At 70.9% G+C, this 57,671-nt stretch carries 50 protein-coding genes and 1 pseudogene (2 of these 51 only partly in view); 29 read left to right on the top strand and 22 right to left on the bottom strand.

Annotation, left to right across the window (positions count from 1 at the left end):
- The 6 genes and pseudogenes from ACN27J_RS21715 to ACN27J_RS21690 all read left to right on the top strand — a co-directional run.
- Positions 1-2,997, top strand: partial view of a UvrD-helicase domain-containing protein gene (locus ACN27J_RS21715; protein ID WP_421368982.1) — the 3' portion only. It extends 306 nt beyond the left edge of the window; the window shows 2,997 of its 3,303 coding nt (coding positions 307-3,303); its start codon lies off the left edge, out of view; the stop codon is at positions 2,995-2,997.
- A 196-nt stretch (positions 2,998-3,193) separates the two neighbouring features.
- Complete coding sequence (locus ACN27J_RS21710; protein WP_421368980.1) at positions 3,194-4,132, top strand: LppU/SCO3897 family protein; 939 nt, start codon at positions 3,194-3,196, stop codon at positions 4,130-4,132.
- A 145-nt stretch (positions 4,133-4,277) separates the two neighbouring features.
- On the top strand, positions 4,278-5,066 hold the full coding sequence (locus ACN27J_RS21705; RefSeq protein ID WP_421368979.1) for an LppU/SCO3897 family protein: 789 nt from the start codon (positions 4,278-4,280) through the stop codon (positions 5,064-5,066).
- A 190-nt stretch (positions 5,067-5,256) separates the two neighbouring features.
- Positions 5,257-6,561 carry an ATP-binding protein gene (locus tag ACN27J_RS21700; protein WP_421368976.1) on the top strand — a complete coding sequence of 435 codons (1,305 nt, stop codon included), beginning with the start codon at positions 5,257-5,259 and terminating at the stop codon, positions 6,559-6,561.
- 92 nt (positions 6,562-6,653) lie between these two features.
- Complete coding sequence (locus ACN27J_RS21695; RefSeq protein ID WP_421368974.1) at positions 6,654-7,220, top strand: DoxX family membrane protein; 567 nt, start codon at positions 6,654-6,656, stop codon at positions 7,218-7,220.
- 246 nt (positions 7,221-7,466) lie between these two features.
- Positions 7,467-8,993, top strand: a pseudogene (locus tag ACN27J_RS21690) (glycosyltransferase 87 family protein); the annotation flags it as partial.
- 52 nt (positions 8,994-9,045) lie between these two features.
- Here ACN27J_RS21690 and ACN27J_RS21685 read toward each other — a convergent pair.
- From ACN27J_RS21685 to moaC, 4 genes are all read right to left on the bottom strand, one after another.
- Positions 9,046-9,483 (bottom strand): molybdenum cofactor biosynthesis protein MoaE, encoded by a 438-nt coding sequence (locus ACN27J_RS21685; protein ID WP_421368971.1) that lies wholly within the window; start codon positions 9,481-9,483, stop codon positions 9,046-9,048.
- Positions 9,480-10,742, bottom strand: a complete 1,263-nt coding sequence (locus tag ACN27J_RS21680) for a molybdopterin molybdotransferase MoeA (protein WP_421368968.1) — start codon at positions 10,740-10,742, stop codon at positions 9,480-9,482. The genes ACN27J_RS21685 and ACN27J_RS21680 overlap by 4 nt, the downstream gene beginning before the upstream one ends.
- Positions 10,743-10,808: 66 nt before the next feature.
- A complete protein-coding gene (locus tag ACN27J_RS21675; protein WP_421372374.1) occupies positions 10,809-11,315 on the bottom strand; it encodes a MogA/MoaB family molybdenum cofactor biosynthesis protein in 507 nt (168 codons plus the stop codon).
- Entirely contained in the window at positions 11,288-11,779 is a 492-nt protein-coding gene (gene moaC / locus ACN27J_RS21670; RefSeq protein WP_421368965.1) for a cyclic pyranopterin monophosphate synthase MoaC, read from the bottom strand. The genes ACN27J_RS21675 and moaC overlap by 28 nt, the downstream gene beginning before the upstream one ends.
- Before the next feature lie 483 nt (positions 11,780-12,262).
- Here moaC and ACN27J_RS21665 point away from each other — a divergent pair, with 483 nt between their 5' ends.
- The 6 genes from ACN27J_RS21665 to ACN27J_RS21640 all read left to right on the top strand — a co-directional run bounded on the left by ACN27J_RS21665 (position 12,263) and on the right by ACN27J_RS21640 (position 18,131).
- Positions 12,263-14,797, top strand: a complete 2,535-nt coding sequence (locus tag ACN27J_RS21665; protein WP_421368963.1) for a putative bifunctional diguanylate cyclase/phosphodiesterase — start codon at positions 12,263-12,265, stop codon at positions 14,795-14,797.
- Positions 14,798-14,909: 112 nt separating this feature from the next.
- On the top strand, positions 14,910-16,205 hold the full coding sequence (locus tag ACN27J_RS21660; protein WP_421372372.1) for a glycosyltransferase 87 family protein: 1,296 nt from the start codon (positions 14,910-14,912) through the stop codon (positions 16,203-16,205).
- On the top strand, positions 16,205-16,627 hold the full coding sequence (locus ACN27J_RS21655; RefSeq protein WP_421372370.1) for a fluoride efflux transporter FluC: 423 nt from the start codon (positions 16,205-16,207) through the stop codon (positions 16,625-16,627). Before ACN27J_RS21660 ends, ACN27J_RS21655 begins: the two co-directional genes overlap by 1 nt.
- Positions 16,628-16,662: 35 nt before the next feature.
- Positions 16,663-17,034, top strand: a complete 372-nt coding sequence (locus ACN27J_RS21650; protein ID WP_421368960.1) for a fluoride efflux transporter FluC — start codon at positions 16,663-16,665, stop codon at positions 17,032-17,034.
- A gap of 70 nt (positions 17,035-17,104) precedes the next feature.
- Positions 17,105-17,737 carry a phosphoribosyltransferase gene (locus ACN27J_RS21645; protein WP_421368957.1) on the top strand — a complete coding sequence of 211 codons (633 nt, stop codon included), beginning with the start codon at positions 17,105-17,107 and terminating at the stop codon, positions 17,735-17,737.
- Between the two features lie 25 nt (positions 17,738-17,762).
- Positions 17,763-18,131, top strand: a complete 369-nt coding sequence (locus ACN27J_RS21640) for a zf-TFIIB domain-containing protein (protein WP_278172929.1) — start codon at positions 17,763-17,765, stop codon at positions 18,129-18,131.
- Between the two features lie 101 nt (positions 18,132-18,232).
- Here the strand turns inward: ACN27J_RS21640 and dnaB are convergent, their stop codons facing one another.
- Positions 18,233-20,575 carry a replicative DNA helicase gene (dnaB, locus tag ACN27J_RS21635; RefSeq protein WP_421368955.1) on the bottom strand — a complete coding sequence of 781 codons (2,343 nt, stop codon included), beginning with the start codon at positions 20,573-20,575 and terminating at the stop codon, positions 18,233-18,235.
- Positions 20,576-21,006: 431 nt separating this feature from the next.
- On the opposite strand from dnaB, the gene ACN27J_RS21630 reads away from it, so the two are divergent.
- On the top strand, positions 21,007-22,971 hold the full coding sequence (locus tag ACN27J_RS21630) for a hypothetical protein (RefSeq protein ID WP_421368953.1): 1,965 nt from the start codon (positions 21,007-21,009) through the stop codon (positions 22,969-22,971).
- A 152-nt stretch (positions 22,972-23,123) separates the two neighbouring features.
- Positions 23,124-24,311, top strand: coding sequence for a hypothetical protein (locus ACN27J_RS21625; protein ID WP_421372368.1), 1,188 nt, complete (start codon positions 23,124-23,126; stop codon positions 24,309-24,311).
- Between the two features lie 72 nt (positions 24,312-24,383).
- On the opposite strand, the gene rplI is transcribed toward ACN27J_RS21625, so the two are convergent.
- The 4 genes from rplI to rpsF all read right to left on the bottom strand — a co-directional run bounded on the left by rplI (position 24,384) and on the right by rpsF (position 26,043).
- The gene (rplI, locus tag ACN27J_RS21620; RefSeq protein ID WP_278172926.1) at positions 24,384-24,833 is read right to left on the bottom strand and encodes a 50S ribosomal protein L9; all 450 of its coding nucleotides are present in this window, start codon (positions 24,831-24,833) and stop codon (positions 24,384-24,386) included.
- Between the two features lie 14 nt (positions 24,834-24,847).
- Positions 24,848-25,087: a 30S ribosomal protein S18 gene (gene rpsR / locus ACN27J_RS21615; RefSeq protein WP_091551811.1), complete on the bottom strand. Its 240-nt coding sequence runs from the start codon at positions 25,085-25,087 to the stop codon at positions 24,848-24,850.
- A 43-nt stretch (positions 25,088-25,130) separates the two neighbouring features.
- Positions 25,131-25,670 carry a single-stranded DNA-binding protein gene (locus ACN27J_RS21610; RefSeq protein ID WP_278172925.1) on the bottom strand — a complete coding sequence of 180 codons (540 nt, stop codon included), beginning with the start codon at positions 25,668-25,670 and terminating at the stop codon, positions 25,131-25,133.
- Between the two features lie 82 nt (positions 25,671-25,752).
- A complete protein-coding gene (gene rpsF / locus ACN27J_RS21605; RefSeq protein WP_363851323.1) occupies positions 25,753-26,043 on the bottom strand; it encodes a 30S ribosomal protein S6 in 291 nt (96 codons plus the stop codon).
- Positions 26,044-26,707: 664 nt separating this feature from the next.
- Here rpsF and ACN27J_RS21600 point away from each other — a divergent pair.
- Both ACN27J_RS21600 and ACN27J_RS21595 read left to right on the top strand, forming a co-directional pair.
- Positions 26,708-27,499 carry a deoxyribonuclease IV gene (locus ACN27J_RS21600; protein ID WP_421368950.1) on the top strand — a complete coding sequence of 264 codons (792 nt, stop codon included), beginning with the start codon at positions 26,708-26,710 and terminating at the stop codon, positions 27,497-27,499.
- Positions 27,496-29,502, top strand: a complete 2,007-nt coding sequence (locus ACN27J_RS21595; protein ID WP_421368947.1) for a hypothetical protein — start codon at positions 27,496-27,498, stop codon at positions 29,500-29,502. The genes ACN27J_RS21600 and ACN27J_RS21595 overlap by 4 nt, the downstream gene beginning before the upstream one ends.
- Here the strand turns inward: ACN27J_RS21595 and ACN27J_RS21590 are convergent.
- The 3 genes from ACN27J_RS21590 to ACN27J_RS21580 all read right to left on the bottom strand — a co-directional run bounded on the left by ACN27J_RS21590 (position 29,437) and on the right by ACN27J_RS21580 (position 34,781).
- Complete coding sequence (locus ACN27J_RS21590; RefSeq protein WP_421368945.1) at positions 29,437-31,065, bottom strand: glycosyltransferase family 87 protein; 1,629 nt, start codon at positions 31,063-31,065, stop codon at positions 29,437-29,439. The genes ACN27J_RS21595 and ACN27J_RS21590 overlap by 66 nt on opposite strands.
- A gap of 144 nt (positions 31,066-31,209) precedes the next feature.
- A complete protein-coding gene (locus ACN27J_RS21585) occupies positions 31,210-34,125 on the bottom strand; it encodes a transglycosylase domain-containing protein (protein ID WP_421368943.1) in 2,916 nt (971 codons plus the stop codon).
- A gap of 194 nt (positions 34,126-34,319) precedes the next feature.
- Positions 34,320-34,781: a DUF5318 domain-containing protein gene (locus ACN27J_RS21580; protein ID WP_278172914.1), complete on the bottom strand. Its 462-nt coding sequence runs from the start codon at positions 34,779-34,781 to the stop codon at positions 34,320-34,322.
- A gap of 172 nt (positions 34,782-34,953) precedes the next feature.
- On the opposite strand from ACN27J_RS21580, the gene ACN27J_RS21575 reads away from it, so the two are divergent.
- Both ACN27J_RS21575 and ACN27J_RS21570 read left to right on the top strand, forming a co-directional pair.
- Positions 34,954-35,622 carry a PadR family transcriptional regulator gene (locus ACN27J_RS21575; RefSeq protein WP_278172913.1) on the top strand — a complete coding sequence of 223 codons (669 nt, stop codon included), beginning with the start codon at positions 34,954-34,956 and terminating at the stop codon, positions 35,620-35,622.
- Between the two features lie 23 nt (positions 35,623-35,645).
- Positions 35,646-36,725 carry an inositol-3-phosphate synthase gene (locus ACN27J_RS21570; RefSeq protein WP_123607432.1) on the top strand — a complete coding sequence of 360 codons (1,080 nt, stop codon included), beginning with the start codon at positions 35,646-35,648 and terminating at the stop codon, positions 36,723-36,725.
- Between the two features lie 78 nt (positions 36,726-36,803).
- On the opposite strand, the gene ACN27J_RS21565 is transcribed toward ACN27J_RS21570, so the two are convergent.
- Both ACN27J_RS21565 and ACN27J_RS21560 read right to left on the bottom strand, forming a co-directional pair.
- Complete coding sequence (locus ACN27J_RS21565) at positions 36,804-37,286, bottom strand: methylated-DNA--[protein]-cysteine S-methyltransferase (RefSeq protein ID WP_421368940.1); 483 nt, start codon at positions 37,284-37,286, stop codon at positions 36,804-36,806.
- Complete coding sequence (locus tag ACN27J_RS21560) at positions 37,252-37,866, bottom strand: GNAT family N-acetyltransferase (RefSeq protein WP_421368938.1); 615 nt, start codon at positions 37,864-37,866, stop codon at positions 37,252-37,254. The genes ACN27J_RS21565 and ACN27J_RS21560 overlap by 35 nt, the downstream gene beginning before the upstream one ends.
- Before the next feature lie 63 nt (positions 37,867-37,929).
- Between ACN27J_RS21560 and ACN27J_RS21555 the strand changes: the two genes are divergently transcribed.
- The 4 genes from ACN27J_RS21555 to ACN27J_RS21540 all read left to right on the top strand — a co-directional run bounded on the left by ACN27J_RS21555 (position 37,930) and on the right by ACN27J_RS21540 (position 41,973).
- On the top strand, positions 37,930-38,448 hold the full coding sequence (locus tag ACN27J_RS21555) for a SigE family RNA polymerase sigma factor (RefSeq protein ID WP_421368936.1): 519 nt from the start codon (positions 37,930-37,932) through the stop codon (positions 38,446-38,448).
- Complete coding sequence (locus ACN27J_RS21550; RefSeq protein WP_421368934.1) at positions 38,445-39,656, top strand: hypothetical protein; 1,212 nt, start codon at positions 38,445-38,447, stop codon at positions 39,654-39,656. Before ACN27J_RS21555 ends, ACN27J_RS21550 begins: the two co-directional genes overlap by 4 nt.
- A gap of 84 nt (positions 39,657-39,740) precedes the next feature.
- A complete protein-coding gene (locus tag ACN27J_RS21545) occupies positions 39,741-40,397 on the top strand; it encodes an NfeD family protein (RefSeq protein WP_421368932.1) in 657 nt (218 codons plus the stop codon).
- A gap of 34 nt (positions 40,398-40,431) precedes the next feature.
- The gene (locus tag ACN27J_RS21540) at positions 40,432-41,973 is read left to right on the top strand and encodes a flotillin family protein (protein ID WP_421368929.1); all 1,542 of its coding nucleotides are present in this window, start codon (positions 40,432-40,434) and stop codon (positions 41,971-41,973) included.
- 101 nt (positions 41,974-42,074) lie between these two features.
- On the opposite strand, the gene ACN27J_RS21535 is transcribed toward ACN27J_RS21540, so the two are convergent.
- Positions 42,075-42,944, bottom strand: coding sequence for a hypothetical protein (locus ACN27J_RS21535; RefSeq protein ID WP_421368927.1), 870 nt, complete (start codon positions 42,942-42,944; stop codon positions 42,075-42,077).
- A gap of 129 nt (positions 42,945-43,073) precedes the next feature.
- Positions 43,074-44,582 carry a CCA tRNA nucleotidyltransferase gene (locus tag ACN27J_RS21530; RefSeq protein WP_421368925.1) on the bottom strand — a complete coding sequence of 503 codons (1,509 nt, stop codon included), beginning with the start codon at positions 44,580-44,582 and terminating at the stop codon, positions 43,074-43,076.
- A 59-nt stretch (positions 44,583-44,641) separates the two neighbouring features.
- Here ACN27J_RS21530 and ACN27J_RS21525 point away from each other — a divergent pair, with 59 nt between their 5' ends.
- The 7 genes from ACN27J_RS21525 (at position 44,642) to trxA (ending at position 52,677) form a co-directional block, all read left to right on the top strand.
- Positions 44,642-45,685 carry a hypothetical protein gene (locus ACN27J_RS21525; protein ID WP_421368923.1) on the top strand — a complete coding sequence of 348 codons (1,044 nt, stop codon included), beginning with the start codon at positions 44,642-44,644 and terminating at the stop codon, positions 45,683-45,685.
- A 55-nt stretch (positions 45,686-45,740) separates the two neighbouring features.
- The gene (murJ, locus tag ACN27J_RS21520; protein WP_421368921.1) at positions 45,741-47,522 is read left to right on the top strand and encodes a murein biosynthesis integral membrane protein MurJ; all 1,782 of its coding nucleotides are present in this window, start codon (positions 45,741-45,743) and stop codon (positions 47,520-47,522) included.
- A gap of 586 nt (positions 47,523-48,108) precedes the next feature.
- On the top strand, positions 48,109-49,602 hold the full coding sequence (locus ACN27J_RS21515; RefSeq protein ID WP_421372366.1) for a protein kinase domain-containing protein: 1,494 nt from the start codon (positions 48,109-48,111) through the stop codon (positions 49,600-49,602).
- Positions 49,599-50,291 (top strand): RNA polymerase sigma factor SigM, encoded by a 693-nt coding sequence (gene sigM / locus ACN27J_RS21510; RefSeq protein ID WP_421368919.1) that lies wholly within the window; start codon positions 49,599-49,601, stop codon positions 50,289-50,291. The genes ACN27J_RS21515 and sigM overlap by 4 nt, the downstream gene beginning before the upstream one ends.
- Entirely contained in the window at positions 50,288-51,244 is a 957-nt protein-coding gene (locus tag ACN27J_RS21505) for a hypothetical protein (protein WP_421368917.1), read from the top strand. Before sigM ends, ACN27J_RS21505 begins: the two co-directional genes overlap by 4 nt.
- Positions 51,245-51,359: 115 nt before the next feature.
- Positions 51,360-52,316 (top strand): thioredoxin-disulfide reductase, encoded by a 957-nt coding sequence (trxB, locus tag ACN27J_RS21500; RefSeq protein ID WP_278172896.1) that lies wholly within the window; start codon positions 51,360-51,362, stop codon positions 52,314-52,316.
- Positions 52,317-52,353: 37 nt separating this feature from the next.
- The gene (gene trxA, locus ACN27J_RS21495; protein ID WP_123606654.1) at positions 52,354-52,677 is read left to right on the top strand and encodes a thioredoxin; all 324 of its coding nucleotides are present in this window, start codon (positions 52,354-52,356) and stop codon (positions 52,675-52,677) included.
- Positions 52,678-52,781: 104 nt separating this feature from the next.
- On the opposite strand, the gene ACN27J_RS21490 is transcribed toward trxA, so the two are convergent.
- The 6 genes from ACN27J_RS21490 to ACN27J_RS21465 all read right to left on the bottom strand — a co-directional run.
- A complete protein-coding gene (locus ACN27J_RS21490) occupies positions 52,782-53,759 on the bottom strand; it encodes an ABC transporter substrate-binding protein (RefSeq protein WP_421368914.1) in 978 nt (325 codons plus the stop codon).
- Positions 53,760-53,880: 121 nt separating this feature from the next.
- Positions 53,881-54,663 carry an ABC transporter ATP-binding protein gene (locus tag ACN27J_RS21485; protein ID WP_421368912.1) on the bottom strand — a complete coding sequence of 261 codons (783 nt, stop codon included), beginning with the start codon at positions 54,661-54,663 and terminating at the stop codon, positions 53,881-53,883.
- A 25-nt stretch (positions 54,664-54,688) separates the two neighbouring features.
- A complete protein-coding gene (locus tag ACN27J_RS21480) occupies positions 54,689-55,582 on the bottom strand; it encodes an ABC transporter permease (RefSeq protein WP_421368910.1) in 894 nt (297 codons plus the stop codon).
- Positions 55,575-56,294 (bottom strand): ABC transporter permease, encoded by a 720-nt coding sequence (locus ACN27J_RS21475; protein ID WP_421368908.1) that lies wholly within the window; start codon positions 56,292-56,294, stop codon positions 55,575-55,577. Before ACN27J_RS21475 ends, ACN27J_RS21480 begins: the two co-directional genes overlap by 8 nt.
- 73 nt (positions 56,295-56,367) lie before the next feature.
- A complete protein-coding gene (locus tag ACN27J_RS21470) occupies positions 56,368-57,444 on the bottom strand; it encodes a TauD/TfdA family dioxygenase (RefSeq protein WP_421368906.1) in 1,077 nt (358 codons plus the stop codon).
- 225 nt (positions 57,445-57,669) lie between these two features.
- A protein-coding gene (locus ACN27J_RS21465; protein WP_421368904.1) for a hypothetical protein crosses the window boundary here: on the bottom strand, positions 57,670-57,671 show a 2-nt sliver of it. The gene runs 124 nt beyond the window's last position; a 2-nt sliver of its 126-nt coding sequence is all that appears in the window; its start codon lies off the right edge, out of view — the gene reads right to left on this strand; its stop codon straddles the right edge of the window (only 2 of its three bases are visible, at positions 57,670-57,671).

The raw sequence follows: 57,671 nt of genomic DNA, 5'->3' as shown, positions 1-57,671 counted from the left end.
GAGACCGACCCGGTGCGGTACATGCTCAGCGTCGAGATCTCGACGATCTACAAGCGTGGCGACCGGACCCGCAAGGTGCACCATCTGATCTACCTGCCGGACCTGGACGCGGTGGCCCGGTTCAACACGGCACTGGGCCGGATCGGCAACCTCGGTTCCGACGGCCGGCCGATCCTCGGGCTGGACTCCCGCGACCTGCTGGAGATCACCCTGGAGGCGAGCGCGGACGGCTATCTGGTGCCGGCGCACATCTGGACGCCGTGGTTCTCCGCGCTCGGCTCCAAGTCCGGCTTCGACGCGATCGCCGACTGCTACGCCGACCTGGCCGGGCACATCTTCGCCGTCGAGACCGGGCTGTCGTCGGATCCGGCGATGAACTGGCGGGTGTCCAGCCTCGACGGCTACCAGCTGGTCTCGAACTCCGACGCGCATTCACCGCCGGCGCTGGCCCGGGAGGCCACCGTGCTGGACAGCGCGCTGGACTACTACGCAGTACGGGAGGCGCTGCGCACCGGCGACGGGCTGGTCGGCACCATCGAGTTCTTCCCCGAGGAGGGCAAGTACCACGCCGACGGGCACCGCAACTGCGGCGTCAACTGGGCCCCGGAGCAGACCCGGCAGGCCGCCGGTCGCTGCCCGCAGTGCGGCAAACCGCTCACCGTCGGGGTACTCAGCCGGGTCGAGGATCTCGCCGACCGGCCCGACGGGCACCGGCCGGCCAACGCCAAGCAGGTCACCCACCTGGTGGCGCTGCCGGAGATCGTCGGCGAGATCAACCAGGTCGGTGCCCGGTCGAAGACCGTCGAGGGTCAGGTGGTCAACCTGGTCGCCGCGCTCGGCCCCGAACTGGACATCCTGACCAAGGTGCCGGTGGACGACATCCGGCGGGCCGGCGGTGAACTGCTCGGTGAGGCGATCACCCGGCTGCGTCGCGGCGAGGTCCGTCGGGTGCCGGGCTACGACGGCGAGTACGGGGTGATCACCCTGTTCGCGCCCGGTGAGCTGGCCACCGGTGGTGGTGCCGGTCAGCCGGAGGCGCTGTTCGACGTACCCGTGCCGGCGCAGCGCCCGGCCGACGGGCCGGTGGCCGCCGACGAACCGGCACCGGCCGGTGCCCGGCGCGGCGGACAGTCCAGGGCCGGAACCGGACAGTCCAAGGCCGGGGCCGGCCGGTCCGGCTCCGGTGGGCGGCCGACACGGCCGGGCCGGGCCGGGCGGGCCGGGCAAGAGCCGGCGGCACCGCCGATCCCGCCGCCACCGACGCCGTCGCCGCACGAGCCGTTCGAGCCGATGCTGGCCGGCATGGAGGAGGTCGGCACCGGGCTGCTGGACCGGCTCGACGCGATGCAGCGGGTCGCCGCGTCCGCGCCGGGCGGGCCGCTGCTGATCGTCGCCGGGCCGGGCACCGGCAAGACCCGGACGCTGACCCATCGGATCGCGTACCTGTGCGCCGAGCTGAACGTCTTTCCGGAGCGCTGCCTGGCGATCACCTTCACCCGCCGGGCCGCCGAGGAGCTACGCCACCGGCTCGACGGACTGCTCGGCCCGGTGGCCGAGGACGTCACCGTGGCCACCTTCCACTCGCTGGGGTTGACGATCCTGCGGGAGAACCCGAAGGCCGCCGGGTTGCCGGCGACGTTCCGCATCGCCGACGACACCGAGCGGGATCGGGCCCGCGCCGAGGCCGGCGAGGACGACGCCACGTACGCCAAGCTGCTGCGCGCGGCCGGCCTGGTCGACCTGGACGAGCTGGTCACCCTGCCGCTGCGGCTGCTGCGCGACGACCAGAAGCTGGTGGCCCGCTACCGGGACCGCTGGCGGTGGATCTTCGTCGACGAATACCAGGACGTCGACGCCGACCAGTACGAGCTGCTGCGGCTGCTCAGCCCGGCGGACGGCAACCTGTGCGCGATCGGCGACCCGGACCAGGCGATCTACTCGTTCCGGGGCGCCGACGTGGGCTACTTCCTGCGCTTCTCGGAGGACTTCGTCGACGCCCGGCTGGTCCGGCTGGCCCGCAACTACCGGTCGGCGGCGCCGATCCTGGCCGCCGCGGTGCAGGCCATCGCGCCCGGTTCACTGGTCCGCGGCCGGCGGTTGGAGCCGGCCCGACTCGATCCGCAGGCGCCGCTGATCGGGCTCTACCCCGCCGGTACGGCCGCCGACGAGGCGGCGTTCGTGGTGCGTACGGTCGACGAACTCGTCGGCGGGATCTCGCACCGTTCGTTGGATTCCGGGCGGATCGACGGGCAGACGTCGTCGGTGTCGTTCTCCGACATCGCCGTGCTGTACCGCACCGACGCGCAGTCCGGCCCGATCGTGGACGCACTGACCCGGGCCGGGGTGCCGGTGCAGAAGCGGTCGCACAACCGGCTGCGGGACCGGCCGGGGGTGGCGGCGATCGCCCGCGAGCTGCGCCATGCCGGTGGTGGGCTGGACGGTTCGCTGGCCGCCCGGGTCCGGCTCGCCGGGCAGGTGCTGGCCGACCGGCTCACCACGCCGACGCTGGACCTGCCGGCCGGGCCGCAGCTGTCGCCGGCGGACATCTGGTCGGCGGTGGAGCTGCTCACCCCGCTGGCCCGTCGCTGCGGCGACGACCTGCCGATGCTGCTGTCCCAGCTGGAGACCGGCGCCGAGGTGGACGCGCTGGACCCACGGGCCGAGGCGGTGACCCTGCTCACCCTGCACGCGGCGAAGGGCCTGGAGTTCCCGGTGGTCTTCCTGGTCGGCTGTGAGGACGGCCTGCTACCGCTGCGCTTCCCCGGCACTACGCCGACCGATGACGACGTCGCCGAGGAGCGGCGGCTGTTCTTCGTCGGCCTGACCCGGGCCCAGGACCGGCTCTACCTCTCGCATGCCCGCCGCCGGGCCCGGCACGGCAGCGAGCGGGAGACCCGGCCGACGCCGTTCCTGGACGCGATCGACGCGGGGCTGTTCGACCGGCTCGGCGACGAGGGGCCACGCCGCCCCAAGGACCGCCAGCTCCGCCTGCTGTAGGGGCTGGTCGGACCGCCGCCGGCCCGGTCACTCGCAACTGCCGGACCCGGTGCATCGTCGGGCCATGATGCGGTTGGCCGGCGGTTGGCGCGCTTCGGGGAGGTGAGCGGTTGGGGTGCTCACGCTACGGTGACGTCTGTCATCACCGACCCGAGCGGGTGGCCAGGGCCGGAACCGCCGTGCAGGAGGACAGGACATGTCGCAATACGGACCGCCCGGCGGGCCGTACCCGGGTGAGCAGCCAGACCGGTGGCCCGAGCATCAGCAGCCGTCGGAGCCGTACCGGGAGCCGTCCGATCCCTGGGGCGGGCCGCCCGGTCCCTGGGGTGACGCGCCCACCGAGGCACCGGGCCAGCAGTGGCACGGCGGCGCGCAGCCGGACTGGTCGACCGGGCAGCCTCCGCCCGCCGGTCCCGACTGGCAGGGGTACGGGCAGCACACGTCGGCCGGCGACCAGAACTGGCATTCGCCGACCCAACCGGCCCAGGGCTGGGCCGGAGCCGAGGACCAGACGTGGCAGCAGTCCGGCGGTGACCAGCCGTGGCAGCAGCCGGGCGGAGGCCAGCAGCCGTACCCCGACGGCGGCCAGCAGCAGCCGGGCGCGGCACCAGCGTGGGAGCCGGCGGCGGAACCACGCCGTTCCGGGCGCGGTGGGCTGAGCGGCGGACTGCTCGCCGTGTTGATCGGTCTGACGGTGCTGCTCTGCGGGGGCGGCGCGGCCGGCATCTACGTTCTGACCCGCGATGAGACGCCGGACGCTGGGGCGGAGTTGACGGCACCGACCTCCGAGCCGGACGACGCGCCGTCCGCGGCCCCGTCAGAGCAGCCCGAGCCGACCGCCGGGGCCGACCAGCCCAGCCCCACTCCGACTCCGACCTCGTCGAACGACGCCCGGTTCGTCGACGTCGGGCAGTGCGTCCGCAACGAGGCCGAGGTGGAGGAGGAGACGCCGGTCCTGACGATCACGGATTGTGACTCCGGCGCGTACGAGGTGCTCGCCCGCTTCGATGGTGTGACCGACGGCGAAGAGGACGCCAAGACCAAGTGCGCGGACGTCGAGGGCTACACCAACTGGTATTTCTTCAACAGTCAGCTCGACGCCCTGGATTTCGTGCTCTGTCTCAGGCAGCGGTGAACTGACCGGTGAGGCTGCCGCCGGATGGCAGCCGTTGGTTACCGTTCCGGTAGCACAGTTGATCCGCTGGACCCCTGCCCGGCGGGTGAGATTCGTGCCAGGCGGGCAGCGCCCCGCCTGATCCAGCGACGACGCTAGGGAGATCATGTCCAGCTACGGTCCGCCGGGCTACCCCGGTCCGGGACAGCCCGACGACCCCGCCGGTCAGTCCGGTTACCCGCCGCCTGGTTCCGGTTACCCACCTCCGGGCTCCGGTTACCCACCTCCGGGCTCCGGTGCCCCTGATCCGACCACGCCCTACTCTTCGCCGTACCAGCCTGGCGGCTACCCACCGCCGACTTCCGGTGGCGGCGCCTACCCACCACCGCCGACCTCGGGTGGCGGTGGGTACCCGCCACCGCCCGGATCGGGTGGTGGCTTCCCACCGCCACCGCCGCCGGGTTGGGGTCCGCCGCCGCCCGGGATGCCCGGTGCCCCACCGCCGAAGAAGTCACGTACCGGGCTCATCATCGGGCTGGTGATCGGCGCGGTGGTGTTGCTGCTGCTCTGCGGCTGCGGTGTGATCGGGTTGTTCGCGTTGGCCGACAGCGGCACCTCGACCGCCAGCGAGGAATTGCCGACGGTCGACGTTTCGACCGGCGCGCCCGACGATCAGCAGGGCGAGGACTCCAGTTCGCTGCCGCCGCCCGACAGCAGTCTCGACCTGATCGTGGTCGGCGACTGTGTGGTCAACGACGGTTCCGACGAGGACGCGGTGCTGCGCAAGGTTGCCTGCGATCCGGGCACCTTCGAGGTACTGGCCCGCATTCCGCTGACCACCGACACGGAACGCTGTGACGATCCGATCTTCGGCCACCCGGACACCGACACCACCTACACGCACGACACCGGTGAGCAGCTGCTCAACTACGTGCTCTGTATGAAGGAGCTCTGACCGGGAACCGCTCTCGACCGATGACTAGGGCTTTCTAGCTGTCACGCTAGAGAGCCCTAGTCATTGCTCGACGGTCCGACAGGGGCTCGGCGGGCGGGTCGGCCGAGGTGTCGACGGACGTCGGCCGACACGATCGGGACCTATACCCGGTTCTAGCGCAGACGCTAGACGGCCCGATACGGTGCCAGACATGGATCCGATCCGGAATCCGTACGCCCCCGGCGCCGGCCAACGCCCACCCGAACTCGCCGGCCGCGGCCGCGAGCTCGACGTCTTCGACGTGGTCCTGGAACGCGTCGCCCGGGGCCGGCCGGAGCGCAGCCTGATGCTCACCGGCCTACGCGGGGTGGGCAAGACCGTCCTGCTCAACGCGCTCCGTTCGCAGGCCATCGCCCGGCTCTGGGGCACCGGCAAGATCGAGGCCCGGCCGGACCAGTCGCTGCGCCGCCCGGTTGCCGCCGCACTACACATGGCGGTACGCGAGCTCGCGCCCCGGCACCGGGCACCCGAGCGGATCGACGACTTTCTCGGCGTACTGAAGGCCTTCGCGCTGCGCGCGAACCCGCCGGCCGCCGGCGGACGTGGCAACGCCCAGCCTCGGCTGCGCGACCGCTGGCAGCCGGGCATCGACGTGCCGGCGGCGACCGGGCGGGCCGACTCCGGCGACATCGAGATCGACCTCGTGGAGCTGTTCACCGACGCTGCGGCGGTGGCCACCGACGTCGGCACCGGGATCGCGCTTTTCATTGACGAGATGCAGGACGTCGACGCGACCGACGTCTCCGCGCTCTGTGCGGCCTGTCACGAGTTGTCGCAGCTCGGCGGGCCGCTGATCGTCGTCGGAGCCGGGCTGCCGCACCTGCCGGCGGTACTCTCCGCCGCCAAGTCCTACTCCGAACGACTGTTCCGCTACCAGCGGATCGACCGGTTGGACCGGGTCGCCGCCGACCAGGCGCTCACCGCGCCGGCCGCCCGCGAGCAGGTCGAGTACGAGGCGAAGGCGCTCGACCTGCTCTACGACAAGTCCGGCGGATACCCGTACTTCGTACAGGCCTACGGCAAGGCCACCTGGGACCATGCTCCGCGCTCGCCGATCACCGCCGCCGACGTGCGGGTCGCCGCGCCGGAGGCGGAAGCGGAACTCGCGGTCGGGTTCTTCGGGTCCCGGTTCGAACGGGCCACCCCGGCGGAACGCGAGTACATGCGGGCGATGGCCGTGCTCGCCTCGGCGACCCCGGGGGACGGCCCGGCACCGGCCGTCCAGGGATACCACGACGAAACGAGCGATGGACCACTGGACCCGGCGGCGACGGCGGACATCGACCCGGCGGTGCCGACCGCCGAGATCGCCCGATCCCTCGGCCGGAAACCGGCCAGCTTGTCGCCGGCCCGGGATGCCCTGATCAAGAAGGGGCTGATTTACTCGGGTGAGCGCGGCACGGTCGCGTTCACCGTGCCGCACTTCGGCCGGTACCTGCGCACCCAGCCCGGTTGACCACGCCCGGTGCGGCCCGGCAACCTTGCCGCGATGCGACAGCTCACCGGTTTGCCGGGTAACAGACCGCCCAACCGGGTATGACAAGGAGCATGAGACCCGTACGCACCACTGCCCGCGCTCTGCTCAGCGGCATCTTCATCGTCAGCGGCGCCCGTGCGGTGGCCAGCCCCGCGCAGTACGCCGACCGGGCGAAGACGGTCACCGACCGGGTCGCTCCGATGATCGAACGGGCCGCGCCCCGACTGCCGACCGACACCGAGAGTCTGGTCCGGCTGCACGGTGCCACCCAGCTCGCCGGTGGCCTGCTGTTGGCGACCGGTCGGCTGACCCGGCCGGCCGCGGCGGTACTGGCGGCCTCGCTGGTGCCCACCACGGTGGCCGGTCATCCATTCTGGTCGGCGACGGAACCGACCGAACGACAACTCCATCAGGTGCACTTTCTCAAGAATCTGGGCCTTCTGGGCGGGCTGCTGCTCGCTGCGGCCGATACTGAGGGTCGGCCGGGTCTACGTTGGCGGACCAGCCGGGCCGTCCGGCAGAGCCGGCGCTCGGTGCGGCGGAGCCGACGGTCGGTGCGGCGGGCGGTGCACTCGGCGCGTCGGGACGCCCGGATCGCGGTCCGGTCCGCCGCCACCGCCCGGCGACTGCCCGGCTGACCTGTAGATCCGGCCGAACGACGACCCGAACGAGGGCGGTAAATATCGGACTTCAGTGCGTAGTGAGCACCGAAAACCACGAAAGAGATAGAACACAGCACACAGCGTTAACGCGGTGGAAATATCGCGAACTAGTGTGGGATCGGACACGGTAGGGTAACGCGCCCGCCCCCGGACGCCGCTGCGTTCTAGGCTCGGACGGGCACTGAGCAGACTCTGCATTCAACGACCGGGGGTGGGTAGATCATGGTGACGGACGTCCGATCCCGGGTCCGTCGTCTCGCCCCACTGGGTCGGCGTCGTCTGGCGCCACTGAGCCGTCGCCTCGCGCCACTGAGCCGTCGCCGCGCGCCACTGAGCCGCCTGGTTCGCGACGTCGAGCGCGGCACGCTCGTGCGGCTCGGCCTCGTCGCGCTGGCCTGCTACGCCGCCTGGTACGCGATCGGCATGTTCGGCCGGCCGTACAACTTCTTCGACATGCGCATCTACCACGGCGCGATCATGTGGTGGGCCAACGGCGGCGACCTGTACGCATTCATCGCACCGGAAACCACCCTGGGCTTCACCTATCCACCATTCGCCGGCCTCACCATGCTGCCGATGGCGGTGGTTCCGATGATCACCGCCGGCTGGCTCAACGTCGCATTCGGTATCGCCGCCCTCACCGTCGTGCTGGCGGTGCTACTCGGCCCGATCGCCGACCGCTGCGGCTGGCCGCGCTGGTTCACCGTCGGTCTCGCGGTGCCCCTCGCCGTGGCCATCGAACCGTCCCGGGAAACCCTCGGGTACGGGCAGGTCAATCTGCTGCTGTTCGGCCTGATCATCGCCGACCTGGTCGCGTTGCGCTGGCGCGCCGCGCCCACGCCGCACCGGCTGGCCACCGGCGGCCCACTGCGCCGGATCTTCTTCAGCGGCATCTGGGCCGGCGCCGGCATCGGTTTGGCCAGCTCGATCAAGCTGACTCCCGCCCTGTTCATCGTCTACCTGCTGATCACCAGGCAGTGGCGGGCGGCCACCACCGCGATCGGCACCGCCGCCGCAGTCACCGTCGGCGCGATGATCGTCGCCGCCGACGAGTCGGCCGCCTACTTCACCTCGGTGCTGTGGGACACCGGCCGGGTCGGGGTGTCGGACATGACCCCGAACCAGTCGCTGGCCGGCCTGCTGGCCCGGCTCTACGACTCGATGGAGACCCCCGGCCTGCTCTGGATCTCGTTCGCCCTGCTGCTGCTGGCGCTCGGGCTGTCCCGGGCCGCTCACGCCCACGCGGACGGCGACGAGTTGACCGCGTTCACCCTGATCGGCCTCACCGCCAACGTGATCAGCCCGATCAGCTGGTCGCACCACCTGGTCTTCGTGATCCCGGCGATCATCGTGCTGGCCGACGCGGCGCTGCGGCGCCGCAGCGCCAGCAAGGGGCTGATCTCGCGGCGCACCTACCCGCCCACTGGTGCCGGCATCAGCGGCGTGGCCGGGCTACGAACCCCGATCTGGTTCCCCGCCCTCACCGGGATGCGGCACGCCACCGCCGCGATCGCGCTCTACCTGCTCTTCCTGGTGTCGCCGATCTGGCCGTACGAGCACCAGTTGCCACAGGTCTCGCACTACCACGACGGCCTGTTCGGCGTACTGATGGAAAACTCGCTCGCCCTGGCGCTGATCGCGCTCGTCGCGGCGCTGCCCTGGCGGCCCGGAGCCGAGCCGGCGTTCTACACCGACCCGCGACCGCAGATCCGGCACCGCCAGCCGGCTGCTCCGACCGGCACCGGGCTTCCTGACGCCCGGACCGGCACCGGGCAGTCCGACGCCCGAACCTCCGGTCAGGTCAGGGGCAGTTGACCCACTCCTCGGTGCCATCGGCGAAAATCTGCCGCTTCCAGATCGGCAGCCGGGCCTTCGCCTCATCGACGAGCCGGGCGCAGGCGGCGAAGGCCGCCGCCCGGTGCGCGGTGCTGACCGCCGCCACCAGGGCCACTTCACCGATGGCAAGCGGCCCCAGCCGGTGCGACACGGCGACGGCGTGCACCGCCGGATCGGCGGCCACCTCGTCGGCGACCTCCCGCAGCACGTCCTCGGCGCTGGGATGGCCCTCGTACTCCAGGCTGAGTACCGACCGGCCGTGGTCGTGGTCGCGGACCACGCCCTGAAAGGACACCACCGCGCCGGCCCGTGGGTCGGTGACCGCCGCCTCGTGGGCGGCCAGGTCGAGCGGTTGCGAGGTCACCGACACCAGAACGACAGGTCGGGTGGTCGGAACGGTCACGGCAGACGCTCCCCGGGCAGCAGTGGCAACGGTACGACGGGCACCTCGTCGTCGGGGCGGCCGCTACCGCCCGGCGGGATCACCGCGAAGCCGGCGGCGGCAGCCAGCCCGCGCAGCATCGCCGACCCGACGTGCCGCAGCGGGTACGCGGTACCGGTCACCGGATCGACCCGTACCAGGGCAAGGTGGGTGAAGTCACCACGACCCGGCACCGCCGCCCCCAGCCGGTGCCGGGGCAGGGTCGGCAGCGGCCTGCCCTGCAACCCGGCGAGCAGCGGCGCGACCAGTGACACCAGGGCGACGATCGCGGACTGCGGGTTGCCGGGCAGCCCGGCGACGAACCGGTCCCGCCCGTCGGCACCGGTCACCCGGGCGACCAGCATCGGGAACCCGGGTCGGACCGCGACCGTGTTGACCACGTACTCGGCACCGAGCTCGGCCAGCGCCGGATGCAGGTGGTCCACCGGGCCGTGCATGGTGCCGCCCGTGGTGCAGACCAGATCGGCGCCGGCCAGCGCCGACCGCAGCCCGTCGACGTGTGCGGCGAGGGTGTCGGCGACCGGCCCGGTCACCGCCTCGGCAGGCAGTTCGCAGCCGTACCGGCGCAGCCATCCGGGCACCGCCGGGCCGAGCGCGTCGCGCACCCGACCGGCGCCGGGTGGCCCGGTGGTCAGCAGTTCGTCGCCGAAGACCAGCAGGCCGGCCCGGATCCGCTGATACACCGGCAGGTCGTCGTAGCCGCAGGAGGCGGCGAGGCCGATCACCCCGGGGTCGACCGGCGTACCGGCCGGCAGCAGTTCCTCGCCGGCCGACGCCTCTTCGCCGGGCGAGCGCCACTCCGGCTGCGGCCGTGGCTCGCCGCGTACCAGTCCGGTGTCGTCGCGCGTCGACTCCTCGACCCGCAGCACACTGGTGGCCCCGGCGGGGACCATCGCGCCGGTGGCGATCTGCACCGCGGTGCCGTCGTCGGACAGCTCCGGCGGCACCCCGCCGGCCAGCACCCGGCCCACCACCCGCCACGGGGCGCCGCCGCGCACCGCCCAGCCGTCGACGCTGGCGGTACGGAAGGCCGGTAGGTCGGTCAGGGTGGTCAGCGGCGCGGCGAGGGTGGTCCCGTCGGCCTGTGGCAACGGCAGCCGGACCACCGGGCGGCGGGCGGCCCGGCCGGCGGCGTGCACCAGGGCGCGGGCCTGCCCCCAGTCGACGGGTGGGTGCCCGGCGGCCGGGGCGGCCCTGCCGGTCGTCGGTTCGGCGCTCACCGACCGAGCCTATCCGCTGGCCGGGTGCGGCCGGGGGTGCCGGTGGTGTCAGCCGGGCCGGTGGTGTCAGCCGCGGGGGTGGTCGCCGCCGGCCAGCTGGTCGAGCGCGTGGCGCAGGATCGGCCCGAGCACGGCCAGGCCGTCGCGGGCACCGCCGGTGGAGCCGGGCAGGTTGACGATCAACGTACGACCGGCCACCCCGGCGATGCCCCGGGACAGCGCAGCGGTCGGCACCGCCGACCGGCTGACCGCCCGGATCGCCTCGGCGATCCCCGGGATCTCGTAGTCGAGCACCGAGCGGGTCGCCTCCGGGGTGCGGTCGGTAGGGGTGATCCCGGTACCGCCGCTGGTGACGACCAGCTGGACCCCGTCGGCGACCGCCCGGCGCAGCGCCTGCGTGACCGGTTCGCCGTCGGCGACGACCAACGGGTCGTCGACCTGGCAGCCGAGGTCACGCAGACCGGACACCAGCAGCGGACCGCTGGTGTCGGAGTAGACGCCGGCGGCGGCGCGGTTGGAGGCGACCACCACCCGGGCGTACGGGCTCACGACCGGTCCGCCGGACGGTGCCAGTCGCCGGTCTTGCCGCCTTCCTTGGACAGCACCCGGACGTCGTCCAGCGTCGCAGCCGGGTCGACCGCCTTGATCATGTCGATCAGGGTCAGCCCGGCGGTGGCGACCGAGGTGAGGGCCTCCATCTCGACCCCGGTCCGGTCAGCGGTCCGCACCGTGGCGGTGATCTCGATGGAGTCCGCGGTCAGCGCCAGGTCGACGACCACACCGTGCAGCGCGATCGGATGACACAGCGGGACCAGGTCGGGGGTGCGCTTGGCACCCATGATGCCGGCGATCCGGGCGACGGCCAGTGCGTCGCCCTTGGGCAGGCCGTCGCGGCGCAGCAACTCGACGACCTCGCCGGTGGTACGCAGTCGTCCCGCTGCCACGGCACGGCGGACGGTCGGCGGCTTGGCGGTGACGTCCACCATCCGCGCAGCGCCCGTTTCATCGACATGGGTCAGGTTCGGTACCTCGGTCACCTGAACGAGCCTATCGAGCAGACCAGTCGGCCCTGGCTCGACCGCCACGGTTGGCGGCAGAGTTGGCATCAGGCCGGTCGTACCGGCGACCTGCCGGCCCGGATGTCACCTTCCACTTCTCCACCGACCCGCACTTCCCGGATCACCTTCGCGGATACCTACTACAGCCCTCAAATCGTGCACGCCTAAGGAATCCATAAGGTTATGAGCGAACCCGTTCGAATGCATTCCGTCGGCGATCAATAACCAACGGTGACAAACCGCCGCCATCTTCACTAATCATGCGCATATGGACATTTATCCGTATGCAAGTGGCATATCGCAACTCTATGGTTCTCCTGTCAGCAAGAGCCGGCAGCACCAACTGCCCAATCGAGTGGAGGGGAAGACCATGCGCAGCAACGAATGGTACTGATACTGTCGTCTACCGATGACGAGCAGTAGTTCTGCGGGCCACGCAGCGCAACAAGATCAGGAACGGGTGTGACCCGCACGGTTCGACGCGACAACGAGACCGATCGGCAGCTGGTGCTGCTCGTCGGTCTCGTCGCCGTTTGTGCGGTGGCCGTCGGCGTCTCGTCGCTCTACCTCGTCGCCGGGTCGCTGGTCACCACCCCCGACGAATTGGCGCTCGTCGCCGCCTTGGTCTTCCTCGCCGCAGTCGGGGTCACCGTCAAATGGCGCGTCCGTATCCGGTCGACGGCCCACGCCATCGCCTGGAGTGAAGTCGCCATCCTGGTCGGACTCGCGGTGGCACCCGCCACCCTGGTGGTGCTCTGCACCGGCCTGGGCGTCGGCCTCGCGATGATCGTGCAACGAATCGCCCGGATAAAGGCGACTTTCGCCGTCGCGAAGAACATGCTCGTCGCCGCCGCCGCTGGCGCCGTCCTACACACGCTGAACTGGGATCCGGAGCTGGCGATCTACAGCGCGGCGTTCTTCGGGCCGCTCGTCACCGCCTATGTCGTAGCGGTCGTGCTCGACGAGGTGCTCACCATCCCGGTCATTGCCCGCGACACCGGAACCGGACTGTGCGCCATCTTCCGGCACAACCTCGGACTCAGGATCTCCAGCGCGGTGATCCGGTTCCCGTTGATCGTCGCCATCCTGCTGATCCTCAAGGCGGACCAGTGGCTGCTGGTGACGATTCCACCAGTAGTGCTCTGCATCCACCTGGCCTACGCCGGACATGCCAGGGCCCGCGACGACCAGCAGGCCTGGCAGCGGCTCGCCCGGGCCACCGACGCGCTCAACGTCGTCGACCTCGACGCGGTGCTGTCCATCGCGGTGGTGCAGGCCGCCGACCTGTTCTCCACCGACCGGGTCGAGGTCGAACTCAACGAACCTGCCCGGCTGGTCCAAGGCAACAGCGACGGTGTGCAGTACGACGGCCCCACCGGCAGCGCCCCCACCCCGCACATGCGGACCGTGATCGCCGTACCGCTCGCCGGTCCGGGCAGCACCCTCAGCGTCGGCACCCTGCGGCTCTGCCTGACCGGCCCGGTCAAGTTCTCCGACCGGGAGCACTACACGCTGCGTACCTTCGCGTCCGCACTGTGCACGGCGGTCCGCAACGCCTCGCTCTACCGGCAGCTGAACCAGGACGCCGAACGGCACGCCCGCGAGGCCGCACAGGACGAACTGACCGGGCTGGCGAACCGGCGCCGGCTGATGGAGCACGGCTCCGAACTGCTCGGCCGACGGCGCACCGGCGGGATCACCGCGCTGCTCCTCGTCGACCTCAACCACTTCAAGGAGATCAACGACACGCTCGGCCACGGCGCCGGCGACAAGGTGCTGATCCAGGTCGCCCGGCGACTGTCCGCGAACGTGCAGCCCGGTGACCTGGTGGCCCGGCTCGGCGGCGACGAGTTCGCCGTACTGCTGACCACGCTGCCGGCTCCCGCGATCGCCGCGCACCGCGCGGACGCGCTACTCACCGCGATCTGTGAACCGATGGAACTCGACGGCATGCGGATAAACGTCGAGGCCAGTGGCGGCATCGCCGTCGCACCGGGCAGCGGCGGAATGGCCGAACTGCTGCGCCGCGCCGACGTGGCGATGTACCAGGCGAAGCGATCCGGCGGCCGGACCGCCGTCTACGCCCGCAGCCGGGACACCGCCGACGTCGGCCGGCTGGCGCTCGGCGGAGACCTGCGTCGGGCGGTCGCCCAGCACGAGTTCAACGTCGACTTCCAACCGATCGTCGACCTCGGCACCGGGGAGGTGATCGCCGCCGAGGCGCTCGCCCGCTGGCAGCACCCCGACCGGGGCCGTCTCGACCCGAAGCGCTTCCTGGAGACCGTCGAGCGCTCCGGTCTGCTCCCCGCGTTCGCCGACGCGGTCCTGGAGCAGTCCCTGATCGCCGCCGCCACCTGGCACGAATCCGGCTTCGTCCTGCCGGTCGCGGTCAACCTGTCCCCGCGCAGCCTGCTCGACCGGCGGTTCCCCGGTGCCGTACTGGCCCGGTTGCAGGCCCACGACGTCCCGCCCGACCGGCTCATCCTGGAACTGACCGAGACCCTTACCCTCAGCCAGCTCGAAGTCGTCGACCAGGTGCTCGGCCAACTGCGCGACGCCGGGGTACGGCTCGCCCTGGACGAGTTCGGCACCGGCTACTCGTCGCTGTCCATGCTGTCCCGGGTCCCGGTGCACGAGCTCAAGATCGCGCGTTCGTTCGTGATGAGCATGGAGACCTCCTCCGAATCGGCCGCCGTCATCCGGTCGACCGTCGACCTCGGCCGCAGCCTCGGCCTGGCCGTCGTCGCCGAGGGCGTGGAGAGCGAGCCACAGCGCCACGCGTTGTGGACGATCGGCTGCACCGCCGGTCAGGGACACCTGTTCGCCCGGCCGATGCCGGCCCACCGGCTGCTCACCGCGCTGCAGTGCGGATCCGGCGGCCGACCCGGCAGCCTGGCCAGTCCACTGCACGACGAAGGCGCCGTCGTCCGCATCGACCAGACCCGCCGGGCAGGCCAACGGCACCGGAACGAGAAGGTACCGCACCTGCCAGCCTGACCGTTCTGTCAGACTTGCCGGCGTGACCGTCACGGCGGCCGGGCCCGCAGCTCGCCAGCGCCGCCCGGCTGGCCCGGCCCGGCGGTGGCGGGCCGTCGCCACCCGCCGCTGGGTGCAACTGGACCGGAGCGCCGACGGTCTCGTCGGCGACCTGGCCCTCTATCTGCTCTCCGCAGTCTTCGCGGCGGTCACCGCGGTCGCCTCCACGCTCGCCCCGCACCGGGCCTGGGGGGCCGTCGCGGTTGTCGGCTACGCGGCCGCCGCCCTCGTCGTGGTCGGCCAACTCGTCGTCCGGCGCGCCGCGACCCGCCAGCGGCTGACCGGCGGCGTCGCCCGCGCGTGGCTGACCGGAGTCACCTGGGCGGCGGTGGTCGCGGTGCCCCTGGTCCGGCAGGCCGAGCAGCGAGCCGATGGCCGCACCGACCGGGCCCAGGAAGAGGTGGTCGTGGTCGACGACGGCGGTGCCTCCCGGCTGCTCGCCGACGGCAGCCCGTACCTGTCCGAACAGCAGATCGCGGCGCTGCCGGCGGACGAACGGCTACTCGGGTACCTGCCGTACCAGCCCGGAATGGCGATCTTCGGGCTACCCCGGGCGCTGGCCGGCACCGGTTGGTGGACCGATGCCCGGGTCTGGTTCGCCGTCGCCACCCTCGCCGCCCTGGCTGCGGCCCTCACTCTGGCGCGCCGCCGGGCCGGCCCGGCCGGCGATCGGGTACTCGTGCGCGCCGCTCAGCTCGGCACCGTACTGCCGATCGCCGCGCTGGCCATGAGCACCGGCGGCGACGACCTGCCGGTGCTGGCCCTCGCCCTGCTCGCCCTGGTGCTCTGCGCCAGCGGCCGGTACGCGGCGGCGGGGGCGGCCATCGGCGCGGCGGCCGCGCTCAAGCTGTTCGCCTGGCCGGTCCTGCTGGTGCTGCTCTGCCACGCCGCCACCCGTGGTCGACGGGCCGTGGGCCGGGTCGCGGCCGGTGGGATCACCCTGCCGCTGCTCGCCCTGCTGCCGGTGGCAGTGGTCGACCACGCAGCGCTGATCCACAACGTGCTCGGCTTCCCACTCGGTGCCGGCATGGTCTCCAGCCCGGCGGCCTCGCCACTGCCCGGCATGCTGATCGCCACCTGGTTGCCCGGCGGGCGGATCGTCGCCAGCGGGTTGCTGCTGCTCGCCGGATTCGCCATCGCGGTACGGCTGGTCCGCCGGCCGCCGCGGACCGCCGCCACCGCGGCCCTGATCTGCGGCCTCGGCCTGCTGGCCGCGACGCTGCTGCTGCCGTCGACCCGGTTCGGCTACCTGCTCTACCCGGTCGCCCTGTTCAGCTGGGTTCCTGTGCTCCGGGTCGCCGAGGTGCCGGCGCGGGCGTTCGCGCCGGACCGTGACGGGCTGGTGCCGGCGTACGGGCCCGACCGGTGATGCCCCGGGGGTCGGCGGCACCGGCGGTCCTCGCCGCGGTGGCTGTCGGCGGCGCGGCCGGAGCGGCCGCCCGCTACGGCATCGCCGCCAGCTGGCCGGGCCTGGCCGAGGATGGCCTGCCCTGGCCGACCCTGGTCACCAACTTCGTCGGATGTACGTTGATCGGTGTCCTGATGCGGGTGGTCACCGCCGTGCCCCAGCCGCACCGGCTGCTCCGGCCGTTTCTCGGTGCCGGCGTACTCGGCGGCTTCACCACCTTCTCGGTCCAGACTCTGGAGGTCGCCGACCTGCTCGCCGCCGGACGGCCCTGGCTGGCCGCAGGCTACGCGCTCGGCACCCTGGCGGGCGCGCTGGTCGCGGTCTGGCTCGGCGGCGCGGCGGCCCGGCCGCTCGCCGACCGGATCGCGCGGCGGGTCCGGTGACCCGACCCGCATCCGAGAAATTCGGGAGGTACGGGATGAGTCTGCTCCTGGTGATGTGTGGCGGGGCGGTCGGCGCGCTGGTTCGCTACCTCACCGACCGGGTCGTGGTGGGACTCGGTCAGCCCAGCTTCTGGGGCACCTTCCTGGTCAACCTCGCCGGGGCTGCGCTGATCGGCGTACTCGCCGGTGCCGGACTGACCGGTGCCGGCTGGCTGGCCCGGCTACTCGCCACCGGCCTCTGCGGCGCGCTGACCACGTACTCGACCTTCGCCTACGAGGTGGTCCAGTTGGCCGGCGGCTCCGCGCGGGATCGCTGGACGGCCGCCGGCTACGCCACCGGTACCCTGCTGGCCGGATTCGCCGCGCTGCTGGTCGGCCGCCTGGCCGGCGACATCCTGGCAGGGTGACCGCGACCGTCGGTGTGGAATCCGCCGACCCGGCGGCGGGCGGGCGGGAAACGGCGTACACCTTGAGGACATGGAGATGGAATACCGGGACCGCCGCGACGCCGGGGAGCAGTTGGCCGGGCAGTTGGCGCAGTTGCGGGGGCGACCGGACGTCGTCGTCCTCGGACTGTTGCGGGGCGGGGCACCGGTCGCGGCGGTGGTCGCCGACCAGCTCGACGTGGCGTACGACGTGCTGGTCATCCGCAAACTCGGTCTGCCGTCGGCGGCCGAGGTCGCCTTCGGCGCGATCGGGCCGGGCGGGGTGCGGGTGCTGAACCCGGAGATCGCCGACCAGCTCGACCCGGGACAGATCGCCCGGATCACCACCGAGGAGACCACCGAGTTGCGCCGCCGCGAGCGGCTGTTCCGGGGCGACCGGCCGCCGCTGGACCTGCGCGGCCGGACCGCCGTTCTGGTCGACGACGGGCTGGCCACCGGCGCGTCGGCCCGGGCAGCGGTCACGGTGAGTCGAAGCCTCGGTGCGGACCGGGTGGTGCTGGCGGTGCCGGTCGGCTCGGCCGAGGCGATCGGCACGCTCCAAGACGTGGTCGACGAGGTCGTCTGCCCGCTGCGGCCAACGGACTTCCGCGCCGTCGGTTGTTACTACCAGGATTTCCACCAGGTGTCCGACGACGAGGTCACCGCGTTGCCAGTCGGCAGGTGAGGATCCCAGCCGGTACCGTCGAGTCATGCAGATGAACTGTCCCAAGTGTCACGGCGCCATGCGGCAGTACGAGCGCAGTGGGATCACCGTCGACCAGTGCACCGAGTGTCGCGGCATTTTTCTGGACCGGGGCGAGCTGGAGCGCCTGCTGGACGCGGAGGCAGCCTGGAACGGTGGTGCCGGCGGCCAGCAGCCCGGTCAACCGCCCCGCCCGGCACCGAGCCCGGCCGGCGGATACCCGCCGCCTCCGCCACCCCCGCCGACGCACCACCAGCCCGGCTACCCGCCGCCGGCCCCGGCCTACCCGCCGGCTCCCGCCTACGGGCACCACGGCTACCACGGGCACTACCGGCACAAGCGGCAGAAGAGCTTCCTCAACCAGCTCTTCGACTGAGCCGGTGCCCCGGCGGTCCGGAACTCTGCGCTGGTTCGGAACTCTGCGCTGATCCGGGCCGCCGCGCTGCCGGGAGCGGGCGGCCGTCCCGGCATGGTGGCTCAGATCGCCATGTCGACGAACCGGGATAGGTGCAGCTGCGCGGCGACGGTCACCGTGTCGGTCGGCCCGTTCCGGTGCTTGGCGACGATGAAGTCCGCCTCGCCCGCCCGAGGCGACTCCTTGTCGTAGTAGTCATCTCGGTGCAACAGAATGACCACGTCCGCGTCCTGCTCGATCGACCCCGACTCGCGCAAATCGGACAATTGCGGCCGCTTGTCGGTACGCTGCTCAGGGCCACGGTTCAGCTGGCTGACCGCGATCACCGGGCACTCGACCTCCTTGGCCAGCAGTTTGAGCCCACGGGACAGGTCCGCGACCTCCTGCTGACGGCTCTCGGTGCGTTTCGGTGAGGTCATCAGCTGCAGGTAGTCGACGACGATCATCTTCAGGTCGTGCCGCTGCCGTAGCCGCCGCGCCTTGGCTCTGATCTCCATCAGGTTCATGTTCGGCGTGTCGTCGACGAAGAGCGGCGCCTCACTGATCTCGCCCATCCGCCGGGCCAGCTTCGTCCAGTCGTCGTCGGAGAGCTGGCCGGAGCGCAGGACATGCAACGGCACCTTCGCCTCGGCGGAGAGCAGCCGCATGACGATCTCCACCTTGCTCATCTCCAGCGAGAAGATCGCGCTGGCGTGACCGGCCCGGATCGCCGCGTTGCGGGCGAAGTCCATCGAGGCGGTCGAGTTGTGCGTCGGGATCATCGTCCGGCCGGCGAGATACAGGTGGTCGGCGTTGTCCACGGTGACGCAGCGCACCGGCACGCTGCGGACCGGTCGGACCGAGGTGATTCGTCGCTGTTGCTCGTCGTCGGTCTGGATGGTCACCGTGTAGACCGTGGATGGCGAGGTCATCCGGCCCCGGACGGTGGCCGCTGACACCGTGCAGTGCAGACCGAGGCTCGCCACCAACTCGCGTACCGTTTCGACAATCAGGCGCGAAGTGGTCCGGTACTCGTCCAGCCCGCCCGGGTTGCGGGTGCCGGCGGTGTCCAACAGACCGGTCAGCAGCGCCCGCCGCTGCCGCTCGGAGCTCCGCAGGTACGCGTCGGGGATCCGCCGGTCGACCTGGCGGTGGTCGGCAGCCGGGTCACCACCGGCAAGATCGACCCCCAACTGGTACGGCGGCACCGGCAGGTCGTCGCGGTCGGGCAGCGCCAAGGCACGGCAGTTCGCGACGGTGACCTCGGGATGCTCCGCCGGTGACCGGTCGAGCAGGTCCAGGATCTCCTCGGTGGTCAGTACCTGGGTGGCCCGCGCAGGTGCGGACTGGGCCGGTCGTGGCCGGGACCGGCCGGCCAGGGCCGGATCGGCCGAGACCGGTGCCGGGGTGACAGCGGCCAGCGCCACGGCGGCCGCTGCCGGTACCGGCACGGCGGGCCGGTGCGTCACCTGCCAGAGGTGGTCACCGTCGGCGACGATGGCCGAGCCGTCGGAGAACTCGACCTGGTAGGACCGTCCGCCGAGCAGGACGGCAGAGGTGCCGACGACCGTGGTGGGTCGACCGGCGGCGTCGAGTAGTCGGTCGCCGACCGCGACCTCACCCATGGTGGTCCAGCCGGTCGGGGTGGGCAGCGGGGTGTCCAGCGCCAGCGCCTTGCCGAGGCCGGGCCGGCCGGCGACGATGATCAACTGCCCGGGGTGCAGCCCGTTGAGCAACCGGTCCAGGTCGGTGAACCCGGTAGGCACCCCGGTCATCATGCCGGCCTGGGCACCGACCGCCTCGATCTCGTCGAGGGTCGGCTGCAGCATGTCGGCCAGGACCGCGAAGTCCTCGCTCACCCGCCGTTCCGTGACGTCGTACACCGCCTGCTGGGCGAGGTCGACGACGTCGTCGATGTCCCGTCCGCCGCCGGCGGCGGAACCGTACCCGAGCTGCACGATCTTGGTGCCGGCCTCGACGATGCGGCGCAGCACCGCGCGCTCGGCCACGATCCTGGCGTAGTAGGAGGCGTTGGCCGCGGTGGGCACGCTCGCGATCAGGGTGTGCAGGTACGGCGCGCCGCCGATCCGGCCCAGGTCACCCGAGTTGGCGAGCGCGGCGGAGACGGTGATCGCGTCCGCCGGCTCGCCTCGCCCGTACAGGTCCAGCACCGCGTCGAAGACCGTGGCGTGGATCGGGCGGTAGAAGTCGTTCGGTTTGAGGATCTCCACGACGTCGGCGATGGCGTCCTTGGAGAGCAGCATTCCGCCGAGGACGCACTGTTCGGCGGCGACGTCCTGGGGTGGCGTGCGGTCGAAGGGCTCACCGCCGGTGGGTGGACCGGGTGGCTTGGCCGGCGGGCCGGGTGGACCGGACGGGCGGGCCGGTGGCCGGGGCTCGGTCTGCAGGTCGTCCGTGATGGACATCCGGGCGCCCCCCTTCACTACATCACTGCCGCGAGTCAACTGCGCGGGTACGACATCGTCTGCTCGTGCGTCGTCGACGACCTGCGGTCGGGCCCACCAGGGACCGGGCGACCGGGGGGCGTCGCATCGGCGTGGGAGGGCTCCGGGAAACGATACGGACTTGCGGCGGCTTGCCCAAACACGGCGGTGGATGAACCTCTGGACAAGCTGTGGACAGGAGGGCACAGGCTGTGCACAACCTTGTGCACAGCCTGTGGAAAACTTGCCGCCAACCCGAGGAGATGCCCGCTGAGCTGGGACTTTGCGATCCACAGCCGGTGGACAAAAATCTGCACCGGGCTGCCCACCGGGCTACCGGCTACTATCGGGCGGGAACTGATTCGCCGGCCCAGCCGATCACGGCTCGATAGCGAAGGGGCGAGGCTCCGGCGGTGGACTACCGGGACTGGGAGTACGGCGACCGCCCTCCACGCGAGCGGCGGTCGGCTGCCCGGTGGCCCGATGACACCGATGCCGACCCGGCACCACGCTCTCGTCGGTCACGGCGCTACGACCCGGCCGAGGATGACGCGGCGCCCCGCGGCCGGCGCCGCTACGAGGACCGACGCGGCCGCGACGAGGACCAGCGCGACGGTGCCCGGTACCAGGTAGACCGGGGCAGCCCGCCTACGGACCGGTGGGCGCTGCCCGCCGGCCCGACGCCGCCAGCGGGTGAGCCGGTCCACCGGGATCCGCCGGCTAGCCGGGCCGGGCGGCACCGCGACGAATCGTGGCAGATCCCCGAGCAGCCGGTACGGAGCCGCCGGTCCCGTGGCCGTCCGGCGCTGCCAGCGGCCCGGCCCGAGATGGACGCCCCCGCCTGGGACCGGCCCCGGCGGGCACCGGGCCGGCGCCGCGCGGCCGAGGACCCGATCTCCGGCGGTCCGATCTCGGGCAGCCCGGTGTCCGGGAACCCGATCTCCGGCAGCCCGGTGTCCGGCGATCCAGCGGGCTGGCGGCGTGAGTCGCCCGATAGCCGTTCCGGGCCGGTGTCGGGTGCCGGTCCGCTCGACCCGGGCGGTCCAGCCACTACGCCACCCGCTACCTGGTCGACCGCGCCGGCGCGGTGGTCGGCGTCGCCCAGTGATCCAGGTGACCCCGGTGACCTCGAGGGGTACGGCGGTCGCAGTCGTCGGTCGTCCCGTCGTACCGGCCAGCCGTCCGACTCCGACCGTCCCGGCCGCCGACGGCGCGACCGCGACGACATCCGGCGTCGCCTCGACGACGACCACGCGGCGCAGTGGCTACGCGACGACGAGTCCACCAGCGGGTGGTCCGGTGGATCGGACCACACCGGCGAGTGGTCGAGGCGTTCCGACCCCACCAGCGGATGGTCCAGCGCGACGGACCACACCAGCGAATGGTCCCGGGGTGCCGACTACACCAGCGAATGGTCCCGGGCCAGCGAGCGCACCGGCGGGTGGTCGCGGGAGGCGGACCAGGCCGGGCGATGGGACCGGCCCGCCCGTCGCGAGATCGAACCGCCCCGGCGCGAGTTCACCGACGAGACCGGTACCTGGCCGCGTACCGCGTCCTCGCCGCGGGCGATCGGTGCCGGCCCGGCGCAGCCGCCCGCCGGCCGGGCCGGGGAGCTCAGCCGCAGGGCGTACCGCCCGAAACCGGTCGACAGTTGGCGCGAGATCGGCGACCAGACCGATCAGTGGCACCGGGGCGACGACCCGGAGAGCTGGCCGGCCGGTAGCCGCACCGGGGCGCGCAAAAGACGCGCCGCCGAGGTCGGCGACGTCGACGCCGATATCCTTCCGCCGGTCGACCCGTGGCCACAGGTCGAGCCGGGCCGGGAAGGTACCTTCTGGTCTGGCACCCGGCTGGCGGCAGACGACCCCAGGTGGGTGGAGACGCCAGCTTCGGCACCCCGGTCACCGATCGCACTGCCGAGCGCGCCCCGCTCCCGGGTGCTGCCCGAGCAACGACCACGGCCGAGGTACGAGCCGCCGTCGCAGCGTCGGCTGACGTACCGGATCGACGACGAACTGATCGACGCCGACCAGGGCGGCTATTTGTCGTCGCTGCTGTACACGGCTGCCTGGTACGCCCTGCCGGTGGTGGCGTTTCTGATCTGGAGCCTCACCCTGGACGGCACCCCGGCGACCACCGACTGCGTTCTCGGGGTGGACGGCGACTGCCTCTCCGCTCGGGCGCAGGCGATCAACTCGCTGCTGGCCGCCGCGCCGGACTTCGCGTACGCGCTGATGATCTCGCTGGTCCTGGCGGTGTCGATCAGGTGGGTCAGCGGCACGTGGCGCGCCTCGAGTGTCGGCCTGGCGTCGGCGGTGATCGGCGGCGGCATGTCGACCGTGCTCGCCAGCGCCATCACCGGCCAGCCGATCGGTTGACGCCGGACCTACCGGGCGGGCCCCGGATCCCCGACTGTTCGCGCTGTTCGTCGCGGGTGCCGTGCTCCTAGGATCGACCAGTGTTCAGCCGCAGCCGGAGGATCAACCTGACCGTGGCCGGGCCGCTTCTCGCCGGGCTGGTGACCGGGCTGGTGACCGGGTGCGGCCCGGCCGGCGACGGCTCGGCGGTCGGTGCCGGTCCTCCCAGCGGCGCGCAGCCTGGGGCGTCGTCCGCTACCACCGCGCCGGCCGCTGTCCCGTCGGACGGCACACCACTACCGTCCGGCGCGGCCGGGCTGGGCCCGGCCCCGGTGCCGTCGGAGGCTCCCGACCGGACGACGGCGGCCGGTCCGGCGGCCGGCAACCCCGATGGACAAGCTCAGGTGCCGGCGCGGGCCCGCGCGGTGGACACCAGCCGGCCGACCCGCACGATCGGCGACGGTACGCCGGCCAGTTGCACCTCCCAGGCGGTCGTCGCGGCGGTCGCAGCCGGCGGGATCATCACCTTCGCCTGCGGGCCGGAACCGGTGGTGATCACGATGGACCGGACGGCGAAGGTCCGCAACGCGGCCAGTCGGCAGGTGGTGCTGGACGGCGGCGGGCTGGTCACCCTCAGCGGCGGCGGGCAACGACGAATTCTGTACATGAACACCTGCGACCAGGCGCAGGGCTGGACGACCTCGCACTGCAATGATCAGGACCATCCCGAACTGGTCGTGCAGAACCTGACCTTTGCCGACGGCGATTCCACCGGTGAGCAGGTCGACGGTGGCGGCGGTGGCGCGATTTTCGTCCGGGGCGGCCAGTTCCGGGTGGTCAACTCCCGATTCGTCGGTAACCGGTGCGACCCGACCGGACCGGATCTCGGGGGCGCGGCGATCCGGGTGCTGGACCAGTGGCAGGACCAGCCGGTGTACGTGGTGCAGAGCACCTTCGGCGGGGCACCCGGCGACGGCGGGGTGTGTGCCAACGGCGGTGCGTTGAGCAGCATCGGTGTCTCGTGGATCGTGCTGAACAGCGTACTGACGCACAACTCGGCGACCGGCAACGGTGCGAATCCAGCCAAGCCCGGCACCCCGGGCGGCGGTAGCGGTGGGGCGATCTACGCCGACGGCAACCGGTTCACCGTCTCGATCGCCGGCACCGTCATCGCCGACAACGAGGCGCGGGAAGGTGGCGGGGCCATCTTCTTCGTCAGCAACGACCGGTCTGGCACCCTCGAACTCACCGATTCGGTGCTGCGCCGCAACACCAGTCACGGCTTCGCCACCGCCGGCTACCCGGGCATCTTCTACCTCGGGTCCGGGGATCCGGTCGTCGTCTCCAGCATTCTGCGCTGAGCATGGCTCAGGGGCCACACCGTCTGGTGTGGCCCCTGAGTCGGATGTCTCGCTCGCTGTGGCTGTCGGAAGCTACCTGGCCTGCAGCACACTGAGGTCGAACTTGGCGGTGACGTCCGGGTGCAGCTTGACCTTCACCGGGTAGGTACCGACCGACTTGATGTGGCCGGGCAGCTCCAGCCGCCGCCGGTCCAGGGCCGGACCGCCAGCGGTACGGACGGCGTCAACGACCTCGGCCGGGGTGACCGAGCCGAACAGTCGACCGCCTTCGCCGGCCCGAGCGGTCAGGGTGACCTTCAGGCTCTCCAGCTGACCCTTGACCTCGTTGGCGTGCCCGAGGTCGCGGATCTCCCGGGCGGAACGGGCCCGCTTGATCGAGGTGACCTGCTTCTCGGCACCCTTGGTCCAGGAGATCGCGAACCCTTGGGGCAGCAGGTAGTTACGGCCGTAGCCGTCCTTCACCTCGACGATGTCCCCGGGGGAACCGAGCCCAGACACCTCCTGCGTGAGGATGATCTTCATATCGGTGCCTCCGCTCAGCGGGCCGTCGTGGTGTACGGCAGGAGCGCCATCTCGCGGGCGTTCTTGACCGCGCGGGCGATCTGTCGCTGCTGCTGGGAGGTCACCCCGGTCACTCGCCGGGCACGGATCTTGCCCCGGTCGGAGATGAACTTGCGCAGCAGCGCGGTGTCCTTGTAGTCGATGTAGGTGATCCCGTCCTTGTCGAGCGGGTTCACCTTCTTCTTCGGCTTGCGAAGTGCCGCAGCCTTGGCCATTGCTCGTGCTCCTGGTTTGCGATCGCGGGCGTTGGAAGCCATATCAGAATGGAGGTTCCTCGTCGAAGTTCCCGCCGCCCGAACGGGCGGACGAGGCGGCCGGCGCGGCCGGCGCGGCCGTGGCCCATGGGTCGTCGAAGCCGCCGCCCTGGTTGCCACCGCCACCGGAGCCGCCGAAGCCGCCGCCGCCGGAGCCGGATCGGGACATCTTCTGCACCTTCGCCGTGGCGTACCGCAGCGACGGGCCGATCTCGTCGACTTCCAACTCGATGACGGTCCGCTTCTCGCCCTCACGGGTCTCGTACGACCGCTGCCGCAGCCGACCCGAGACGATCACCCGGGCACCCCGCTGGAGCGACTCGGCGACGTGCTCCGCCGCCTGGCGCCACACCGTGCAGGACAGGAAGAGCGGCTCGCCGTCCTTCCACTCGCCGGAAGCTCGGTCCATGTACCGGGGGGTCGAAGCCACCCGGAACTTGGCGACCGCTGCTCCCGACGGGGTAAAGCGCAACTCAGGGTCATCGGTCAGGTTGCCGATGACCGTAATGGTGGTATCTCCTGCCATGACCATCTCCTCGCGCACTCAGTCGACGTCCTCGTCACCAGGCTGCCAGAGCCGTGTGACAGGACCGACGAGGGCTGTCGGGCGGACCGGTGGGACGCGGTCAGCGCGTCTCCGGCCGAATGACCTTGGTGCGCAGCACCGACTCGTTGAGTCGCAGCTGGCGGTCCAGCTCGGCGACAGCATCCGGGGTGGCCTGCAGGTCGATGACCGCGTAGATGCCTTCCGCCTTCTTGTTGATTTCGAAGGAGAGGCGGCGGCGGCCCCAGACGTCGAGCTTCTCGACCGAGCCTCCGGCGGTGCGGATCACGTTGAGGTACGTGTCGAGCGAGGGCGCGACCGTGCGCTCCTCGAGGCTGGGGTCGAGGATGACCATGATCTCGTAATGACGCAAGACGTACTCACCTCCTGTGGGCTGACGGCCACGGTCCTTCCGTGGCAGGAGGTCCAGCGTCGTGACGCCGACGACCAGTCAGGCAACTGACGTCGGCGCAACCGAACAAGGATAGCCGGCTGCGGGCACGAGCCGCGGGGCGCCCCCTGTCCGCATTCTTTGGGTGGGACCTGGGGAGGAACGACCACACCGACGAGGTTGGACGTGAGGCGCCCCGCGGAGCCTGTGCAGTTGTGCGCTGGTCAGGGCAGGTGTTTGAACTTCTGCCCGTGTTGCACAACTATAACCCTTATTGCTGCTACAGACACGCCAATCACGGCAATTAGCGCAAGGAGCGCTAATAGTCCGATTGGATGATCTTGTCCGGTCAGACCGGCGAACCAGGAGGCCACCACGCCCTCCGCGAGCGACAGTTCTATCGGCACGTCCTCTCCCAGCACGAACGGTGGCGCCGGTCCCGGCATGAAGACGAGGACGAAGACGTCGGTGTCTCCGCCGATCGGCGGAGACGCCGAGCCGGTTCTCTACCGGGAGCAACGACCGCGATCGGTGGCGGTGACGCGGCCGGCTCGCCGGGCGGCCGGCCCACGTCCACCGGTACGAACCGGTGGTCGCACGAACCGCCGGTGCCCGGATCGTCAGGCTTGCCACGTAGGCTCGGCCCATGCGTATCGGAGCCCACGTCGACCCCAGCGACCCGCTCACCGCAGCCGCCGACCGACGGGCAGACGCGGTCCAGTTCTTCCTCTCCGACCCGCAGGGCTGGAAGGCCCCGCAGCCGCGCACCGACGCGGATCAGCTGGCCAGCTCGGACGTGGACCGGTACGTGCATGCTCCGTACGTGATCAACGTCGCCACCTCGAACAACCGGATCCGGATTCCGAGTCGCAAGCTCCTGCTGAGCCATGCCACCGGTGCCCGCCAGGTGGGGGCGAAGGGTCTGATCGTGCACGGCGGCCACGTCAGCCGGGGCGACGACGCAGCGGTGGGTTTCGACAACTGGCGCAAGACCTTCGCCTATGCACGGGATCAGGGCGGATTCCCGGTGCCGGTGCTGATCGAGAACACCGCAGGCGGCGAGAACGCCTGCGCCCGACGGTTCGACGCGCTGGCCCGGCTGTGGGACACGATCGGCGAGTTCGGGCCGGGTTTCTGCCTGGACACCTGCCACGCCCACGCCGCAGGTGAGGAGCTGCTCGACATCGTCGACCGGGTCAAGGCGATCACCGGCCGGATCGACCTGATCCACGCCAACGGGTCCAAGGACGCCTTCGACAGCAGCCGGGACCGCCACGAGAACCTCCAGGCCGGCATGATCGACCCGGAACTGATCGTCGCGGTGATCCGGTCCGCCGACGCGCCGGTCATCGTCGAGACTCCGGGTGGCACCGACGGCCAGGCGGCGGACATCGCCTTCCTGCGGGATCGGCTGGGGCAGCGGGATCCAGCCCGATGACCGGCAAGCGGGCAGCCGCCGACGGCGACCAGGCCACCACGGCCGACCCGGTCCGCCCCGACCCGGCATCGACCAACGGCACCGAACAGCAGCTCGACGAGACGACGGTGGGCCGGCCGGAGGCCGAGCTGGTCACGACCGACGACCCGCCGGAGACCAAGGCCGAGCCAACCGACAACCCGCCGGAAACGAAGGCCGAGCCGCCGGAGGCCAAAGCCGAGCCAACCGACGATCCGTTTACCGCGTTCGGTCCCGCACCGGCGAGCCGGCCGGGTCGGCTGGTGCGGGCCCGGCGGGCCGTCGTCCGGGTGCTGATCCACGAATGGAGCCTGGCCACCGTCGCGGCGCTCGTCGTCGCGGTGGCGATGACCTGGCCCACGCTGCGCTACCCGCTCTACACGATCCCGCAGGACACCTGGGATCCGACTTTGCAGGCCTGGCAGATGGCCTGGTCCGGGCATATTCTGCTGGCCGACCCCACCCAGCTGTGGCAGTCGAACACCTTCTACCCGCAGTCGTGGAGCTTCGCCTTCTCCGACACCCTGCTCGGCTACGCGCCCGCCGGCATGATCGGAGACGGGCCGGTGGCGGCGGTCCTGCGTTACAACATCATCTTCGTGCTGGCCCACGCGCTGGCGGCGCTCGGCGCGTACGCACTGATCCGCCAGCTCGGTGCCGGGCGGACCGCGGCAGCCGTCGGTGCGGCCGGCTACGCGTACGCGCCGTGGCTGCTGTCCCAGGCCGGGCACCTGCACATCGTCTCCAACGGCGGCATCCCGTTGGCGCTGGCCATGCTGGCCCGGGGACACGGCTGGTCACTGCGGTACGGCTACCGACCGCAGCGGCGCAGTGTCAGCTGGGCGTTGGCCGGCTGGCTGACCGCGGCCTGGCAGGTCAGCCTCGGCTTCGGTATCGGACTGCCGTTCATCTACATCCTGGCGATCATCTGCCTGGTCTCACTGGCCATGTACCTGGTCCGGCGTACCTGGTTCTGGCCGCAGCGAAAGCCGTTCGGAGCCGTACTGCTGCTCACCGACGTGGCCGGCGGCGCGCTGTTCACCGCCGTCGGGGTGCTGCTGGCGATCCCGTACTTCCGGGTCGCCGAGCTGCACCCGAACGCCGCCCGGACCATGGACGACCTGGCCGCGTACTCGCCGCCGCTGTCCGGGTTCTTCACCGCGCCGGCGGAGTCGCTGATCTGGGGCGACCGGCACGCCGATGCCCGCGCGGCACTGCCCTGGCATCCGGAGATGACCCTGCTGCCCGGCTTCGTGCTGTACGCGCTGGCGCTCGCCGGGCTGGTGCTGTCCATCTGGACGTGGCGGCAACGACTGCTGCTGCTCGCCGGGGTGCTGCTCACCGGGATCCTCGCGATGGGCAGCAGCTTCTTCGGCGGCACCTACAGCTACGGTCTGCTCTTCGAGTACGTACCCGGCTGGGACGGAATCCGCACACCGGGCCGGATGATGCTGTGGACCACGCTGCTGCTGGCGATCCTCGCCGCCGGGGCGGTGGCGGCGTTCGTCGGCCGGGTCGACGACATCGCCCGGCAACGGGTCACCGAACGGCCCGGTGCGCTGCTGCGACTGGCCACCCTGCTGCCCCTGCTGCTGGTCCTGGTGGAGGGGTTGAACGTCACCCCGCACCCGGTGGTGCCCGAGCAGCCGCAGATCATGCGGGTCGACGACGGCCCGATCCTGGTGCTGCCCAGCAGCCAGAATCTCGACCAGCACGTGATGCTCTGGTCGACAACCCGGTTCCAGCCGGTGGTGAACGGCGGCAGCGGCTTCACCCCGGACCAGTTGGCCGAGGTACGGGAGGTCACCCGGACGTTCCCCGATCAGTCCAGCATCGGGTACCTGCGGGAGCTGGGCGTACGCACCGTGGTGCTCCGGCGTGACGAGGTGCCCGGTACGCCGTGGCAGACCACCATCGACCTACCGGTTGACGGGCTCGGCATCGACCGAGTCGACATCGGCGACACCGTCGTCTACCGACTGTGAACCACCGGGGGCCGGCCTGGGTTCGCGTTCGTCGTTGAACCAGCGGCGGACCTTGGCCACCCAGCCGGCGTCCGGCGCGCCGTCAAAGACGCCGCCGTCCGGGTCGTCGGAGTAGTTGCGGCGTACCACGTCCCGCTCCGGGTGGAGGATGTCGCGGATCACGAACACGCACAGCGCCACCACCGTGCCGAGCCGCAGCGTGGCGGCCAGCACGAAGACCCCTTCCGGGATGACCTGGCTGCCGGTCGCGGTGCCGAGCAGTTGCCCGTAGAAGGCGAGGAAGTAGCCGACCTCGGCGGCCTGCCAGGCGAGGAAGGCACCCCAGCGCGGCCGGGCCAGCACGATCAGCGGCAACAGCCACAGGGTGAACTGCTGTGACCAGACCTTGCTGAAGATGAGGAATGCCGCGACCACCAGGAAGGCCAACGCGGCCAGCCGGGGCCGACGCGGCGCGAGCACCCCCAACGCGCCGATGCCGAGGCAGGCCAGACCGAACAGGACGTACGACAGGGTGTTCAGCGTCGGGATGTGGTCGCTGAGCCACTGGAACGGGCCCTGGTCGCCGGGCGTACCGCCGGCCCACTTGCCGTCCAGGTAGCGCCCGATGTACCAGAGCGTTCCCCAGTCGATCGGCCGTTCGGAGTTGAGTTCGAAGAATCGCCGCCACCCGTCGTGGGCGAAGAGGTAGACCGGCAGGTTGACCGCGACCAGGGTGCCGACCGCGGCGGCGATCGCGGTGGCGGTGGCCCGGATCCGGGCCGACCGCAGGCCGAGGACGAGGATCGGTCCGAGTAGGAACAGCGGCCACATCTTGGCGGCGCCGCCGATACCGAGCAGGACGCCGGCGAGCAGCGGGCGCTGCCGTACCCAGGCGAACAGGCCGAACATCGCGAACCCGATCGGCAGCATGTCCCAGTTGACGGTGGCGGTCAGCACCAGCGCGGGGGCGAGAGCGAACATCGCGGCGTCCCACGGCCGGCGGCGGCGCAGAGCGAGGATCGCCGCCACGGCGGCCACCCCCAGCGCACAGAGCACCAGGGCGTTGGCGTTGTAGAACCACATCGCCTGGTTGAGCTCGGGCCGGTCCGCGCCGAGCGCGTGCACCGGCAGCCCGAGTACGCCCATGAAGTAGCCGGTCACCACCGGGTACTCGACGGGGTGGTCGAGGTAGGGGACCTTGCCCTCGTTGAGCCCTTCGGCGTAGTAGAGAGCGAGCACGTCGGTGTAGCAGAACCGGGTGTACTGGACGTTGTCCTGCCATGCTCCGTCCATGCAGGGCGACTTCTGCACCCAGTGCGCGGCGAGACTGAGGCAGATCAGTGCGAGCACGATCCGGGCGGCGGTCCAGAACCGGCCGGGCCGACCGGCGGCACTGTCCTGCCCGGCGGCGTGCCGGCCCAGCGGGCCACCGATCGCTTCGGAGAGGCCGCGGACGAACCGGTCAGCGCGCGACGGGTGGTCGACGGGCGGCCGCTCGACCGTTTCGCCCTCGGCTGCGGTGGCCGGTCCAGGTTGCTCGGCCCGCTCAACTCCATCGATACCGTTCGGCGGCTGCACGCTCATGAACAGGCATCCTGCCGTACTCGACCTGCTTTCGTCTGCCCAGGACCGGCATGTCGAGTTCACCGATGTACCGCGCCGGCCGGTGACCAGGTCGGTTGACCTGGTCACCGGCCGGCGCGGTGGTTGGTGATCTGCGTCCGTCGATCAGCGTGTCGGCGGCGGCAGTGTCGGCGGCACAGTGGTGCCGCCAGCACCACCGCCGAAGTCGAACCCGATGCCGCCGTCGCCACCCTGGTCGTCACCGTCGTTGGGGTCGGTCCCGTTACCAGGAGTTCCGGTGGGGTTACCGGCACCGTCGTCGCCCTGGTCGCCGTCGTTGTTCCCGTTGTTGTCGCCGTTGTTTCCGCCGCCCGGGCAGAACAGGTCGCCCAGCGGACCGTCGCAGATTCCGCCGCGACCCGGCCGTTGCGGGTCCGGCGGCGGCGGGGCCGGCGACTTGCCGTTGCCGGCGTCGACGCTGCCGATCTCCCGGGCAGCCGGGAACTGTTCGACGTCCATCCCCTTGTGCGCCTCGTTCATGAAGCGCTGCCAGATGATGGCGGGCAGTCCGCTACCACCGATCTTGTTGTTGTTCTTGTCGCGGATCGCCTTGCGGTCTCCGACGTTGCCGACCCACACCGCCGTCGCGATCTGCGGGGTGTAGCCGACCATCCAGGCATCGCCGTTCTCGCCGCTGGACTCGTTGAGCTCCCAGGTGCCGGTCTTGCCAGCGACCGGACGCCCGCCGTTGAGGTCCCTGTTGATGTTGTTCGGGATCTGGGTCAGCACGTCGGTCAGGTCCGCCACGACCTCCTGCCGGATCCGCTGCTCCGGCTTGAGCTGCTCGCCTCCGGCCGTCACCCATTCACCGCTGACCAGGTTCTTCTTCTCGACCGAGATCACGAAGTGGGCCTTGTTGTAGACCCCGCGGTTGGCCAGCGTCGCCACCCCGTTGGCGTGGTCGAGCACCGTCACCGGGTACTGCCCGTACCCGACCACGTTGAAGAACGGCGACGGAGCAACCTCCTTCGGGTCGGCCGTGGTCAGGTCGTACGGCTTGTTGTCGGCGGTGTTCCACATGGTGGCGACGCCGGCCGCCTTGGCCATGCCGACCACCTTGTCGGCGCCGATCTGCTCGGTGACGTGGTAGAAGGGCACGTTGTAGGACTGGACGGTGGAGAACTCCAGCGAGCACCACTCGCCACAGCTGGCGTTCCGGCCGGCGTTCTGCACCTGGATCTCGGTGCCCTCGACCTTGAACGGCTTCGCCGTCCAGTGCGAGTCGACCGAGATGTCGTTGTCCAGGGCGGCGGCCAACGTGTAGATCTTGAACGTCGAGCCGGGCGAGTGGCCGCCGGTCCACTGGCCGTTCTCGTAGTTGCGGCCGGCGTAGTCGTGCCCGGTGCCGTTGTCGCCGCCGAAGTAGGCGAGCACCCGGCCGGTCTCCGGATCGATCGCGACCATCGCCGCCATCAGGTTCTCCGGCTGGCCCTCCATGGCCGACCCCTTGGCCTTACGCCAGATCGCCTTCTCCGCGGCGTCCTGCATCTTCGCGTCGATCGTCGTGACGACCCGGTAGCCGCCCTGCCGCAGCTCCTGCGAGCAGGTGTCCGGCGTGCAGATGCCCATCTGCACCATCTCGTCGCGGACGTAGTTGATGACGTTGCCCTCGGGGGTGTTGATCCCGCAGTCGATGATGCAGCTGTTCGGATCGACCTCCCGGATCTCCGGATACTCGGTCGGTCGCTCGGCCTCGGGCAGCCAACCCATCTCGACCATGCCACCGATCACGTACTCCCAGCGGGCCTTGGCCTCGGCCTCGTTGACCGCCGGGTCGTAGCCCTGGTGCCCGGTGGTCGCGTCCGGCTCCGGCTGCTTGATCACCGCCGCGATCACCGCGCCCTCGGCGACCGACAGGTCGGCGACCGACTTGCCGAAGTACTGCTGCGCGGCGGCCTCGATGCCGTAGGCGCCGCGGCCGAAGTAGATGGTGTTGAGGTAGAAGCCCATGATCTCGGACTTGTCGTACCGGTCGGTGAGCTTCGAGGCCAGCACCGCCTCGCGGACCTTCCGGGCGTAGGAGACCTCCTGCAGGTCCATCGCGTTTCGGGCGTACTGCTGGGTGATCGTCGAGGCACCCTGCCGGGTGCCGCCGGTGAAGTTGTTCCAGGCCGCCCGGGCGATACCGACGTAGTCGACGCCGGAGTGCTCGTAGAACTTGCGGTCCTCGGCGGAGGCCACCGCCCGCTGCACGTGCTCGGGGATCTGGTCGACGGTGACGAACACCCGGTTGAACTCGCCCAGCTTGGCGATCCGGGTGGTGCCGTCGCTGGCGTACATCGTGCTGGCCAGCGGCAGCGGCAGCTCCTCGGGCAGGGTCACCGTCGTCGAGTAGTAGGTGCCGCCGACGACCGCACCACCGGTGAGCATGATCAGGACCGCGAACGACGCGATCAGCAGGTTGATCCGCCGACGCTGCTTGGCCCGTTTCGCCGCGGCAGGGTCGCCGCCGCGACCGCCCCGGCCACGGCGTCCCGGCCCGGACGGGCCGTCGGGTCCACCAGGACCACCCGGTCCGCCGGGACCACCCGGACCGCCGCCGAACCCACCGGCCGGCGAGACCGGTCGTACGCTGGCCCGCCCGACGGTCGCCCGGCCGACTCCGGCACGGCCGGCGGCACCACCGACCGGGGCGCTGCCACCGACCGGGGCACCACCGCTGACCGGAGCACGGCCACCGACCGAGGCCCGACCGGCTGGGCCGCCGCTGACCGATGCGCTGCCGACCGACGCGCTACCCACCGACGCTCGTCCGGCGGAGGCCCGTCCGGCGGAGGCGCCGCTGACCGGAGCACGGCCACCGACCGAGGCCCGACCGGTGCCGGGGCTGGCTGGTCCGCGGAAAGCCTCTCCGCCGGGCCAACCCGCTTCGGAGTCGCCCCGCGCGGAGTGGCCGCGGGCCGGCCCGGCGTCGTCCGCCCCGGCCCAGTGGTAGTCATCCGGCTCGGATCCGTATCCGCCACCGCTGCCTGGACTGTAGGCACGCCCGTGGGCGGAGTTGGGGTCGCCGTACGAGTTCATGTGTCACACCCTGCCGGTTGCGGTGGTGCGCTCCAGCGCCACCACCGGTCTGCCGTGAGTTGGCCCACTACCGGTGCCGGAGCGACACCAGCAGCCGAAAGCCACTTCATCAGAAATATCGTGACTTGTCCGGTTAACCAGAAACGTTGCCCTGCCTACTCTCTGGTGCCTACGCAGCGACCGGGCAATCAGGTTCACCGTTGGGCCTCTCGCCTTCGTTTGGTCATCGATGGACGGCCGCCGCCGGACACGGCGACGGCGTCGTCAGCCTCGCCGTCACCGCCGACGCCTAGGCCATCCCGGCCGAGAAGATACTGCTCCACCAGGTGGTTCCAGTTGCAGACGCGACACACCTCGACGACGTACACCTGGAACTCACGCAGCGTCATCGCCAGCAACGACAACTCGGCCCGGTTTCGGGCCTGTCCGGCGGACTGCTTCAGCTCATCGCCATAGATGTAGTGCACGTGGGTCAGGTTCTCGCGGTGACAGATCGGGCAGCTCTCGTCGGTCGGCTCGCCGTGGAACCGGGCAGCACTCTTCAGGTAGGGCGAGGCATCACAGACCTCGTGGCTGCTCACCCGGCCGGAGAACACCTCGCGCAGCACGGCTCGCCGCTGAAGCGAGTAGTCGACGACCTGACGCTGCGAACGCATGGCCACGAGCGTACGCGGTCCCGGCTGACCTTGGCGACACGGTCACGATCAGTAGCCGACCGTACGCAAGGAACCATTTGCCCGGTGTCTGGTTTCCGTCTACCGTGTCGATGTATCGGCTCGATACATCGAGTCGACGATGCCGGGCAGACCACGAGGTAGGAGGGGCAGCGTGCTCGAACTCGCCATCCTCGGCCTGCTTCAGGAGTCCCCTATGCACGGTTACGAGCTCCGCAAGGAGCTCGCCGCCAAACTCGGGGCGATCCGTGCCGCGATCAGCTACGGCTCGCTGTACCCCACCCTGCGCAGGCTGCAGGCCAACGGCCTGATCGCCGAAGCCGACGACCCCACGACCGCCGACGCGGAGATCCCGGCACTGACCAGCCGCCGCGGCCGGGTCGTCTACACCATCACCGCAGAAGGCAAGGAGCGGTTCGCCGACCTGATCGCCCAGACCGGCCCGGAGACCTACGAGGACACCGGGTTCGGCGTGCACTTCGCCTTCTTCTCCCGGACCGACCGGGCCACCCGGCTGCGGATCCTGGAGGGGCGGCGGCGCAAGATCGAGGAACGCCGGGAAGGGCTCCGCGAGGTGCTCGGTCGAGCCGCGGAGCGGCTCGACGCGTACACCCTCGAACTCCAGCGGCACGGACTCGACGCCTGCGAGCGCGAGGTCCGGTGGCTGGAGGAGCTGATCGCCAGCGAGCGGTCCGGCCGGGCCCCACGCACCGGCCACCCCGATCCCATGAAGTTCGAACCCGCAGAGAACGATCCGCCCCCGCCTGGACAGACCAGGGAGGCTCCGCCGGGACAGCCCGGAGACGAGCCGGAGCGGCCGTGAAGAACAAGAAGGAGGCAAACGCGATGGGCTCCGTCCGCGTCGCCATCGTCGGTGTCGGAAACTGCGCCTCGTCCCTGGTCCAGGGCGTGGAGTACTACCGCAACGCCGACCCCAACGACCGCGTCCCGGGTCTCATGCACGTCACCTTCGGCGACTACCACGTCTCGGACGTGGAGTTCGTCGCGGCGTTCGACGTGGACGCCAAGAAGGTCGGCATGGACCTCGCCGAGGCGATCAACGCCAGCGAGAACAACACCATCACCTTCTGCGACGTACCGCCCACCGGGGTGCTGGTGCAGCGTGGCCCCACCCTCGACGGTGTAGGCGAGTACTATCAGGAGGTCATCCAGGAATCCGACCAGCAGCCGGTCGACATCGCCCAGGCGCTGCGCGACGCGCGCGCCGAGGTGGTCGTCTGCTACCTGCCGGTCGGCTCCGAGCAGGCCGCCCGGCACTACGCGCAGGCCGCCATCGACGCCGGTTGCGCATTCGTCAACGCACTGCCGGTGTTCATCGCCTCGGACCCGACCTGGGCGCAGAAGTTCACCGACGCCGGGCTGCCGATCGTCGGTGACGACATCAAGAGCCAGGTCGGCGCGACCATCGTGCACCGGGCACTGGCCAAGCTGTTCGAGGACCGGGGCGTCGAGCTGCTGCGCACGTACCAGCTGAACTTCGGCGGCAACATGGACTTCATGAACATGCTGGAGCGCACCCGGCTGGTCTCCAAGAAGATCTCGAAGACCCAGTCGGTGACCTCCCAGGTGCCGCACGAGATGGCCAAGAGCGACGTGCACATCGGGCCGTCCGACCACGTGCCGTGGCTGGACGACCGCAAGTGGGCGTACATCCGGCTGGAGGGCCGCTCGTTCGGTGACACCCCGCTGAACGCCGAGCTCAAGCTTGAGGTCTGGGACTCGCCCAACTCCGCCGGCGTGATCATCGACGCGCTGCGCGCCGCGAAGATCGCCCTCGACCGGGGCGTCGGCGGCCCGGTCCTGTCAGCCTCGTCCTACTTCATGAAGTCGCCGCCGGAGCAGTACGCCGACCACGACGCCCGCCAGGCGGTCGAGGACTTCATCGTCAACAAAATCGAGCGCTGATCCCGGCCGTTCGCCGGCAGATCGGCACCTCGCGTCGCCGGGCGGTCCCGCTGTAGCGGGGCCGCCCGATACGCGCGCTCAGGTCCATGCCTGGCGCAGCGCCACCGCCGCCTCCAGCTCCAGCAGGTGCCGTTTGCGGGGCAGCCCGCCACCGAAGCCGACCAGCTTGCCGCCGGCTCCGACGATCCGATGGCAGGGCACGATCACCGGGATCGGGTTGCGGTTGCAGGCCACCCCGACCGCCCGCGCCGCCTGCGGGTCGCCCACCGCCGCAGCGACCGCGCCGTAGGTTTCGGTCTGTCCGTACGGGATGTCGGTCATCCGCCGCCACACGGCCCGCTCGAACTCCGTGCCCCGCCGCACCGACAGCGGCACCGTGAAACCGGTGGACGCACCGGCGAAGTAGCCGCGCAGCTGGTCGAGCGCCGCGCACAGTACCGGGTCCGTCGGCGCGGTGTCGACCACCTCGTCGGTACGCCCGAACTGCACCCGGCACACGCCGACGTCGTCGACCGCCACCGACAGCTCACCGATCGGTGAGTCCAGCACCGCCCATCGCATCCGCCGATTGTCCGCCGGTCGGCTGACCGGCCGGGTCACCGGGTGCGGGCGGCACCGCAGCCGACATGAACAGGGCCACCTCGTCGGCGTACGGCGGCGGGTAGCGGGTGGTGTCGATACCGGTCAGGGTGAAGCCGAGCCGGCGGTACGCGCGTACCGCCGCGACGTTGACGTTCTGGGTCTCCAACCAGATCTCCCGGGCACCGTTCTCCCGGGCGGTGACCTGCGCGATGCCGATCAGCTCCCGGGCCACCCCGCGCCGACGGTACGTCGGGGCCACGTGCAGCTCGTTGACCACCTGCCGCCCGTTCCACCGCTGGTAGGTGGTCGCCATGAAGCCGGCCGGCTGGTCGTCGGCGATCGCGAGCGCGTACAGGTCCCACGGCCGACCGCCCTCGGTGACTCCCTCGGTCAGGTCGTACCGTTTGCGCACCGGCGGCGACACCGGGACCTCCCGCAGCGTGAAACCGTCAGTACCGCCCACGACCTGCAGTACGGCGGAAGCGGTGAAGCCGGTGTCGAGTCGGCGGAGCAGGTCGATCTCGAAGTGCCCGAGTACAGTCCGGATCCGAATCTCCACTGGCGCATGGTCGCATGCAAACTAATCGCGCCCGGGGACGTCTGCACTTTGTGGAGGTGCTCCGTGGGCCGGACTGAGGATCAGGATTTCACCGCGTTCGTCGCCGAACGAGGTGCGTCGCTGCTCCGGATCGCGTACGCGCTGACCGGGGACCGGCACGCCGCCGAGGACCTGGTGCAGTCGGCGCTGGCCAAGGCGTACGCCCGGTGGAGCCGGATCCACGGCGACGCCGAACCGTACGTACGCCGGGTGCTCTACCACGAGCAGGTGTCCCGGTGGCGGTGGAGCGGTCGACGACCGGAGGTCATGTACGCCAGCGTGCCGGACCGACCGGTGACCGGACCGGACGAGCACACCGCACTGCGGATGATGCTGCGCGACGCGCTACGTCAGCTTCCGCCTCGACAGCGCGCGGTCCTGGTGCTGCGCTACCTGGAGAATCTGAGCGTGGAGCAGACTGCGCAGATCCTGGGCTGCCGGACCGGGACCGTCGCCAGTCAGGCGAGTCGGGCGCTGGAGCGGTTGCGCAAGCTGGTGCCCGATTTCGCGGAGTTGACTGACCAGTCGGAGGCGCTGCGATGAAGCAGATTGAAGCCGAACGGCTGCTCCGTATGGCGCTGCGCGACCTCGCCGACGAGGTCGACGTCGGAGGCTGGTCGCCGGTCGGACCGACCGGGGAGCCGACCGGCAGGGTCGCGGCAGCGGCGATCCGCCGTGGCCGTTGGCTGCGCCGTCGACGGCGGGCGGCGGTCGCACTGGTCGCAGTGGCGGCGGTGGCCGCGGTGGCGGTGCCGTACCAGTTGCTCGGCCGCTCCGGCGACGCGCTGGTCCCGCCGGTAGGCCCGCTGCCCGCGACGCCGACCCCCGCCTCACCGGGCCCGGCCGAGGTGCCGACGGCTGCCGAGGTGCCGGTCGTCGAACTGAACGCCGCCAACTGGGCCGATGCCCCGGTCGAACTGGCCGACGGCTGGGTGGTGACCGGCGCGATCTCGCAATCATGGTCAGCTCCGGCGACCGGCCCGGACCCGTCGATCGTGCTGGACCGGTCGGCCGGGCGGTACCGGGAGATCCCGCTGCCCGCGGCGGCCTATCCCGCGCCGACCGGTGCGATGCTGGCGATCAGCGACGACGACCGGCCGTTCGAGATCGGGTTGCTCGAGGCGGGTACCGACGCACAGGTGCGGTGGGTCCATACCGGGCAGCACATCCTGACGCCGCAGTGGTCGCCGGACGGCCGGCGGTTGCTGTTGACCGTCGCGGACAAGGAGAGCGCCGAAACCAGGTTGACCATCGTCGACGCCGACAGCGGTACGGTCGCGAGCTGGCCGGTCGACACCGACCGGGCGTTCTACTGCACCGACTACTGCGAGTTCACCTGGTCGCCGGACGGTCGGGAGGTGGCGCTGAGCCAGACGGACCCGGTCGGCCAGCGCTCGGAATCGATCCGCCATCCCCGGCGTGGGATCCAGTTCTTCTCGGCGCGCGACGGATCCGCCACCCGGTTCGTGCCGGTGCGAGGGGACGTCGCCGGGCCGTGGTCGTGGTCGCCGGACGGCAGTCAGGTCGTCGTCCAGGGTCAACAGAGCGCCCAACTGGTCGACGTGGCCACCGGGGAGGTGCGCTCCGAGCTACCGACCAGCCGGGTCTACTGGACCAGTGGCGACCGACTGTTGTACATGGACTCGGCCGCCGGCATGGTCGTGGCCATCGGACCGGACAGCACCCCGCACACCCGCTACCGCCTCCCGGACCGGCTGGCCGGTCGCGAGCTGTTCCTCGCCCCTGGCTGAGGCCCCTAACCGAGGCCGCGCCCTGGCTGAGGGCGCACCCTGGCCGGGCGGGGAGGTTGCCTGGCCGGGCTACCGTTCCGGAATGTGGACACGGGGACGTTGGTCTTCCTCATCATCGGTGGTCTGGGCGTGGTGGTGCTCGCCGTCGGGCTGCTCGGCGGCGAGTTCCTACATCTCGGTGACGTCAGTGCCGACGGGCCGGTGTCGGTCGAGGTGGTCGCCGGATTCGCCGGAGCGTTCGGGTTCGCCGCGGCGATCGCCAACGAGTTGCTGGGTGCCGGCGACGCCGGCGCGGGCGGGTTGCTGGGTGCCGGCGACGCCGGCGCGGGCGGGTTGCTGGGTGCCGGCGACGCCGGCGCGGGCGGGTTGCTGGGTGCCGGCGACGCCGGCGCGGGCGGGTTGCTGGGTGCCGGCGACGCCGGTCTGACGGTGGCGGCCGCCGCGATCGGCGTCGCCGCCGCGCTGCCGGCCGGCTGGCTGACGATGCGGCTGTCCCGGGCCGCCCGGAACATGCCGACGGACGGCACCCCGACCCGCGACCACCTGGTCGGCACGCTCGGCGTGGTGATCACCCCGATCCACCCCGGCGGGTACGGCGAGATCCGGGTCCGGCTCGGCGGGCAGCCGGTGAAGCTGAGTGCCCGCGCCGACCTGCCGATCCCGCTCGGTGCCCAGGTCTTCGTGGTGGAAGCAGTCAGCGACACCAGCGTCGTCGTCGAGCAGACCCCCACGATCCAGTGACGTCGAATCCACCTCATCTCTCTAAGGAACCCGCATGACCCCACTGCTCATCGCGATCATCGGTGCTGCGGCACTGGTGCTCGTACTCATCCTCTTCGTGCTCTCCCGGATCAAGGTCGCCGGCTCCAACGAGGCGTTCATCGTCACCGGCCGCAAGGGGCGCACCACCCAGGCCCTCGACGGCACCCGGTCCACTGACATGTCCGGGCAAAAGGTGGTGATGGGCGCTTCGGTGTTCGTCCTGCCGGTGGTGCAGAAGCTGCAGGTGCTCGACCTGTCCAGCCGCCGGATCCATGTCGAGATCGCCGGCGCGGTCAGCAAACAGGGCATCCGGGCCAACCTGCAGGGCGTGGCGATCGTCAAGATCGGCGGTACGGAGGACGCGATCCGCGCGGCGGCGCAGCGCTTCCTGCACCAGCAGGACGAGATCGAGGACTTCACCCGCGAGGTGCTCGCCGGCGCGTTGCGGTCGATCGTCGGCCGGCTGACCATCGAGGAGATCATCCGGGACCGGGCGGCATTCGCCAGCGCGGTCGCCGAGGAGGCCGAGCATTCGATGACCAACCAGGGTCTGGTGCTCGACACGTTCCAACTGCAGGACATCATCGCCGAAGGGTCCTACCTGCAGGACCTCGGCCGGCCGGAGGCCGCCCGGGTACTCAAGGACGCCGCGATCGCCGAGGCACGGGCCCGACAGGCCGCCGAGCAGGAGCGGCTGCTCGCCGAGGAGGCGATCGCCGAGGCCAACCGGAACCTGTCGCTGAAGCAGGCGTCCATCCAGGCCGAGATCGACGCGGCGAAAGCCAGGTCGGCGGCGGCCGGACCACTCGCCCAGGCCGAGCGGGACCAGGCCATCCTCTCCGAGCAGCAGAAGGTCGCCGAGCGCAACGCCGAGCTGAAGGAACGCCAGCTCGACACCGAGGTCCGCAAGCCGGCCGACGCCGCCCGCTACCGGGTCGAGCAGGAGGCCGAGGCTGCTCGCAGCGCTGCCGTGCTGGCCGCCGACGCCGAGCGGCAGGCGACCATCGCCGGGGCGCAGGCCTCCGCCGAGCAGGCGCGGCTCACCGGTGAGGGTGAGCGGGCCCGGCGGGCTGCGCTGGCTGAGGCGAACGCGATCGAAGGTGCCAAGGAGGGTGAGGCCGAGCAGCGGCGGCGCAGCGCGATCGCCGACGCCGTCGAACGGGAAGGCACCGCCGAGGCGTCCGCGATCCTGGCCCGGGGCGAGGCGGAGGCTCAGGCGATGGCCCGCAAGGCCGAGGCGTTCGCCGCGTACGGCGAAGCCGCCGTGCTCGACCTGCTGGTCAAGGTGCTCCCGCAGGTGGTCGAGGCGGCGAGTGCCCCGATGGGCTCGATCGACAAGATGACGGTGATCTCCACCGACGGCGCCTCGTCGCTGGCCAAGTCGGTGGCCAGCAACGTGGCGCAGGGTCTGCAGCTCGGCAACGACCTGACCGGGATCGACCTGGCCGGCATGCTGGCCAAGCTGGGCGGCGGTGCCGAGCCGGCCAACGGCGGGCGCACGGAGCGCAGGCCACTGACCGGTTCCGCGAGCGACACCGGCGCGGACCAGGGCTGACCGGTCCTCGCCGACAACGGGCCCGGGAGTCATCCCGGGCCCGTGGTGTGGTTGCTGCCGTCATCGTCGATGATCGACGTCGACGCGGTGGGTGTCGACAGTCAGCGCTTGGACATCTCTGCGGTGTAGAGCGTCGTACTCTGCGTCATGGTGTCGCCGTCGCACTGGTAGCTGGCCGGGTCGAAGTCGACGACCAGGGTCTGGCTCTCCGAGTCGAGACCCGGGGCGCTCAACGTGACCGTGCCGTCCGCGTCGACGTCGCTGAAGGAGACAGTGCCGTCGAGGGCACGGAAGCGGTAGGTGACTTGCCCGCTGACGGTGAGGGTGACGACGGTCCCGGCTACGAATCCTTCGAAGGTGGTGCCGTCGCCGTAGTCGGTGGTGCCCGACCCGTCCTCGCGCAACTCGACCCGGGCACCGGGGCCGACGCCGGTGAACCTGGTCCTGCCAAACGGCTCTTCCAGCGCGATGTCCTCCTCGTACGAGTCCACCTGCCAGGTGCCGACCACGCAGGGGTCGACCAGCGGCGGCGAGGCTTCCCTCGGAGTCGGCAAGGCGCTGGAAGTCGGCGACGCGTTGGGGGTCAGGGAGACACTCGGATCGGCCGTGACCCGGGTGCCGTCGCCAGTGCTGCGGACCGCGATCACCACGCCGATCGCCGCCACCAGTACGACGAACGTCGCGCCGAGGGCCACCAGCGGGACCAGGTAGGACCGGCCCCGGTCGGGCGGCTGCGGCGCCATCGGGTAGCCCGGATAGCCCGGCGCACCGCTGCCCGGGTAGCCGGGCGGCGCACTGCCGGGGTAGCTGGGCCCCCCGCTGCCGGGGTAGACCGGTGCCGGCGGCTGCTGCTGCGGCGGGTGCCCGGGGTAGCCGGCCGGGCTGGACGGAACACCGCGGAACGTGCCGCACTGGAGGCAGTAGCCGGCCTGGTTGACGGACACACCGCCGCAGACCGCACACGGCTGCATCTGGGCCCTCCCGGTTGATCAGCTCTCGGTGGCGCGCGACCGCCAGCAAGATCGCCGCGCCCGTCCGTCCTGCGACGGTAGTCGAGCGGCACAACGCCCGGTAACCACCGATTCGGGCGCGACGGGTGGCTAACCGGCGTCGGGCAGGATCCCTTCGGCCCGTGCCCACCGCAGCAACTCCGCCTCGGCCTCGTCGCGGTCCAGCGGCCCGCGCTCCAGCCGGGTCTCCTTGAGATGCCGCCAGGCCCGACCGACGACCGGTCCCGGCGGTACGCCGAGCAGCTCCATGATCGCGTTGCCGTCCAGGTCCGGCCGGACCCGGGCCAGATCCTCCTCGGCCTGGATCCGGGCGATCCGCTCCTCCAGCGCGTCGTAGTCGGCGGCCAGCGCGGCGGCCTTGCGCCGGTTGCGGGTGGTGCAGTCGGACCGGGTCAGTTTGTGCAGTCGGGGCAGCAGATCTTCGGCGTCGGTGACGTAGCGGCGGACCGCCGAGTCGGTCCACTCGCCCCGGCCGTACCCGTAGAACCGCAGGTGCAGGCCGACCAGCCTGGCCACCTGGGTGGTGACCTCCTTGGGGTAGCGCAGCGCCTTCATCCGGTGCCGGGTCATCCGGGCACCGACGACCTCGTGGTGGTGGAAGCTGACCCGGCCGTCCGACCCGACCGCCTTGGTCGCCGGCTTGCCGACGTCGTGCATCAGCGCCGCCATCCGCAGCACGAAGTCGCAGCCGTCGCTCTCCAGCCGGACGGCGTTGCTCACCACGGTCAACGTGTGTTCGTACACGTCCTTGTGCTGGGCGTGCTCGTCGATCTCCAGCCGCAGCCCGGACAGCTCGGGCAGGAACCGGTCGGCCAGCCCGGAGTCGACCAGCAGCCGCAACCCGGCGACCGGGTCGGCGCCGCACAGCAGCTTGCTGAACTCGTCCCGGATCCGCTCGGCGGTGATCCGGTCCAGGTCGGCCGCCATCGCGGCCATCGCCGCGCGGACGTCCGGATGCACGGCGAACCGCAGCTGGGCGGCGAACCGGGCGGCCCGTAGCATCCGCAGCGGGTCGTCGCCGAACGAGTCCTGCGGCGTCCCCGGGGTACGGATGATCTTCGCGGCCAGATCGCTGACCCCGCCGTACGGGTCGGTGAACCGGTGCTCGGGCAGGCTGACCGCCATCGCGTTGATGGTGAAGTCGCGCCGCCGCAGGTCGTCGGCGAGGCTGGTGCCGTAGGCGACCACCGGGTTACGGGTCACCCCGTCGTAGGCCTCCGCCCGGTAGGTGGTGACCTCCAGGGTCATCCCACCCCGCCGCGCGCCGATGGTGCCGAACTCGCGGCCGGTCTCCCAGATCGCCTCCGCCCAGCCCTTGACCACCGCCAGGGTCTGGTCCGGGTGCGCGTCGGTGCAGAAATCCAGGTCGCTGCCGAGTCGGCCGAGCAGCGCGTCGCGGACCGAGCCGCCGACCAGGTGCAGCTCGTGGCCGGCGGCGGCGAACCGGTTGCCGAGCTCGTCGGCGACCGGGGAGACCCGGAGCAGTTCGGCGACGGCGTTGCGTTGCACGGCGGTCAGGTCACCCGGGGTCGCCGCAGTGCGGTCGGACCCGACGGCGGCACGAGCATCGGTGGCGCGAGGCGCGGAGGTTTCGGACATGGGATCGCCAGAGTAGCCGCTGTGGCCGCCGCCGCCCCCGCCGGGCAGGATGAGTCACCGTGCCGATTCCCGAACCGTTGGCCAGCCTGACCACCGATCCGACCTTCTGGGCGGCGTACCTGCCGCCGGTGGACGGACCCGCACCGGCCCACCACGCGCAGACCCGGGTGGTGCTGCCGGTCGCCGACGGCTACGGCCTGGTGCTGGAGATCGACCTCGGGTACGGCGAATGCCTGCTCGGCCTGCGCCAGCCGGGAGCGACGGAGCCGCTGCCGCTGGCCCGGCTGGATCCGGGCCGGCCGTACGCGGCGGTGCTGCGCTGGGCGGAGCTGGACCTGATCGGCCGGTTGCTCGCCCTGGACGATCCGGCGTGGCCACATCCCGGTCTGCTGGTGGCGCTGCTGCACCGGTACGCGCCACCGGCCGGTGACCCGCCGGAGGCGGACCGGGCAGCCACCATGCTGGCCACCGCACTGCGCGCGCTACGCCGCGCCGACCCGCCGGTTACCGACGGCCCGGCGGCACCTGATGGCTCAGCGATCACTGGCGACGGTCCGGCGGGCGACCCGGACGGCACCGATGCGAGGACCGGCCCGGTGCAGCCGCCGCTGGAGCTGTTCGCCGACCCGTCCTGGTGGCCGGCACCGGCCCCGGTCGACCCCCGGATCCTCGACGACGATTCGGTGGCCCGGCAGGTCCGCGACCATCTCGACCACGGCGCCCGGACACACTGGCGGTACGCCGCCGGCTGGGGCTGGGTGGCCACCGGGCAGCCGGACGGCCCCGGCGCACCGTCCCGCGTCCTCGGTGCGGAGTCCTTCCCGTTCGACGAGGTCACCGAGTTGGTACGCCGCGCGGCGGCCCGGCACCGCCGGCTGCTCGACACGCCGTGGCGTACGCCGGCCGTGGCCGAACTGGCCCGGCGGGCCTGCGACACCGGTGACCTGGCGATGGTGCCGGTGCTCGGCCGGACGCTGGCCGACGCCGGCTGTGACCATCCGACCTTGCTGGACGCGCTGACCGAGCCGGTGGTGCCGGCCGAGGCCGCCTGGGTGGTCGACGCACTGTCGGGCATCGTCCCGGCCGAAGACGACGGCCGATAGGCTCGAACCTGCGTCCGGCGCGGCGGTTCCGGCGTACCGGCGGGGTGGAGGTCCGATGAGTGGCGGGTTGTACCGGAGCACGAACGCCGACCCCGGTCGGGGCGGCCCGGAGCCGGACGGCGCCACGCTGATCTCCGTCGGACCGGGCGGCCAGCCGGTGGTGGAGTCGACCGCGCCACCATCCGAGCCGCCGGCGGCCATGCCGGACCCGGCGGTGCAGGAGCCGCAGGAGGGCGGCAGCGCCGCCACCAACAGCGCGGTCATGGCGCTGGGCAGCCTGGTCAGCCGGGGCACCGGCTTCCTGCGGACCCTGGTACTGGCGGCAGCGCTCGGCGGATCGCTGGTCGGCAACGCCTACACCACGGCGCAGATCTTCCCCGGCATGGTGTACGAGTTCCTGCTCGGCGGGATCCTGACCAGCGTCCTGGTGCCGGTGCTCGTGCGGCGACGCAAGTCGGACCCGGACCGGGGTCAGGCGTACGCGCAGCGGCTGCTGTCGCTGGCGGTGCTGGCGCTGGCCGTCGCCACCCTGGTCGCGATGGCCGCGGCACCGCTGCTGACGCTGCTCTACTCCAGTGACCGCACCACGGAGGAGTTCCGTGACCTGGTCACTCTGCTGTCGTACCTGATGTTGCCGATGATCTTCTTCACCGGGTTGTCGGCGCTGGTCAGCGCGTTGTTGAACACCCGGGGGCACTTCGCGGCGCCGATGTGGGCACCGATCCTCAACAACCTGGTGGTGATCGCCACCCTGGGCACGTACATCGCGATCTTCGGTGCCCGGATTATCGAACCGGGCGAGATGACCCCCGGCCGGATCGTGCTGCTCGGCGGCGGCACCCTGCTCGGCGTGGTGGTGCAGGCCGCCGGCCTGGTCCCGGCGCTGCGTAAGGTCGGTTTCCGGTGGCGCTGGCGGTTCGACTTCCGCCAATTGGGCCTCGCCGAACTGGGTCGGCTCGGGGTCTGGATGTTCTGCTACGTGGCGGTCAGCCAACTCGGCCTGGTGGTGGTGTTCAACCTGCTGAACCGGGCGGGCGACGAGGACGAAGCCGGCCCGCTGATCTACAACAACGTGTTCCTGCTGTTGATGATGGCGCACGGCATCATCGCCGTCTCGGTGATCACCGCGCTGATGCCGCGGATGAGCTCGGCCGCTGCCGACGGCCGCTACTCGGACATGGCCGTCGACCTGGCGCGCGGCACCCGGACGGTGACGGCGGTGCTCGCGCCGATCGCCGTCTGCTACGCGGTGCTGGCCACCCCGGTTTCCTTCTCCCTGTTCCGGTACGGCGCGTTCGACACCGAAGCCGCCGACGCCACCGCCGTGGTGCTGCTGGCGGCGGCGGTCGCCCTGGTGCCGTTCGCGGTCAGTCAGCTGTTCACCTTCGGCTTCTACGCCCTGCCGGACACCCGCACCCCGGCATTGATCAACATTCCGGTGGTGGCGCTCCGGATTCTCGTCCAGATCGGGCTGTTCGTCGCCCTGTCGGTGCAGTTCGCGGCGCCCGGCCTGATGATCGGCAACGGGGTCTCGTACCTGGCAGCGGCGGTGCTGTCGGCCTGGTTGCTGCGCCGCCGGGTCGGTCGGATCGGGTTCGGCGGCATCATGGTCACCTTCGGCAAGGTGGCGCTGGCGGCCGGCGGTGCCGCCCTGGCCGGGTGGCTCGTGGTCACGTTGCTGCCCGGTGGCGACACGCCGAGCCAGCCGTTGGCGATCCTGCAGCTCGTGGTCGGCGGGGCCGCAGTCGGGCTGGTCTACCTCGGGTTGGCGGTGGTCCTGCGGATCCGCGAGATCGTCGACGTGCTGGCGATGGTGCGCCGTCGCCTCGGCCGCTGACCGGCGAGATCAGCCTGTGGACGGACCTGTGGATAACCGGGTTGGACACGCTCGACACCAGGTCAGCACCTGTGGATAACTCAAAACCAGGATCCTCGTTACGGGCGGTGTCGGAGCCTCGGTGGCCCGGTCGCGGTGGGCTGTCGAGTGGGCTGTCGAGTGGGCTGTCGCGGCGGGCTGGGAGCGGCACCCGGGCGGTACAACGTATATTTGCGATGGAGGTTATGCGTGCGGCTGGCCGTACGGGCGGGGCGGCATTGACCGATGGTCCGCCCGACGGCAGGTCGATCCCCGGTCGGCATTGCGGGAGCTGCGGGAAGCTGACATGTTGGTGGTGCCGCAACGCAGGTAAGGTCGTTCTGGACGGATACGTGCGACACCGGGTCGTGAACGGTGACGTTCCACCGCTGCGGGGCCGGCCGGTGCCGGCAGCACGAGGACCGCACGGCAAGAGCGACCAGCAGGACAACCGGACAACCGGCAGAACACCGGACGACCAGCACCAGGGTTCGACCGAGACGATCCACAGGGAGGACGGGTGACCCAGGTCGGCGAAGGCCAGGAGGCGGACGAGGCCAGTCCGCCGATGATGGCCTTCGATGCGCCCTCCGCCGGCGAGATCCTCGCCGAGCGATACCAGCTGGCTCAGCACGTCAACAACGACAGTGCGGGCCGGCAGGTCTGGCGTGGGGTCGACGTGGTGCTGCGCCGTCCGGTCGCGGTGGTGCTGCGCTACCCCGGTGGCGATTCCGCCATGGAGATGCTGCAGGCCGCGGTCCGGGCCAGTCGGGTCATCCACTCCAACCTGGTCGGCGTCTACGACGCCATCGACGAGGGGCAGCGGGCCTACGTCGTCCGCGAGTGGGTGGAGGGCGACTCGCTGCGCGAGGTGATCGCCGCCGCCGGTCCGTTGGACGCGGCCCGGGCCACCATGATCGCCCACTCGGTCGCCTCCGCCATCGCTGCGGTGCACGCCACCGGCATGGTGCACGGCAACATCCACCCCGGCACGGTGATGATCGGCCACGACGGCCGGGTGGTGCTGGCCGACGCACGGGCCGACAGCTCCGACACCTACGAAACCGACATCCGGGCGATCGGCGGGGTGCTCTACTTCGCGATGACCGGTCACTGGCCACAGCACGAGGCCGGCAGCACGACGCTGCCGGACGCGGTCCGGGATGCGACCGGGGCGGTCGCCGCCCCCCGTCAGGTGCGCTCCGGTGTTCCGGCGTACCTCGACGACCTGACCATGGATCTGCTCGACCCGCGACTCGCGCTGCCCTCCTCGGAGGTGCTCGCCGCCGAGCTGGGTCGGCTCGACGCCAGCACCGAGGAGCACTACCTCGACAGCGTCGGACCGCTGCGGTTCTCGGCGGCCGACGACGACGAGCCGACCGGCACCCCACTCGCGTCCCGCCGCAAGATCGCCGCCGGTGTCGCCGGCCTGCTGGTCATCGCGGTGACCGGGCTGTACTTCGGGATCAGCGCGCTCGGCAACGACGGTGACGGCGAAGACGGTCAGCCGACACCGCCGCAGACTCAGGTGACCTCGACCCCGGATCCCACCGAGACCAGCGCCCCGGCCCAGCCACAGCCGATCGCCCTCTCCGGCGACCAGGTCCGCATCGTTGACGCCGACGGTGCCCGTGACGAGCTCGACGGGGCGGAGGCCGCCGTCGACGGCGACACCAACACCGGCTGGGAGACCGACGCCTACGAGCGCAACCCCAACTTCGGCAACCTGAAGCGGGGCATGGGGGTGCTGATCGACCTGCAGGAGCCACGGGCGGTGACCAGCGTGAAGGTCGAGCTGTCCGCGTCCGGTGCCACCGCCGAGCTACTGGCCGGTCCGAACGATCCGGGAGCGACCCGGGAAGGCGACGACGAGATCCTCGAGACGTTCACCGACCGGATCGGTGCCCGATTCGAGAACGCCGACGGCGCAACCCTCACCTTCAGCGGGTTCTCGCCCGACGAGACCTACCAGTACCTCCTGGTATGGATCACCAAGCTGCCTCCGATCGGCAACGACAAATACCAGATCGGCGTTCAGGAGATCACGGTCGAGGGGCCATGACCGGACGCCGGGCCGACCTCGGCGACGAGGAACTGCTCCGGGCACACGTCGACGGCGACCCGGAGGCATTCGCCGAGTTGGTACGGCGGCACCAGGACCGGCTCTGGGCGGTTGCCCTGCGTACGCTCAGCGACCGGGAGGAGGCCGCCGACGCGCTGCAGGACGCGCTGCTGTCGGCACACCGCGCGGCCGCCCGATTCCGGGGCGACGCTGCGGTCACCACCTGGCTGCACCGCATCGTGGTCAACGCGTGCCTGGACCGGGTACGCCGCCGCAAGTCCCACCCCACGGTCCCGCTGCCCGACGGTGGCCGGGACGACGACAGCGTACGCGGCACCGAGCCGGCGGCACCCCCGGTCGATCACGACACCGCCCTAGTCGTCCGCCAGGCACTGGCCGAGCTGCCGGCGGAGCAGCGGGCCGCGTTGATCCTGGTCGACGTGCAGGGCTACCCGGTCGCCGACGCGGCGGTGATGCTCGGCGTCGCCGAGGGCACGGTGAAGAGCCGCTGCGCCCGGGGGCGGGCCCGGCTGGCCGGGCTTCTCGGGCATCTGCGGCCGCAACGGGCGGGTGCGCAGGTGGCACCGCCACGCGCCCAGGTGTCGTCGCTCACCCCACGGAACCCGCAGCGGCTCGACGACGTCCCATCAGGGTCCGCACGTGGCGACGGTGGCAAGGAGGAGCGGTGACCGCCGACCGGTTCCAGGAGGTCGATCGAGAGCTACTCGCCGACTACGTCGGTGGGGCGCTCGACGGCACCCCGGACGAGGTCACCGTGGCCCGGCTGATCGCGGAACGACCGTCCTGGCGGGCGGCCCACGACGAGCTGGTCGAGGCCACCCAGCTGGTCCAGACGATGCTCGCCGAGTGGGGCAGCGTCGTCGAGCCGATCCCACCCGACGTCGCCGACCGGGTGCACGCCGCCCTGGCCGCCGAGCCGCTACCGCAGCCGACCCCGGACCCGGACCCGGCGATCAGCCCGGATCTGGCCACCGTCGCAGCACCGGTACCGCTGGCGGCGGCCCGCACGCGGCGGGACCGTCGCCGCCGCTGGCAGCGGTACGCCGCTCCGATCACCGTCGCGGCGGCCGCCGTGGCGTTCGCCGGCCTCGGGGTCGGCCAGCTGCTCGGTGCCGGGTCCGCCGACGACGCGAGCACCACGGCGGGTAGCGCGTCGGACGATGCCGGCAGCGCCGAAAGCCAGCAGAGCGCCGAGACCCGGCAGGAGGACCAGCCGGGCACGATGATGGACGCCTCCGCACCTCGGCTGCTGGCCAGCGGCACCGACTACCAGCGGGCGACGATCGTGCCGATGTTCGAGGCCGTCGGGCGCGGCGGCGTCGACGGGGGGCAACCGGCGGCCGGCGAGGACACCGTACTGCAGGAGTCGCCCGCCTCGACGGCACTGGCCAGACTCGCCGACCCGGCCGCGCTGGCCGACTGCGTGGCCGCGGTGACCGCCGAGCACGGTAACGGCGTACTCGGCGTCGACCTGGTGGACTTCGCGGCGTTCGAAGGTGAACCGGCGCTGGTCCTCTCGTTCAGCGACAGCTTCGGTGCCAGCTGGATCTGGGTGAGCGGCACCGGCTGCGGTACGCCTGTGGCCGGCGCGGACACCAGGTACTCGGCACAGGTAGGGTGACCCTGCCGGCCGCGTGACGTGGGACACGCGGCACCGGAGCGGGATTACTCCCCGGCTCCGAGGCGTTGTCGTCAACGGTCGCCGTTGCGCAGAAATCAGACTTTGGGAGTCGGCAGTGGACGAGGTCCGCAACCTGATCATCATCGGCTCGGGGCCGGCCGGTTACACCGCCGCGGTGTACGCCGCGCGCGCCAACCTGCGCCCGCTCGTCATCGAGGGGGTGCAGTCCGGCGGAGCGCTGATGACCACCACCGAGGTGGAGAACTTCCCGGGCTTCCCGGACGGCATCATGGGTCCGGAGCTGATGGACTCGATCCGCAAGCAGGCCGAGCGCTTCGGTGCCGAGTTCGTCACCGACGACGTGACGCGGGTCGAGTTGGCCGACACCGGCACCCCGGGCACCACCGAGGCCAGCACCGTCTACGTGGGCGAGACCGGCTACCGGGCCAAGGCGATCATCCTGGCCACCGGCTCCGCGTGGCGTCCCCTGAACGTCCCCGGTGAGCAGGAGTTCCTCGGCCACGGGGTGTCCTCCTGCGCAACCTGTGACGGCTTCTTCTTCCGGGGGCAGCACGTCGTGGTGGTCGGCGGTGGCGACTCGGCGATGGAGGAAGCCACCTTCCTCACCCGGTTCGCCGAATCGGTGACCATCGTGCACCGCCGCGACGAGTTCCGGGCCAGCCAGATCATGGCGGCCCGCGCGCTCGGCAACGACAAGATCCGGGTCGAATGGAACAGTGTCGTCGAGGAGATCCTCGGCGCCGACGGTAAGGTCTCCGGAATCCGGCTGCGCAACACGCACACCGGCGAGTCCCGGACGCTCGACGTCACCGGGGTCTTCGTCGCGATCGGCCACGACCCGCGGAGCGAAATGTTCCGCGGCCAGGTGGAGCTCGACGAGAACGGCTACGTGCTGGTCGACTCGCCGAGCACCCGGACCAGCGTGCCGGGCGTGTTCGCCGCCGGTGACCTGGTCGACCACACCTACCAGCAGGCGATCACCGCTGCCGGCAGCGGTTGCGCGGCGGCGCTCGACGCCGAGCGTTACCTCGCCACACTCGAAGAGGTCTGACCGCCGGCGCACCGGCGGTCGAGGAGGAGGATTTTCCGTGGGAGCTACCCGAGCGGTCACCGAGGCCAGCTTCGCCACCGACGTACTGATGTCCGACAAGCCGGTGCTGGTGGACTTCTGGGCCGAGTGGTGCCAGCCGTGCCGCAAGGTCGCACCGCTGCTCGAGGAGATCGCCACCGAGATGGGTGACAAGGTGTCGATCGTCAAACTGAACATCGACGAGAACCCGGAGATCGCCCGCCGGTACCGGGTGATGTCGGTTCCCACGCTCACCGTGTTCAAGGCCGGTGAGCCGGTACAGTCGGTGGCTGGCGCCCGGCCCAAGGGCGACCTGGTCAAGCTGATCGAGTCGGCCTTCTGACCCCGAACGTACGGACCTGCAGGTCGGGCCCGGTCAGGCACGCTGCCTGACCGGGCCCGACTGTTCTCTGCGCTGCCCACGGTCCGTGGGCAGCGCAGGTGACCTCACTGGGCCTGGGCGAACTCCGGGACGGAAGCGGCGGCGTCGAACTCCGGTGTGAGGATCTCCGCCTCCTTGAACAGCTGCACGGCGTTGTCCAGAGCTGCCATGTCGATGTAGCCGCTGTAGGCCAGTTCCGGGACCTCGGCGAGTTCCGCGACGGGCTTCTTGCAGTACTTCGAGAAGATCTCGAACTTGTCAGCGTCGCTGGCAGGCTCGTTGGCCTCGTCGGCCGCTTCCTGCATGGCCGCCACGAACTGCTCCGCGGCGGTCCGGTTCTCCTCCAGCCAGGTGGAGGTCACCGCGTACAGGGCGTTGGGGGTGGCTCCCACCCCGTCCCACGTCGGGTTGCCGATGGACTTGCCCTTTCCATTGGCAACGATCTTGTGGACGTCCGCCGCAGTCACCGCACCGGCGTCGACGGTGCCGTTCTCGACAGCCGGCTCGATGTCGGCGAATCCGAGGGCGACGAACTCAGCGGTCGACTCCTGCCCCGTCGCTGCCTCGATCCAGCGGTTGATCAGGGTGACGATGGTGCCGCCGAGGTCGTTGACGGCGATCGTACGGCCTTGCAGATCGGCAGGTCCGTTGATGTCGGAGTCGTTGTTGACGATGATGCCCTGGCTGTCCTCGGTGGTTTCTCCACTGTCCGAAATGATCTTCAGGTCGACGCCCTTGTCGATCGCGGTGAGCAGACCCTGCGGGCTGACGAAGGCGACATCCGCCGCTCCGCCCTGCACCGCCGCGATCCCGGCCGACCCGGACTGCACGTTGACCAGCTCGATGTCGAGGCCGTGCTCGTCGAAGATCCCCTGGTCCAACGCGTAGAGGGAGAGCTCGTTGCAGAGATACAGGGTGGTCATCCGGATGCTGTCCGACGCCGCTCCGTCGGTGCCGTCCGACCCGTCGGAGGAGCAGGCGGCGGTGCCGCAGACCAGCAGGGCGCCTCCGAGGACTACCGCAACTTTCCTCGCTGATAGCATGATTTATCCTCTTTCTTCAGTGTTGATGACACGCCCTCTCGGGCGGCCGACGTCCGCCGTCCGCTCGGTAGCGAAGACGGCAGTGAGCAGGTGGAGTTGACCCGCTGTCCGGGCGGTCCGATCAGTCCGACTGGTCGGCCGGCGGCCGCATGACCAGGCGGAAGATCTCGCTGCGAAGTTGGGCGAACCGCGGTTCGAGCTTGGTGAGGACCTGGTCCCGCGGGCGGGGCAGATCGATGGACAGGTCATGGGCGAGTCGCCCTGGATTGGCTTGGAGGACCAGCACCCGGTCGGCGAGATAGACCGCCTCGTCGATGTCGTGGGTGACGAAGACGACCGTCATCTGGTACTCGTGGCGTACCTTGAGGACCAGGTCTTCGAGGTCCGCGCGGGTCTGGGCGTCGACGGCGGCGAAGGGTTCGTCCATCAGCATCACCTCGGGCCGTACGACCAGCGCCCGGGCGATCGCCACCCGCTGCTGCATTCCCCCGGACATCTGCCAGGGGTACAGGCTCTCCACCCCGTGCAGGCCCACTGCGGCAAGGGCCTCGGACACCCGTACGGCGATCTCGTCCCGGGGCAGCCGGGCCGCCTTGCCGGCGATGGCCAGGTTGCGGCGGACCGTCATCCATGGGAAGAGCGAGCGGCCGTAGTCCTGGAATACGACGCTCAGCCCGACCGGCGGACCGGTGACCGGAGCGTCACCGAGGCGGATCTGCCCTGCGGTCGGAGTGAGCAGCCCGGCCATCATCATCAGCATCGTCGACTTGCCGCAGCCCGATGGTCCGACCACACAGACGAACTCGTTCCGGCCGATGGTGAGCGACGTCGGGGAAAGAGCCAGGCGGGGACCGGTCTTCGCGGCCGGATAGCTCTTCGTGACGTTGTCGATGGTCAGAGTCATGACGGTCCTCCGGTCGGATCGGGCTTCACAGGGCACCCAGGCCGGTACGGCGCTGCCAACGCAGTGCCCGGTGTTCGAGCCGGGCGGCGGCGAAGTTGAGGACGAGACCGATGATCGCGATCAGCAGGAACGCCGACCACATCTGCAGGTAGCTGAAGGTCTCCTGGAACCGCATCACTTCGTAGCCGACGCCAGCGGTGGTGGCGTAGAACTCCGAGACGATCACCATGATCAGACCGACTCCGATGCTGACCCGGACACCAGCCAGGATCTGCGGAGCGGCGGCGGGCAGGATGACGTGCCGGTAGAGCTGCCAGCGGGACAGGCGCATACTGCTGGCGCTGCGGAGCCAGGCGGCGTTGACCCCGGCCACCCCGTCCGCCGTGTTGATCATGATGAGCCAGACGGTGCCGAAGAAGATCACGAAGATGTTCAGGGCGTCGGACACCCCGAAGATCTGCAGGGCCACCGGGAGCAGCACCACCTTCGGAGTGGCCAGCCAGAACCGGATCATCGGGCTGTACATATCCCTGATTACGGCGCTGCGTCCGACAAGAACCCCGCCGATCACGCCCACCACGAAGGCCAGCAGCATCGCCCGGGCCAGCCGGGACATGCTCGGCAGCACAGCGGTCCAGAACTGGTCGGACAGGAACGCCTGCCGTGGCGACCCGGAGATCCAGTCCGCGCCGAACTGTTCCACGATCAAGGTCAGCGGCGGGAAGAAGATCGTGGGGTTCGCCCGCGCGTACACCTCCCACACCACCAGCACGCCGCCGAGCAGCCAGAGGTGCGTCAGCGGACGCAGGTAGCGGGCGACCCGACGACCGACGGAGCGTCCCGTGACGGTCGATGGTGCGGCAGGTGACGCAGGTCCGGGGGCCGCCGCCGGCCGCGCGTGCGCCAGCGGGCTAGTCAACGGACTTCCACTTCACGATGCGGTCCTCCAGCCGAGTGATGGCGGCGTAGACGAAGACCCCCACGACGCCGACGATCAGGGTTCCGGCGATGACATAGTCCGCTCGCCCCGCCCGCTGGTACGCCACCAGCACCGTGCCGACCCCGTTCAGGGCGCCGAGCAGCTCGGTGCTGATCACCACCACGAGGGCCGCGCCGGAGGCGATCCGGACGCCCGTGAAGATCGACGGAAGGGCGGTCGGCAATGCGACGCTCAACTGGGTACGCAGCCACGAGAAGCGCATCGACCGAGCCGCGTCGATCCGGGTGGGTTCGACGCCGGACAGTCCGTAGATGGTGTTGATCAGGATGGGCCAGACGATGGCGTAGACGGCCACCGCCACCTTCATCTCGGTGCCCAGCCCGAGCAGCAGAATGAAGATCGGGATCAGTGCGGTGGACGGCACCGACCGAAAGGCGTCCACCGCGACCGAGGTCGGTACGGCGAGACCAGGGATCGCTTTCGACAGCGCCCCGATCGCCACTCCGACGACCGTTGCCAGCCCGAGGGCGAGCGCCCAGCTGCCGAGAGTGTCCACCAGCCCGGACCGGAACTGCGCGGAGCTCAGCAGGCCGGGCAGGTTGCCCAGGACGGCGGCCGGGCCGGGAAGGGAGTTCTCGGGAAGGGCCTCGGTCACCCGGATCAGTTGCCAGGCGAGCAGGACCGTACCCACTCCGAGGACACTGAGGGCCGCGGATCTTCCGCGTCGAGCAATATCCATGTCACTCCCTTCCCGGCGATCCCGGCTACAGGCCCCAGTCGAAGCGGGGCAGCGCCGCCAGGTGGATACTGAACCGCCCCTGGTCGTCGACGACCGTCTCGTCGCGGGTCTCGGCCCGGGATTTCACGACGTGCCGCCCGAAGTTGGGGGCGAGCGGACGCCCGACGTCGCGTTGCAGCCACAGCCGCAGCAGGTGCCGACGACGCCCCTGTTCGGGCCAGTCGACAAAGGCGGTACGGGAGTGCAGGGCGGCATAGTTGAGCAGCCACTGGATGTCCCCGGGCCGGAACTCCATGTCCAGGGCGACTCCGGGCTCGCGGGCGATGTCGTCGAGCAGGTGCAACAGTTCGACCTGTTCCCCGGTCATCCGCGGCACCTCGGGATAGTCCTGCGCCGAAAAGATGATCTTGCTTCCGGCGTAGATGCTGAAGGTCTTCTCGACGTAGCTGACGATCGGGGAGGTGTAATAGGGCGCTGGGGCGTCGTGATCCTGCTTGTACCAGTCGAAGTACCACGGCTCCAGCAGCAGCGGAGCCAGCTCCGGACGGCGGGCCAGCACCTCGTTGAAGAGGGTCGCTCCGCTGACCAGGCTGCTTGCTCCACCCTGACGGGCGGCACGCAGGCAGAGCAGAGCCACCACGTCCGAGCTGTCGGAGTGGAAGTCGAGCTTGTCGCGAATCTTCGACCCGAGCGCGGTGGGATCGGCGCTGGTCTTCTCCGAGGTGGCGAGGACGTGGTCGACCAGGTCACCGAGTTCGTTCTGCCGCATCGGAACGCCCAGGTGCAACCCGAGCAAGAAGAAGATCGCGGCCGACAGCGCGTCACTGTAGTGCTCGACCCGCAGTCCGCGGACCAGCACGAAGCCCCGACCGGAGTCGAGATCCTCGGCCCAGCGGGTGAGCCCTTCGGCAAGTGCCGGTAGCTGATACTGCTCAGCGGTGACGGCACGCAGATCCGGATCGTCGTCGACGAACCGCCGACCGACCCGCTCGAGTTCGGCGACCTCTGCCTCGCCGAGTTGGTACTGCCAGGACGTGTCGTCGGCGATCTCGTCGCCGCGCCATGCAGCGGGACCTTCGATCGGTTTGAGAGTTGTCATCATCGAGATTGCTCCTGAAATCGACTGGCTGCCATGCCCGAATCACACCGGAAACGGTGATCATGGGAGTGTTCGACCCGTTGATGGCCGACGCCGGGGGACCGTCGCAACGGACGGCCGACCTGCCGGCGGTGTCAGAAGGCCCTCAGATCTGGTCCGATGTCGTCGCCTGCCCACAGGCGCGCATCGGCCGGACCGCACCGGTGCGGTCCGCCTGGGGCGGCAGAGTC

This window comes from Solwaraspora sp. WMMB762 (genome assembly GCF_049179115.1).
Lineage (GTDB): Bacteria > Actinomycetota > Actinomycetes > Mycobacteriales > Micromonosporaceae > Micromonospora_E.
This window is presented reverse-complemented; position numbering and strand designations above follow the sequence as displayed.

Coding starts and splice junctions, on each gene's coding strand:
- ACN27J_RS21540 (WP_421368929.1), top strand. CDS start 40,432: ATGACCCCACTGCTCATCGCGATCATCGGTGCTGCGGCACTGGTGCTC.
- ACN27J_RS21645 (WP_421368957.1), top strand. CDS start 17,105: ATGGAGATGGAATACCGGGACCGCCGCGACGCCGGGGAGCAGTTGGCC.
- ACN27J_RS21580 (WP_278172914.1), bottom strand. CDS start 34,781: ATGCGTTCGCAGCGTCAGGTCGTCGACTACTCGCTTCAGCGGCGAGCC.
- ACN27J_RS21550 (WP_421368934.1), top strand. CDS start 38,445: ATGAAGCAGATTGAAGCCGAACGGCTGCTCCGTATGGCGCTGCGCGAC.
- ACN27J_RS21570 (WP_123607432.1), top strand. CDS start 35,646: ATGGGCTCCGTCCGCGTCGCCATCGTCGGTGTCGGAAACTGCGCCTCG.
- ACN27J_RS21565 (WP_421368940.1), bottom strand. CDS start 37,286: ATGCGATGGGCGGTGCTGGACTCACCGATCGGTGAGCTGTCGGTGGCG.
- ACN27J_RS21595 (WP_421368947.1), top strand. CDS start 27,496: ATGACCGGCAAGCGGGCAGCCGCCGACGGCGACCAGGCCACCACGGCC.
- ACN27J_RS21600 (WP_421368950.1), top strand. CDS start 26,708: ATGCGTATCGGAGCCCACGTCGACCCCAGCGACCCGCTCACCGCAGCC.
- ACN27J_RS21515 (WP_421372366.1), top strand. CDS start 48,109: ATGATGGCCTTCGATGCGCCCTCCGCCGGCGAGATCCTCGCCGAGCGA.
- ACN27J_RS21490 (WP_421368914.1), bottom strand. CDS start 53,759: ATGCTATCAGCGAGGAAAGTTGCGGTAGTCCTCGGAGGCGCCCTGCTG.
- rpsR (WP_091551811.1), bottom strand. CDS start 25,087: ATGGCCAAGGCTGCGGCACTTCGCAAGCCGAAGAAGAAGGTGAACCCG.
- murJ (WP_421368921.1), top strand. CDS start 45,741: ATGAGTGGCGGGTTGTACCGGAGCACGAACGCCGACCCCGGTCGGGGC.
- ACN27J_RS21700 (WP_421368976.1), top strand. CDS start 5,257: ATGGATCCGATCCGGAATCCGTACGCCCCCGGCGCCGGCCAACGCCCA.
- ACN27J_RS21590 (WP_421368945.1), bottom strand. CDS start 31,065: ATGAGCGTGCAGCCGCCGAACGGTATCGATGGAGTTGAGCGGGCCGAG.
- ACN27J_RS21470 (WP_421368906.1), bottom strand. CDS start 57,444: ATGATGACAACTCTCAAACCGATCGAAGGTCCCGCTGCATGGCGCGGC.
- ACN27J_RS21585 (WP_421368943.1), bottom strand. CDS start 34,125: ATGAACTCGTACGGCGACCCCAACTCCGCCCACGGGCGTGCCTACAGT.
- ACN27J_RS21640 (WP_278172929.1), top strand. CDS start 17,763: ATGCAGATGAACTGTCCCAAGTGTCACGGCGCCATGCGGCAGTACGAG.
- ACN27J_RS21535 (WP_421368927.1), bottom strand. CDS start 42,944: ATGCAGCCGTGTGCGGTCTGCGGCGGTGTGTCCGTCAACCAGGCCGGC.
- ACN27J_RS21650 (WP_421368960.1), top strand. CDS start 16,663: ATGAGTCTGCTCCTGGTGATGTGTGGCGGGGCGGTCGGCGCGCTGGTT.
- ACN27J_RS21655 (WP_421372370.1), top strand. CDS start 16,205: ATGCCCCGGGGGTCGGCGGCACCGGCGGTCCTCGCCGCGGTGGCTGTC.
- rplI (WP_278172926.1), bottom strand. CDS start 24,833: ATGAAGATCATCCTCACGCAGGAGGTGTCTGGGCTCGGTTCCCCCGGG.
- ACN27J_RS21485 (WP_421368912.1), bottom strand. CDS start 54,663: ATGACTCTGACCATCGACAACGTCACGAAGAGCTATCCGGCCGCGAAG.
- ACN27J_RS21705 (WP_421368979.1), top strand. CDS start 4,278: ATGTCCAGCTACGGTCCGCCGGGCTACCCCGGTCCGGGACAGCCCGAC.
- sigM (WP_421368919.1), top strand. CDS start 49,599: ATGACCGGACGCCGGGCCGACCTCGGCGACGAGGAACTGCTCCGGGCA.
- dnaB (WP_421368955.1), bottom strand. CDS start 20,575: ATGTCCATCACGGACGACCTGCAGACCGAGCCCCGGCCACCGGCCCGC.
- ACN27J_RS21710 (WP_421368980.1), top strand. CDS start 3,194: ATGTCGCAATACGGACCGCCCGGCGGGCCGTACCCGGGTGAGCAGCCA.
- ACN27J_RS21530 (WP_421368925.1), bottom strand. CDS start 44,582: ATGTCCGAAACCTCCGCGCCTCGCGCCACCGATGCTCGTGCCGCCGTC.
- ACN27J_RS21695 (WP_421368974.1), top strand. CDS start 6,654: ATGAGACCCGTACGCACCACTGCCCGCGCTCTGCTCAGCGGCATCTTC.